49 protein-coding genes are annotated in these 50,844 nt (G+C 70.0%); 26 read left to right on the top strand and 23 right to left on the bottom strand.

The window, feature by feature from the left end; all coding sequences use genetic code 11:
- Window positions 1-344 precede the first annotated feature (344 nt).
- On the top strand, window positions 345-737 hold the full coding sequence (locus J2Z79_RS15080) for a hotdog fold thioesterase (RefSeq protein WP_209467724.1): 393 nt from the start codon (window positions 345-347) through the stop codon (window positions 735-737).
- A 118-nt stretch (window positions 738-855) separates the two neighbouring features.
- Here J2Z79_RS15080 and J2Z79_RS15085 read toward each other — a convergent pair whose 3' ends face one another.
- The gene (locus tag J2Z79_RS15085) at window positions 856-1,659 is read right to left on the bottom strand and encodes a DUF169 domain-containing protein (protein ID WP_342589509.1); all 804 of its coding nucleotides are present in this window, start codon (window positions 1,657-1,659) and stop codon (window positions 856-858) included.
- A 412-nt stretch (window positions 1,660-2,071) separates the two neighbouring features.
- On the opposite strand from J2Z79_RS15085, the gene J2Z79_RS15090 reads away from it, so the two are divergent.
- The 9 genes from J2Z79_RS15090 to J2Z79_RS15130 all read left to right on the top strand — a co-directional run bounded on the left by J2Z79_RS15090 (window position 2,072) and on the right by J2Z79_RS15130 (window position 13,487).
- On the top strand, window positions 2,072-2,437 hold the full coding sequence (locus tag J2Z79_RS15090) for a hypothetical protein (RefSeq protein WP_209467725.1): 366 nt from the start codon (window positions 2,072-2,074) through the stop codon (window positions 2,435-2,437).
- A 187-nt stretch (window positions 2,438-2,624) separates the two neighbouring features.
- Window positions 2,625-3,356: a Yip1 family protein gene (locus J2Z79_RS15095; protein ID WP_209467726.1), complete on the top strand. Its 732-nt coding sequence runs from the start codon at window positions 2,625-2,627 to the stop codon at window positions 3,354-3,356.
- Window positions 3,357-3,369: 13 nt separating this feature from the next.
- A complete protein-coding gene (locus J2Z79_RS15100) occupies window positions 3,370-4,947 on the top strand; it encodes an efflux RND transporter periplasmic adaptor subunit (RefSeq protein WP_209467727.1) in 1,578 nt (525 codons plus the stop codon).
- Window positions 4,944-5,672, top strand: coding sequence for an ABC transporter ATP-binding protein (locus J2Z79_RS15105; RefSeq protein ID WP_209467728.1), 729 nt, complete (start codon window positions 4,944-4,946; stop codon window positions 5,670-5,672). Before J2Z79_RS15100 ends, J2Z79_RS15105 begins: the two co-directional genes overlap by 4 nt.
- The gene (locus J2Z79_RS15110) at window positions 5,669-6,871 is read left to right on the top strand and encodes an ABC transporter permease (RefSeq protein WP_209467729.1); all 1,203 of its coding nucleotides are present in this window, start codon (window positions 5,669-5,671) and stop codon (window positions 6,869-6,871) included. The genes J2Z79_RS15105 and J2Z79_RS15110 overlap by 4 nt, the downstream gene beginning before the upstream one ends.
- A gap of 13 nt (window positions 6,872-6,884) precedes the next feature.
- On the top strand, window positions 6,885-9,206 hold the full coding sequence (locus J2Z79_RS15115) for an MSCRAMM family protein (protein WP_209467730.1): 2,322 nt from the start codon (window positions 6,885-6,887) through the stop codon (window positions 9,204-9,206).
- Between the two features lie 204 nt (window positions 9,207-9,410).
- Window positions 9,411-9,935, top strand: a complete 525-nt coding sequence (locus J2Z79_RS15120; protein ID WP_209467731.1) for a stalk domain-containing protein — start codon at window positions 9,411-9,413, stop codon at window positions 9,933-9,935.
- A 205-nt stretch (window positions 9,936-10,140) separates the two neighbouring features.
- Window positions 10,141-11,667, top strand: a complete 1,527-nt coding sequence (locus tag J2Z79_RS15125) for a serine hydrolase (RefSeq protein ID WP_209467732.1) — start codon at window positions 10,141-10,143, stop codon at window positions 11,665-11,667.
- Window positions 11,668-11,717: 50 nt separating this feature from the next.
- Window positions 11,718-13,487, top strand: a complete 1,770-nt coding sequence (locus J2Z79_RS15130; RefSeq protein ID WP_209467733.1) for a chloride channel protein — start codon at window positions 11,718-11,720, stop codon at window positions 13,485-13,487.
- Window positions 13,488-13,607: 120 nt separating this feature from the next.
- Here the strand turns inward: J2Z79_RS15130 and J2Z79_RS15135 are convergent, their stop codons facing one another.
- A complete protein-coding gene (locus J2Z79_RS15135; RefSeq protein WP_209467734.1) occupies window positions 13,608-13,934 on the bottom strand; it encodes a DUF1634 domain-containing protein in 327 nt (108 codons plus the stop codon).
- Window positions 13,935-14,774 carry a sulfite exporter TauE/SafE family protein gene (locus tag J2Z79_RS15140; RefSeq protein ID WP_209467735.1) on the bottom strand — a complete coding sequence of 280 codons (840 nt, stop codon included), beginning with the start codon at window positions 14,772-14,774 and terminating at the stop codon, window positions 13,935-13,937.
- 226 nt (window positions 14,775-15,000) lie between these two features.
- Here J2Z79_RS15140 and J2Z79_RS15145 point away from each other — a divergent pair, with 226 nt between their 5' ends.
- A complete protein-coding gene (locus J2Z79_RS15145; RefSeq protein WP_209467736.1) occupies window positions 15,001-17,595 on the top strand; it encodes a S8 family serine peptidase in 2,595 nt (864 codons plus the stop codon).
- A gap of 199 nt (window positions 17,596-17,794) precedes the next feature.
- Window positions 17,795-18,169 carry a HesB/IscA family protein gene (locus J2Z79_RS15150; RefSeq protein ID WP_209467737.1) on the top strand — a complete coding sequence of 125 codons (375 nt, stop codon included), beginning with the start codon at window positions 17,795-17,797 and terminating at the stop codon, window positions 18,167-18,169.
- Window positions 18,170-18,216: 47 nt separating this feature from the next.
- On the opposite strand, the gene J2Z79_RS15155 is transcribed toward J2Z79_RS15150, so the two are convergent.
- Entirely contained in the window at window positions 18,217-19,206 is a 990-nt protein-coding gene (locus J2Z79_RS15155) for an MBL fold metallo-hydrolase (protein WP_209467738.1), read from the bottom strand.
- Window positions 19,207-19,386: 180 nt separating this feature from the next.
- Between J2Z79_RS15155 and J2Z79_RS15160 the strand changes: the two genes are divergently transcribed.
- From J2Z79_RS15160 to J2Z79_RS15170, 3 genes are all read left to right on the top strand, one after another.
- Window positions 19,387-20,691 carry a histidine kinase gene (locus J2Z79_RS15160; RefSeq protein WP_342589510.1) on the top strand — a complete coding sequence of 435 codons (1,305 nt, stop codon included), beginning with the start codon at window positions 19,387-19,389 and terminating at the stop codon, window positions 20,689-20,691.
- A gap of 95 nt (window positions 20,692-20,786) precedes the next feature.
- Entirely contained in the window at window positions 20,787-21,560 is a 774-nt protein-coding gene (locus J2Z79_RS15165) for a LytR/AlgR family response regulator transcription factor (RefSeq protein ID WP_245302840.1), read from the top strand.
- 177 nt (window positions 21,561-21,737) lie between these two features.
- Entirely contained in the window at window positions 21,738-21,995 is a 258-nt protein-coding gene (locus J2Z79_RS15170; protein ID WP_209467740.1) for a hypothetical protein, read from the top strand.
- A gap of 53 nt (window positions 21,996-22,048) precedes the next feature.
- Here the strand turns inward: J2Z79_RS15170 and J2Z79_RS15175 are convergent, their stop codons facing one another.
- From J2Z79_RS15175 to J2Z79_RS15185, 3 genes are all read right to left on the bottom strand, one after another.
- Complete coding sequence (locus tag J2Z79_RS15175) at window positions 22,049-23,824, bottom strand: stalk domain-containing protein (RefSeq protein ID WP_209467741.1); 1,776 nt, start codon at window positions 23,822-23,824, stop codon at window positions 22,049-22,051.
- A 140-nt stretch (window positions 23,825-23,964) separates the two neighbouring features.
- Window positions 23,965-24,582 carry a GTP cyclohydrolase I FolE gene (gene folE, locus J2Z79_RS15180; RefSeq protein ID WP_209467742.1) on the bottom strand — a complete coding sequence of 206 codons (618 nt, stop codon included), beginning with the start codon at window positions 24,580-24,582 and terminating at the stop codon, window positions 23,965-23,967.
- A complete protein-coding gene (locus J2Z79_RS15185) occupies window positions 24,555-25,178 on the bottom strand; it encodes a DedA family protein (RefSeq protein WP_209467743.1) in 624 nt (207 codons plus the stop codon). Before J2Z79_RS15185 ends, folE begins: the two co-directional genes overlap by 28 nt.
- 119 nt (window positions 25,179-25,297) lie before the next feature.
- On the opposite strand from J2Z79_RS15185, the gene J2Z79_RS15190 reads away from it, so the two are divergent.
- Window positions 25,298-25,753 carry a DUF2203 domain-containing protein gene (locus J2Z79_RS15190; RefSeq protein WP_209467744.1) on the top strand — a complete coding sequence of 152 codons (456 nt, stop codon included), beginning with the start codon at window positions 25,298-25,300 and terminating at the stop codon, window positions 25,751-25,753.
- Between the two features lie 148 nt (window positions 25,754-25,901).
- Here J2Z79_RS15190 and J2Z79_RS15195 read toward each other — a convergent pair whose 3' ends face one another.
- Entirely contained in the window at window positions 25,902-26,240 is a 339-nt protein-coding gene (locus J2Z79_RS15195) for a hypothetical protein (RefSeq protein WP_209467745.1), read from the bottom strand.
- Window positions 26,241-26,336: 96 nt separating this feature from the next.
- Between J2Z79_RS15195 and J2Z79_RS15200 the strand changes: the two genes are divergently transcribed.
- A complete protein-coding gene (locus J2Z79_RS15200; RefSeq protein ID WP_209467746.1) occupies window positions 26,337-26,804 on the top strand; it encodes a GNAT family N-acetyltransferase in 468 nt (155 codons plus the stop codon).
- Window positions 26,805-26,875: 71 nt separating this feature from the next.
- On the opposite strand, the gene J2Z79_RS19000 is transcribed toward J2Z79_RS15200, so the two are convergent.
- From J2Z79_RS19000 to J2Z79_RS15250, 10 genes are all read right to left on the bottom strand, one after another.
- Window positions 26,876-27,721 carry a DUF2268 domain-containing putative Zn-dependent protease gene (locus J2Z79_RS19000; protein ID WP_209467747.1) on the bottom strand — a complete coding sequence of 282 codons (846 nt, stop codon included), beginning with the start codon at window positions 27,719-27,721 and terminating at the stop codon, window positions 26,876-26,878.
- Between the two features lie 83 nt (window positions 27,722-27,804).
- The gene (locus tag J2Z79_RS15210) at window positions 27,805-28,368 is read right to left on the bottom strand and encodes a histidine phosphatase family protein (RefSeq protein ID WP_209467748.1); all 564 of its coding nucleotides are present in this window, start codon (window positions 28,366-28,368) and stop codon (window positions 27,805-27,807) included.
- Window positions 28,369-28,553: 185 nt separating this feature from the next.
- A complete protein-coding gene (locus J2Z79_RS15215) occupies window positions 28,554-28,739 on the bottom strand; it encodes a hypothetical protein (RefSeq protein ID WP_209467749.1) in 186 nt (61 codons plus the stop codon).
- A gap of 48 nt (window positions 28,740-28,787) precedes the next feature.
- Window positions 28,788-29,642: a carbohydrate ABC transporter permease gene (locus J2Z79_RS15220; RefSeq protein WP_209467750.1), complete on the bottom strand. Its 855-nt coding sequence runs from the start codon at window positions 29,640-29,642 to the stop codon at window positions 28,788-28,790.
- Window positions 29,626-30,561: a carbohydrate ABC transporter permease gene (locus J2Z79_RS15225; protein ID WP_209467751.1), complete on the bottom strand. Its 936-nt coding sequence runs from the start codon at window positions 30,559-30,561 to the stop codon at window positions 29,626-29,628. Before J2Z79_RS15225 ends, J2Z79_RS15220 begins: the two co-directional genes overlap by 17 nt.
- 79 nt (window positions 30,562-30,640) lie before the next feature.
- Window positions 30,641-31,978, bottom strand: a complete 1,338-nt coding sequence (locus J2Z79_RS15230; RefSeq protein ID WP_209467752.1) for an ABC transporter substrate-binding protein — start codon at window positions 31,976-31,978, stop codon at window positions 30,641-30,643.
- Between the two features lie 146 nt (window positions 31,979-32,124).
- Complete coding sequence (locus tag J2Z79_RS15235) at window positions 32,125-33,204, bottom strand: sugar ABC transporter substrate-binding protein (RefSeq protein ID WP_209467753.1); 1,080 nt, start codon at window positions 33,202-33,204, stop codon at window positions 32,125-32,127.
- A 13-nt stretch (window positions 33,205-33,217) separates the two neighbouring features.
- Window positions 33,218-34,537, bottom strand: coding sequence for a response regulator (locus J2Z79_RS15240; RefSeq protein ID WP_209467754.1), 1,320 nt, complete (start codon window positions 34,535-34,537; stop codon window positions 33,218-33,220).
- Window positions 34,518-36,053, bottom strand: coding sequence for a sensor histidine kinase (locus tag J2Z79_RS15245; protein WP_209467755.1), 1,536 nt, complete (start codon window positions 36,051-36,053; stop codon window positions 34,518-34,520). Before J2Z79_RS15245 ends, J2Z79_RS15240 begins: the two co-directional genes overlap by 20 nt.
- On the bottom strand, window positions 36,050-37,027 hold the full coding sequence (locus J2Z79_RS15250; protein ID WP_209467756.1) for a substrate-binding domain-containing protein: 978 nt from the start codon (window positions 37,025-37,027) through the stop codon (window positions 36,050-36,052). The genes J2Z79_RS15245 and J2Z79_RS15250 overlap by 4 nt, the downstream gene beginning before the upstream one ends.
- Before the next feature lie 170 nt (window positions 37,028-37,197).
- Here J2Z79_RS15250 and J2Z79_RS15255 point away from each other — a divergent pair, with 170 nt between their 5' ends.
- From J2Z79_RS15255 to J2Z79_RS15265, 3 genes are read left to right on the top strand one after another with little or no spacing between them, the layout of a single operon-like run.
- Window positions 37,198-38,385 carry a trans-sulfuration enzyme family protein gene (locus J2Z79_RS15255; RefSeq protein WP_209467757.1) on the top strand — a complete coding sequence of 396 codons (1,188 nt, stop codon included), beginning with the start codon at window positions 37,198-37,200 and terminating at the stop codon, window positions 38,383-38,385.
- Window positions 38,386-38,443: 58 nt separating this feature from the next.
- A complete protein-coding gene (locus tag J2Z79_RS15260) occupies window positions 38,444-39,496 on the top strand; it encodes a cation diffusion facilitator family transporter (protein WP_209467758.1) in 1,053 nt (350 codons plus the stop codon).
- A gap of 48 nt (window positions 39,497-39,544) precedes the next feature.
- Window positions 39,545-40,039 (top strand): YajQ family cyclic di-GMP-binding protein, encoded by a 495-nt coding sequence (locus tag J2Z79_RS15265; RefSeq protein ID WP_342589511.1) that lies wholly within the window; start codon window positions 39,545-39,547, stop codon window positions 40,037-40,039.
- Window positions 40,040-40,100: 61 nt separating this feature from the next.
- Here the strand turns inward: J2Z79_RS15265 and J2Z79_RS15270 are convergent, their stop codons facing one another.
- A complete protein-coding gene (locus J2Z79_RS15270) occupies window positions 40,101-42,194 on the bottom strand; it encodes a bifunctional metallophosphatase/5'-nucleotidase (protein ID WP_209467759.1) in 2,094 nt (697 codons plus the stop codon).
- Window positions 42,195-42,419: 225 nt separating this feature from the next.
- Here J2Z79_RS15270 and J2Z79_RS15275 point away from each other — a divergent pair, with 225 nt between their 5' ends.
- On the top strand, window positions 42,420-42,989 hold the full coding sequence (locus J2Z79_RS15275; RefSeq protein ID WP_209467760.1) for a 3-hydroxyacyl-CoA dehydrogenase NAD-binding domain-containing protein: 570 nt from the start codon (window positions 42,420-42,422) through the stop codon (window positions 42,987-42,989).
- Between the two features lie 66 nt (window positions 42,990-43,055).
- Here J2Z79_RS15275 and J2Z79_RS15280 read toward each other — a convergent pair whose 3' ends face one another.
- On the bottom strand, window positions 43,056-43,784 hold the full coding sequence (locus J2Z79_RS15280) for a YebC/PmpR family DNA-binding transcriptional regulator (RefSeq protein WP_209467761.1): 729 nt from the start codon (window positions 43,782-43,784) through the stop codon (window positions 43,056-43,058).
- A 323-nt stretch (window positions 43,785-44,107) separates the two neighbouring features.
- Between J2Z79_RS15280 and infA the strand changes: the two genes are divergently transcribed.
- Window positions 44,108-44,335 (top strand): translation initiation factor IF-1, encoded by a 228-nt coding sequence (gene infA / locus J2Z79_RS15285; RefSeq protein ID WP_209467762.1) that lies wholly within the window; start codon window positions 44,108-44,110, stop codon window positions 44,333-44,335.
- 157 nt (window positions 44,336-44,492) lie between these two features.
- Here infA and J2Z79_RS15290 read toward each other — a convergent pair whose 3' ends face one another.
- Window positions 44,493-44,690 carry a hypothetical protein gene (locus J2Z79_RS15290; RefSeq protein ID WP_209467763.1) on the bottom strand — a complete coding sequence of 66 codons (198 nt, stop codon included), beginning with the start codon at window positions 44,688-44,690 and terminating at the stop codon, window positions 44,493-44,495.
- Window positions 44,691-44,810: 120 nt separating this feature from the next.
- On the opposite strand from J2Z79_RS15290, the gene J2Z79_RS15295 reads away from it, so the two are divergent.
- The 3 genes from J2Z79_RS15295 (at window position 44,811) to J2Z79_RS15305 (ending at window position 48,016) form a co-directional block, all read left to right on the top strand.
- A complete protein-coding gene (locus J2Z79_RS15295; RefSeq protein WP_209467764.1) occupies window positions 44,811-45,080 on the top strand; it encodes a hypothetical protein in 270 nt (89 codons plus the stop codon).
- 85 nt (window positions 45,081-45,165) lie between these two features.
- Window positions 45,166-46,518, top strand: a complete 1,353-nt coding sequence (locus tag J2Z79_RS15300) for a glucose-6-phosphate isomerase (protein WP_209467765.1) — start codon at window positions 45,166-45,168, stop codon at window positions 46,516-46,518.
- A gap of 13 nt (window positions 46,519-46,531) precedes the next feature.
- Window positions 46,532-48,016, top strand: coding sequence for a rhomboid family intramembrane serine protease (locus J2Z79_RS15305; protein WP_209467766.1), 1,485 nt, complete (start codon window positions 46,532-46,534; stop codon window positions 48,014-48,016).
- Between the two features lie 54 nt (window positions 48,017-48,070).
- On the opposite strand, the gene J2Z79_RS15310 is transcribed toward J2Z79_RS15305, so the two are convergent.
- Window positions 48,071-48,331 (bottom strand): RNA recognition motif domain-containing protein, encoded by a 261-nt coding sequence (locus J2Z79_RS15310; protein ID WP_209467767.1) that lies wholly within the window; start codon window positions 48,329-48,331, stop codon window positions 48,071-48,073.
- Window positions 48,332-48,441: 110 nt separating this feature from the next.
- Entirely contained in the window at window positions 48,442-48,993 is a 552-nt protein-coding gene (locus J2Z79_RS15315) for a chromate transporter (RefSeq protein ID WP_209467768.1), read from the bottom strand.
- Window positions 48,994-49,148: 155 nt separating this feature from the next.
- Here J2Z79_RS15315 and J2Z79_RS15320 point away from each other — a divergent pair, with 155 nt between their 5' ends.
- The gene (locus tag J2Z79_RS15320) at window positions 49,149-50,597 is read left to right on the top strand and encodes a DUF92 domain-containing protein (RefSeq protein ID WP_209467769.1); all 1,449 of its coding nucleotides are present in this window, start codon (window positions 49,149-49,151) and stop codon (window positions 50,595-50,597) included.
- Window positions 50,598-50,844: the final 247 nt, after the last annotated feature.

Here is a 50,844-nt window from a genome sequence, read left to right on the forward strand (position 1 = left end):
TCAGACAGCGCATGAAGAAGTAGGCACGATCGTTGATATCCAATCATTGGGAGTCTGCCCCTATCTCACGTGCGGTTACCCGGACAGGCTCCTAGGGGGTGACGGTTAAGTATGATCCTTCACATGCGAAGTGGCAAGAAATCGCAAGGGGTCGCGAGCGAGGCTGCGGAAACGTGACACTTCAGGTGTGAAAGGTGTCGCGGCAAGAAACGGGCCCAGGGTGTGGCAAGGCCACGAAACGGGCACTGGGGTTGTATGCGAACTTGGAAAGTTCGAACCAAGAAGGGTGCGGGGCCCGCCGCGGCGAATCTCAGGAGCCAGCAACGGGGAGGGGGCTATCGCGAATGGATCAGAAACCCTACACGGACGGCACGATGGTGGAGACGCTGGGCATCGTGCTGGAGGAGGTCACGCCGGAGCGGGTCGTCGCCACGATGCCGGTGGATCACCGCACCCGCCAGCCCTTCGGCCTGCTGCACGGCGGCGCCTCGGTGGCGCTGGCGGAGACGGTGGCCTCCATCGGCGCGGCGCTGAACGCCGGCGAGGGGCGTACGGCGGTCGGCATGGAGATCAACGCCAACCACATCCGCTCCAAGCGGGAGGGCACCGTGCGGGCGGTGGCCACGCCGGCACACATCGGCCGCAGCACCAGCGTATGGGAGATCCGCATCACCGACGAGGAAGGGCAGCTGATCTGCCTCTCCCGGTGCACGCTGGCATTCGTCGACCTCAAGTGACGGCACCGAACAGAAGGGCAAACGAGCGGAGGCTGGGGAGAGGATCTCCTCAGCCTCCGTCGCGTGGCGCCAGTCGGGCGGGACCCTGTGGCCCGTGACCGCCAGGTCGGGAGCGGCGTTACGAGGTCTCGCCCTCGTCCCAGCGGCGCTGCAGCTCCTGGTACGTGGCCGGGAACTCCGGCGTGTAGCGCAGGAAGGTGGGGATCGGGTAGCGCACGCCGCCCTTGTGCGTGCCCTCCAGCCCCTCCAGCAGGTCGCCGACCTGCGACCAGGGGATGGTGAACGCCATCTCGTGGTCCTGCGTCTGGCCGAAGATCCGGTCGCCGAGGCAGGGCAGGATGAACTGGGGCTTCCCCTCCCGGGCGGTGCGGATGACGATGTCCGCGCAGTCGGCCCGGCCGGAGGTGACGGAGGTCAGCGAGCCGCCCGTCTTCCACAGCGCTCCCGTCACCGCCCGCATGATCTGGGCCGAGTTGCCGTAGATCAGCAGCGTCTCGGGCTCGAAGCTGCAGCGGGTGAGCGGGGCTACGACGACCGTACCCGCTTCCTCGGGCGTGAACTTCGGCACCTCCTGCTCGGTCAGGGCACCCTGGGCGCAGGTCTCCACGTACATCCCCGCCGCCAGGTTGCCTTCGGTGTAGAACGGAATCGCAGGCTTGAAGCCGAACGCCACCTGAGCGATGGGGCAGCTCAGGTCCTCGGGACCCATGGCGATCGCCCAGCCGTACCGCCTGGCCATGCCGATGCCCTGGCAGATGGCGATCTTGATCCCCATGTCGCGCAGCGGCCGCCGCACCCTCTCCGGCAGCGGCTCCCCGGCCCGCACGACCCGGATGCCCAGCGGGAACGTGTCCGTGCGCAGGTGACGGTCAAGCTCGGCCGCCACCGCCTTGCAGTCCAGCACCCTCGCATTCTCCGCCACACATATCCCCTCCCGATTGTCGAATTTCTATACATTCATACAGAACTCCTCCAGCCGGTTGCGCCCCGAGCGGACGATGCTTGATGACAATATGAGGGAACTCGGTCCCTGTGCCCCGGCCTGCGGTGGGTCCCGAAAGAGGCCCGACGCACGCCGCCGCACGTCGTCGTCCCCGGGACAACCGGCGGGTCTGAATGAGGCCCGGCGCACGCCGGAGCACCCGGGACAACCAGCGGGCGCGATGGCGGTCCGCCGTGCGCCTTCGAACCGCGAGCCAGCGGCGGGCCTGGGGTTGGACCGGGTGAGGCGCGTTCACCCGGGCCAGCCCAGAAGGAAACCCGGCCAGCGAAAAAGAACAACAATGAGGAGAGGGAAGAAACAACAGTAAAAAGAAAGTTTCAGGAGGGATCCTATGTACGTATTGGTGATGCTGCACAGCATCGTGCGCTGGCTGGTCCTCGCCGGCGCGCTGCTGGCGCTGGTCGGTGCCCGGGTGACGGGCGACAGCGGCCGCGACGGGTGGGGAGCGAAGGCCGGCTTCCTCTACACCGTCCTGCTGGATGTGCAGGTGCTCATCGGGCTGATCATCTGGGTACTCGAGTCCGGATGGAAGCTCAACGCCTTCTTCGCCTACGTGCACCCGGTAGCCATGCTGCTGGCGCTCGTGATCGCCCACTTCGGCCGCACACAGCAGAAGAAGACGGTTCCCGCCGCAGGATTCTGGCCCTTCCTCGTCTCGCTGGCGCTGGTGGTGGCGGGAATCCCCTGGGCGCAGTGACGCCGCCCGCAGGGCCCCCCTCCGGAAGGAGGGGGGCTTCGGCTTTGCCATGGCGGTTACCGCCCATCCTGGCAGCGTTTTTTGCTTATGACCTGAACCTATTGGGCGGGCGGCGGAGTCTCATCAAGGGAACAGGCGGGGAAACCCGCCGCCGATCGACGTCGTCCTATGACAGGAGGGTTTTGCCGTGAGTGAACCTCTGGTGCGCAACGATGCGGAGCCGCGCATCTCCCCCTGGGGAGCGCTGCTGAGCGTGGTGACGTCCCCGGGTGAGACCTTTCGCTCGCTGGGCCGCAAGCCGCCGGTGCTGGCACCGTACCTCATCCACAGCCTGGTCGGTATCGTGGCGATCGCCCTCTCCTACTCCGCCCTGATGGATCTGGCCATGGAACAGGCCGCAGCGGCGATGGCCAACCAGCCCCAGATGACTGCGGAAGACATGGCCATGATGCAGACCGTGATGCGCTGGTCCGGAGGTGTGGCCCTGGTTGTCCAAGAGATCGCCGGCCCGTGGGTCGTCGGCCTGGTGCTCGCCCTCGTGGCCACCTTCTTCGGCCAGTTCCAGGGCGGCGAGGTTCCGCTCACGTCCTACATGGGCATGATCGGCTACGCCCGGATGCCCCTGGACATCGCGCGGCTGCTGTCGGCGGTGTTCATGGCCGTGACGGGGAAGCAGCTCGACCTCAGCGCCGCGGCCCTCCTCCCGGACGGCGCCAGTCCGGTGCTGATGGGCGCGCTGCAGATGATCAACCCGTTCGGCATCTGGTACTACGCCCTGCTGGCGATCGGCTTCGCCGCCCTCTTCGGCCGCGAGCCCCGCAGGGGCTGGGCGATGCCCGTCACTCTCTTCGTGCTGGGCGTGATCGTCAGCGCCGCCGCCGCAAGCATCGGCGCTGCATTTACGATGAATGTGGGCTAAGGGAGGGGCAGGTGTGAGAAAGAAGGTACTCGTCGCAGCTGTCCTCCTCCTTTCCGTGGCCGTGCTGATCTGGGCCAACGCCTCGGGCGGACTGCCCACAGCGGGGCGGAGGGACACCGCCCAGGGCCCCGCAGGCGCCCCGCTGGTCCGGGTGCAGACGGTGTCGCGGCAGAACCTCCAGCAGGAGGTCGTGGCGCCGGGCGTGCTGCAGGCCAGCACCGCGCACGAGCTGCGGGCGCCCTTCTCCACCAAGTCGGTCAAGCTGCTCGTCGGCATCGGCGACCGGGTGGAGGAGGGCCAGGTGGTGGCCGTGCTGGATGCGTCGGATCTCGCACTGCAGGTGTCCGCCCAGGAGGCGCAGGTCGCCCAGCTGGAGGCCCAGTTGTCCAGCCTGTACCTGCAGCAGCAGCAGGCGCCGCTGCAGCTGGACCAGCGGCTCGAGCAGGCCCGGGCGCAGTTGCTCCAGGCCGAGGACAACCTCGCCTCGGTGCTCCGTCAGGATGACGCCCTGCGCACGCGCCTGGAGCAGGCCCGCATCAACCTGACCACCCTGCAGAACCGCAGTGCAGAGGGCGCGGCCGCCACGGAGACGGCCCGCAAGAACCTGATGAGCGCCGAGGAGGCGTACCGGGCCGATCCGTCCAACCCGTCCCGCCGCGCCGCCTACGAGCAGGCCAAGGCGGCCTACGAGGAGGCCCTGACGAAGAGCCGGGACTCGGCCGCGCAGGCGGCCGCACAACTGCGGGCGGCCTACGACGAGCTGGCCGCGGCTGAGGCCGACTACGCCCGTGTGAGCGGCGACAACCCCGTCGCCGTCCAGCTGGCCAGCAGCCAGGTGCAGGCGGCCCGCCTCGCCCTGCAGATGGCCGAGATGGAGGCCCAGGCCGGCGGCACGATGGCCGAGCAGGTCCGGGCGGCCGAGCTCAACCTGCAGGCGACCCGGTCGGCCCTGGAGTCGCTGCGCGGCAAGCTGGAGCAGGCCGAGCTGAAGGCTCCCGCCGCCGGAACCGTGCTGGCGGTGTCCGTTACCGACGGGCTGCCCGCGCAGGAGATGCAGCTCCTGCTCACCATCGGCGGCCTGGACGAGTTGAAGGTGGTCGTGCAGGTGGACGAACTGGACATCGTCAAGGTCAGGCCCGGCCAGGCGCTCTCGGTGGAGACCAACGCCGCGCCCGGCGAGGTGTTCTCGGGCCGGGTGACCCGGGTCGCCGCGCAGGCGACGATGGGCGGCGGCGGCTCGCCGTACTTCGTCGTGGAGGGCAGCGTGGCCAACCGCGCGGACCTCCTGCGGGCGGGCGTCAACGCCGAGGTGGTCATCGCCACGGCGGAGCGTGAGAACGTCATCGTCGTCCCGCTGGCCGCGGTGCGCGAGCAGAACGGCGAGGCGAGCGTCCTCGTGGTGGAGGAGTTCACCGTCAGGGTGCGCCCGGTCAATGTGGGGCTCAGGACCGAGACCGAGGTCGAGATCACGGAGGGGGTCGAGGAGGGCGAGCAGATCGTCGTCAGCCCCTTCACCCTCATCAACTCGTTGAAGGACGGAGACCCGGTCCGCGTCGAGACGCTCCGGGAAGCCGGGGGGGAAGGCCGATGATCAAGCTGCGTGACATCACGAAGGTCTACAAGATGGGCGATACGGAGGTGCACGCGCTGCGCGGGGTGAGCCTGGACATCTCCGCAGGCGAACTGGTGGCCATCATGGGGCCCTCGGGCTCGGGCAAGTCGACGCTGATGAACATCCTCGGCTGCCTGGACCGGGCCACCAGCGGCACCTACGAGCTGGACGGACGCCTGATCGCCGCAAGGGACGAGTCGGAACTCGCCCGGGTGCGCAACCGGCAGATCGGCTTCGTCTTCCAGACCTTCAACCTGCTGCCCCGCATGACGGCCCTGCGCAACGTGGAGCAGCCGCTGCTCTACGCCGGCGTCGGGGCGCGGGAGCGGCACAGGCGGGCCCGGGAGGCCCTGGAGCGCGTCGGCCTCGCCGAGCGCATGCACCACCGGCCCAACGAGCTTTCCGGCGGCCAGCGGCAGCGGGTGGCCATCGCCCGGGCGCTGGTGACCCGGCCGTCGATCATCCTGGCGGACGAGCCCACCGGCAACCTCGACTCCCGCACGGGCGAGGAGATCCTCGCCCTCTTCCAGGAGCTGCACGCCGAGGGGGCGACCGTGCTCATCGTCACGCACGAGCCGGACGTGGCCCAGCACGTCAACCGGGTCATCCGGCTGAAGGACGGGCTGATCGTCGGCGACGAGGTCGTGGCGAACCCCATCCGGGCGAAGGAGCGCCTTGCCGAGATGGGAGGGCCGGAGGAATGAACCTCCTCGAGACGCTCCGGGTCGCATGGGAGGCGCTGATCGCCAACAAGATGCGGTCAATCCTCACCATGATCGGCATCATCATCGGCGTCGGGTCGGTTATTGCCGTCATCGCCATCGGGCGGGGCACCGAGGCCGCGGTGGTGGGCGAGCTCGAGGGGCTGGGGGCCGGGATCTTCCAGCTCTACCCCGGATCGATCACCAGCGAGGGCACCCTCACCCGCACGGAGCCGTTCCGGGAGCGCGACCTGCAGGTGCTGAAAGCGATGCTGCCCGACGTCGTCGCCGTGGTCGGCACCGACTCGGTCGGCGTCCAGGTGGAGTGGGAGAAGGAGACCCTTTCCTCCTATGCCGTCGCCGCCTACGACGGAACGGACGTGGCGATGAACCTCAAGGTGAAGGACGGCCGCTGGTTCACGGAGGCCGAGATCAACGGCGGCGCACGGGTCGCGGCCCTCGCCGAGGACGCGGTGAAGCGGCTCTTCGGCGATGGGGACCACGCCGCCGTGGGCGAGCGGGTGAAGATCAACGGGCTCTCCTACGAGGTCATCGGCGTAGTGGAGAACACCACCGGATCGCTCAGCCGGAGCTTGGGGGCGCAGGACACCACGGTCTACCTGCCGGTGGGGGCGGTGCGTCGGATCACGGGCTACTCCGACATCTGGGGCCTCGTCGTGAAGGTGAGGCCCGGCGCCGACGTCCAGTCGGTGATGGACGACGCCGTGGCCCTGCTGGAGCGCACCCACCATGGGGCCAAGTTCATGGGCTTCAGCATGGAGCAGGCGACCCAGGCCATCACCACCATCACCGGCCTGCTGACGGGCCTCATCGCCTCCATCGCCGCCATCTCGCTGCTGGTGGGCGGCGTCGGCATCATGAACATCATGCTGGTGTCGGTGACCGAGCGCACGCGCGAGATCGGGCTGCGCAAGGCGATCGGGGCCACGTACGGCAACATCATGACCCAGTTCCTGATCGAGGCCGTGGTGATCTGCATGGTGGGCGGGGGGACCGGCGTCGCCTTCGCCTCCATCCCCGTCTGGCTGGTCGGTCGTGCGATGGGCATTTCCCTGTTGATCGACGTGTGGTCGGTGATTCTGGCTCTGGGCTTCTCCGCCGTCGTCGGGGTGCTGTTCGGCGTCTACCCGGCCTCGAAGGCGGCCCGGCTCGATCCCATAGAGGCCCTGCGCTATGAATAAGGAGGATGTGCGTGTGAGTGGCTATACCGTTACGACTCCCAGGGCTCTGAATCGCCGGATCGCGGCCCTGCTCGTGAGCCTCCTGCTCCTGCTGACGGCCCTGCCGGCCTACGCCCAGGAGGCGGCGACCGCGGTGCTCATCCGCGTGGCGGACGCGGCGGGCCAGCCGATTCCGAAGGCGACAGTGGAGGTATACGAGCTCGGGCTGGGCCTGGTTGCGCTGCAGGAGGCCGCGCAGGACGGCCTGGTCCGGGTGCCCTACACCCCGGGTACCACGCGCCTGTGGCAGGCCCGGGCCACGGCGCCCGGGTACGAGGTCCAGGAGTCGGGCTGGTTTGACCCCGCCCAGGCCGGCGTGCGCACCATCACGCTGGAGCCGCTGGGCGGTGAGCTGCAGCTCTACATCCGGGACGCGGACGGCCGCTCGGCGGCCCATGTGACGCTGCTGACCAGCGGCGGGCGCCTGGTCTCCCAGGGCACCGCGCAGGCCGGCCGCTGGATTGCCCGCGACCTGTCCCCCGGCGAGTACCGGGCCGTGGTGACGGCTGAGGGAATGGCGCCGGTGGAGAAGCGGATCTCCGTCGCCCGGGGCCGGGTGACGGTCGAGGCGATCTCGCTGACCGCAGGCACCGTGATCGCCACCGGCGAGGTGGTGGACGGCGCAACGGGCTCGCCCATCCGCGGGGCCAAGGTGGAGCTGGTGCGGGGCGAGAACGTGGTCGTGGCCGAGGCGGAGACCGGCGTCACCGGGCGCTTCTCCATCCGGGAGCCGCTGCCTTCGGACACCTACCGGCTTCGGGTGAGCATGCCCGGGTACACCCCGGTGGAGACCGACCCCGAGAGCGTGCTGCCGGGCGGGATGCTCGAGTACTCCGGGCTGAAGCGGATCAAGCTCAACCGCAGCACGGGCGCGGTGGAGGCGGTGCTCACCACCATCGGCAACCGCCCGATCCGCACGGCGGAGATCGTGCTCATGCGGCAGGGACTGGGCGAGGTGGCCTCGGCGCGGGTCGACAGCAACGGGGCCGTGCGGTTTGACGCGGTCCCGGCCGGCGACGGCTACAAGTACCAGCTGGTCGCCTTCAACGCCGTGGACAGCCTCACGGTGGACCACATCGACCTAGCCATCTCCGACTGGTTCACCGTCAAGCCGGGGGCCACGGTCTCGATCTCTCTGATCGCGCAGACCTTCCGTGATCAGTCGCTGGTGCGTTCGACCGTGACCGGCACGGTCACCGGGCCCACCGGCCTGCCCATCGAAGGCGCCACCGTTGAGCTGATCCGCCGTTCCCACGCGGTCTACAAGGCGACCACTGACGCCGAGGGCAAGTTCATCATCGAGAACGTCGATGCCAGCCAGGACGGCGGCTCCGTCCAGTCGCCCTACATGATGCGGGTGAGCAAGGACGGCTACGTGACCACCCGCGAGGTGGTGGTCTCGGGCAGCGCCACGACGACCTTCCACGTGCCCGGCGGCGGGCGGATGTCCGTCCAGGCCACGCTCTACCCGGCCGTGGCCACGGTGCAGGGGCGGATTGTGGACGCCCTGGGCCGGCCCGTCTCCGGCGCCGAGGTGACGATGGTGCTGGGCGACGGCCGCCAGGCGGGGCACGACAAGACCGACAGTGCCGGCTGGTACCGGCTGGGCTCCGTGCCCACCACCACCGCCTGGGCGGCGCTGCGGGTGACCGCCGAGGGCTACCTGCCCACGGGCGACATCGACATGACCGCAGCACTGGGCGCGGGCGATGCGCTCCCCACCGTACGGCTGACGCCGGCCACGGCCAAGCTGGACGGGGTGGTGGTGGACCTGCAGGGCCGCCCGGTGTCCGGGGCTGACGTGCAGCTCTACCTGGACGGCGAGGTGGCCGCCCGGACCACTTCGGAGAGCGACGGGTACTTCCAGATCGAGGCCGACCTCTCCACCGCCACGCTTGGGATGCTCACCGTCAGCAGCCAGGGCTACAGCCAGGGCGGCGTGGTCCTGGGCGAGCTGCCCGGTGCGGGCCAGCAGGTCACCCAGGCCGTGATGATCCACCGGAACAGCGCGGTGGTGACGGGCCGCGTGCTCGATCAGAACGGGCAGCCCGTGGCCGGGGCCCGGGTCGAGCTGGCCGTCGAGGGCGGCGCGGATACCCAGGCCGTGATCACCGGGGCCGACGGCACCTACCGGCTCGAGCAGCCGCTGCCGGCCGGGGCGGCGTGGGCCTGGCTGCGGGCGCAGCCCGCCTCGGGCACCTTCGGCGGGTCGCTGACCCACTCCATGGACATGGCGCCCATCATCCGCCTGACCGCAGGCGACTCGGTCGTCATCGACCTGCTGGTCCGGCGTTAGGCAGCGCGCATGCACGACTCCCGCGGGCACGCCCGCGGGAGTCTCTTACTACGCGCGGATACCTGAAGAATCAAAAAATGGGGTAGAATGGGAGGAGGCAGGCTGCACCCCGCGGTCCGGGGCTGTGGCGAGGGGTGTCCGGCCCGTCCGGGGGGAGGGGAGAGCGGTGAGCAAGGGCTTTCTGACGCACAGGAGGGGAGCGCCGTGAGGGGCGGCTGGCTGCTCCGGGCTGTGATGATGGGCGCGGCGGCGATGCTGCTGCTCGGCGGGCTGCTGACCGCAGTGGCGCACCACCGGAGCGCGTCCGGGCAGGGCGGCGCCCCCTGTGCGCCCCTGGCGGGCTGGCAGGCGGTGACGGTCACCGCCCGGAGCGCATGGGGCGGAGCGCGCACCGGAACTGGGTACCGGACCGACGGCGGGGGTGTCGTCGTGCCGCTGGGGGAGCTTGCGGAGCCCCTGCTGTCCGGCCGGGGCCTCTACTGGGACGGGGAGCGCCGCACCGTCAGCCTGCTGGGACCAGACGACGTGCTGTCCGTACACTTCCCCCCGGGGCGGGAGTCGGTCGAACGGGCGGTTCTCAACGGCGCGGTCATCCCGCTTCGGGCCGTGCTGTGCGGTGAGCAGGTCTACCTGCCGGTGGAGCACCTGGCCGCCGTGCTGGACCTGGAAGTCGTGTGGACGGGTTCGGATTCGCTTCGTCTGGCTCCCGCTGAACCGCGGTCGCGGTGACTGGACGGTCGCCTGTCTGCACGTTGACGCCGGAGGGCGGGGCGCTGCGACCCTTCGGGGGCTTTGCGCGCTCGGATCGAGGCACCTGTGTTCGTCTGCAGTGCACGGGCCGGTCATCTGTATACCCTTGAATTCTCTCCTGCCGCGGTGTATACATCAGGTGTAATATTGGGCTATACGGCGCGGATAAGGATGGGAGACATTCATGGCAGGCCCACGGCCCGCGTTCCATGCGTTCTGCCTGATTACGGCGCTCGCCCTCGTGTCTTCCCTGCTTGGCACGGTGGCCGCCGTTCCTGCTGCCGCGCCTGCGGCACCGGCCTCATTGGGCACTGCTGTCGAGGCGGAGGGTGGCGGGGAGCAACCGGAAGGCGGCGGGGACAACCCGGGGGCAGCCGGGGGCAGCGGTGGCGGCCAGGGGGACCGCCCCGTTGAGGCGTCCCGCCCGGGCGGCTCCGGCCGTGACGAACCCAGGGCGCAGGCCGATTCCGGAGGCAGCTCCAGACCCCTGACGGGGTCGCCCCAGCAGCCCCCGGCGCCGCAGCGGCCGCCGGCGCCCTGCGTCCCGAAGGCGCCGCTGGCCGCGGCCGCCGCGGCGGGTGAGAGCCTGCCCTACGCGGCACCCCCGCCGGTGGAGGCTCCGGTCGGCGCGCTGGCAGATCTGGAGCGGGCGCTCAGTGAGTTCCTGGCCGGCCGGCCGGGAGCTTACGGGATCGCAGTCGTCGACCTGGCCACTGGCGCCACCGCAGCGGTGGGCGCGGATCAGGTCTTTGTCGCCGCGTCCACCTTCAAGGTGCCGCTGGTGATGTACGTCCTCGACCTGGCCGCGCGCGGGGAGGCCGACCTCGAGGAGCAGCTCTTCTACGCGCCCGAGGACTGGGAGGGGGGCACGGGCATCCTCCACAGCTCCGTCCCGGGCGACTGCCACACCGTGTCGGAGTTGCTCAACCTCGCCCTCACGGTGAGCGACAACATCGCCACCAACATGCTCCTGCGCCGGTTCGGCGAGGAGAACGTCTTCGCCTACATGCGGGGACTCGGCGGGACCGTGACCAACCTGGAGACCGGGCGCCGGGCCACGACGCCCCGCGACATGGTCCGCTACCTGGAGCGCGCCTACCGCCAGGCGGCGGCTGAGGGGGGTCACCACTACCGCATCCTGATGGGGCTGCTGACGCAGACCGCCTTCGGCGACCGCATCGCCGCCGGCGCGCCGCCCGGCGTCCCGGTGGCCCACAAGATCGGTACGCTGCCGGCCATGGTGCACGACGTGGGCATCGTCTTCCTGCCCGAGCATCCCTTCGCCATCGCCATCTTCAGCGCAGGCGTGAACGAGCAGGCCGCGGCCGCCGACCTGGCGCAGATCACCCGCCTCGTGAGCGAGTTCCTGAGCGGCTGGGTCTGGGATGGCGTGCCCGAGCTCCCTGGTGAGGGCAGCAGCCAGCCCGGAGCGCCCCCGGGGGATGGCGGAGGCCGGCCCGCGGGCGAGCCCGGTGCACCGCCCGGCGATGGCGGAGACCAGCCCGCGGGCGAGCCCGGTGCACCGCCCGGCGATGGCGGAGGCCAGCCCGCGGGCGAGCCCGGTGCACCGCCCGGCGACGGCGGAGACCAGCCCGCGAGCGAGCCTGATGCGCCGCCCGGCGACGGCGGAGACCAGCCCGCGGGCGAGCCTGATGCGCCGCCCGGCGACGGGCCTGCGCCCCCTGAAGACAGGCAGTGGAACCGAGGATGAGCAACCCTCTCCGTCCGATGCGGAGGGATCGAACTAGGGAAGTCCGAGGTGTGTCTGACGTGGATCCGCACAACATGGGCTACCCGCGGCCGGACTGGCGTCAGATGGTGGCGCCGGTCCGGCCCGCTGATCTCGCCGTGGTTCCGCTCGTGGCCCTCGTGGTCCTCACCGGCGGGCTTACCGCCTTCGGCGTCCGGCTGTTCGAGCGGGCGGTGGACGCCCTGTTCCGCCTGGGGTACGGGCTCCTGCCCGCCTGGCTCGGGGCCGCCGGCGCCCCGGCATGGCTGGCGTTCCTGCTCTTCCCCGCCGCGCTCGGCCTCGTGCACGCGGCGGTCGTGCGGTTCGTCCCGCCGGCCGACCGCCATCACGCCATCCCGCTGGTCATCCTCGCCCGGGCGAGGCGCGAAGGCCGCATCCCGCCGGTCACGACCCTGCTCAAGTCGGCCGCCGCGATCCTCACCCTCGGCGCCGGCGGCTCGCTGGGGCGCGAGGGGCCGGTGGTCCTGCTGGGCTCGGGCATCGGTTCGGCGCTGGGACAGGCCGTCCGCGTCCGGGCTGACTGGCGGAACGCGCTGGTCACCGCCGGCGCGGCTGCCGCCATCGCCACGGCCTTTCACGCCCCGATCACCGGCGCCTTCTTCGCAATGGAGATCGTGCTGGTGCAGTTCACCGCGCGCTCCTTCGCCCTGGCGGCCCTCGGGGCGACGGTGGCCGCCGTGCTGTCGAACTACCTGACCGGGCAGCCTCCGTTCCCGATCCCTGCCTACTCAGTGCAGGACCCGTGGCAGGTCCCGCTGTTCACTGGCCTGGGCCTCTGCGTCGCGCCGCTGTCGCGGCTCTACATCGCGGCGATCTTCGGCGGGGACGAGGCGGGGCGGCACCTGGTGCGGCTCTCCCCCGGGCTGAGAGCCGCACTCGGGGGCGTTCTCTTCGGCCTGGTGGGCCTGGCGCTGCCGGGTACGCTGGGCCCGGGTCTCGCCACGATCCAGGACGCGCTCGGCGGGCGGCTCCCTCTCCTCACGATCGCCGCGCTCCTCGGGGGGAAACTCCTGGCCATCGCGGTGACCAGCGGGGGCGGCTGGACCGGCGGTACCTTCACCCCGGCCCTCTTCCTCGGGGCCATGGGCGGCGGCCTCTACGGTCACCTGGCCGCGCTGGCGTTCCCCGGCCTCGCCATCCAGCCCGGAGCTTACGCCGTGGTCGGCATGGCGGCCATGATCGCCGGCGCGACGCAGGCGCCGCTCACCGCCCTGGCGCTGATCTTCGAGATCACCCGCGACTACCGCATCGCCCTGCCGGCGATGCTCGCGTGCGGCGTGGCCGCCGTGCTCAGCCAGCGCATCAACCCCTACTCGGTGGACACCCTCCACCTGCCCGAGCAGGGCATCCTGCTCCCCTGGCAGCTCCACGACCTGCGGGAGGTGAAGGTGGGCGAGGTGATGACGCGCGGCGTGCACGTGGTCCGGGAGGACATGGACCTGAAGGCGGTGGTCGACCTGATGCACCGGACGCGCCACGGCGGGTACCCGGTGGTGGACGGCGCCGGCCGGCTGACGGGCATGATCACCCTGGAGGACGTGCGGGATGTGCCCGTGAAGGGGAGGCTGAGCACGCCGGTCACCCGCGCCATGTCCCGCAAGCTGGTCGCGGTCACGCCCGATCAGTCCGTCGCCGAGGCGGCCCTGCTCATGGCGCACCACGGCGTCGGGCGGCTGCCGGTGGTGGCGGCGGACGATCAGACCCGGCTCGTGGGCATCCTCACCCGCACGGATATCCTTCGGGCCTACCCGACGCTGCGGGACGACCTCGGGGCCGGGTAGCACCCCGCCCGCCTGCGCCGTGGACGCCCGGGGCCCAACAGCCCGGGGCCCAACAGCCCGAGGCCCAACAGCCCGGGGCCCAATAGCGCACGCCCACCGGCGCCGTGGCCGGTGGGCGTTCTAGTGCGTCTCCCCCAGCAGAAAGCCGATGAAGACGAAGAGCAGCACGGAGAGGCAGATCAGGGCGTAGGTTCTGTCGCCGAGCTTCAGGTAGATGACCATGGCGGCCGTCACCCGCAGGAGGGGGGTACAGACGAGGGTGATCAGGCCCGCGGTGACCAGGGCGGGTCCGATGCCGGCCGACGTTGCGAAGAGCAGGAGCAGCAGTCCCGCCGCGATCAGGGCGGCCGATGCCCCCGTGCCCAGGCGGAGCAGCCGGGAGACGGCCAGCTCGACCTGCTCGACTTCCCGGGAGACCGACGGCTCCTGTGTGCGCGTGGTGTCCATCTACGAGGTCACCCCTTTCCAGGCCATCTGGAAGGCGACGTAGACCAGCAGCGGGATGAAGAGCAGCCGCAGCGTGGAGCCTTTCAGCTTCACCATCAGCCGCGACCCCAGCATGGCGCCGCCCAGGACGCCCAGCGCCACCGGCCCGGCCACGAGCGGCTCGACGTCGCCCCTGACGAAGTAGACCGAGGCGCTGGCGGCGGCCGTCACCCCGATCATGAAGTTGGACGTGGCGGTGGAGACCTTGATGGGCAGCCGCATGACCATGTCCATCGCCGGTACCTTGAAGGCGCCCCCGCCGACGCCCAGGAGGCCGGCCAGCGCGCCGGAGACGCACATCAGGAACAGCCCCGGCAGCGTGCCGGTGGCCTGGTAGGTGACGGTGCGCCCCAGGGCCTTGTCGTAGTACGAGCCGGAGAGCCGCAGCCGCTGTGACAGCCGGTCGGGCACGACCCCGTCCGGCAGCTCGGTCTTGCGGGCGCGGAACATCGAGTAGGCCGAGTAGGCCATCAGCAGTGCGAAGAGGAGGAAAAGGAACCGGGTGGGCATGTAGCCGGCGATGAAGGCCCCGGAGAGGGCGCCGAGCGTGGAGCCGATCTCGAGGAACATGGCGATGCGGGTGTTGGTGATGTGGTCCCGCAGGTAGGCGACGGTCGCTCCGGTGGAGGTCGCGATGATGGCCACGGCGCTGGCGGCCACGGCCGTGCGGAAGTCGTGGCCGAAGAGCAGCGTGAGGGCCGGGACGATGATGATGCCGCCGCCCAGCCCCAGCATGGAGCCCACCAGGCCTGCGACCAGCGAGGTGCCGAGGATGGAGAGCGTCTCCAGGATGGGGTTCATACTCATCTCCTTCGCCGTCGAGGTAGGGGGCTAACCCCACTATACACCGCCTGGCCAGAGGGAGAAAAGACGCCGGGATACCGCTTTCGCCGACAGCGAAAAAATTCGAATAAAGCAGGAAGGCAGACTAGAGCGGCCGAACAATCCTCCCTACGCCCTCATGGACCCTTTTTCCGGTCCGTGGTGTGTCGGTGCGAGATCACAGGGAGGGAGGAGTGCATCGCAGATGGACCGCAGGCGAGTGATCACGTCAGCCCTGGTCGGGATCATGCTGCTTGGCGCGGCGTTCCCGGCGGCGGCCCGGGTGGAGGAGCTCTACCCGGACCAGCCGGCGCCCGTCTACTGGACGGATGAGATGGTGGATGAGACCCCGCACGCCTGGTTCGTGGAGTTCTCCGGGGCACCGCTGGCCGAGGGCGGCAGCGCGTCCGCGGTGAAGAGCGAGCGGGCGCAGTTCCGGGCCGAGGCAGCGCGGCAGAACGTGAAGTTCCAGGAGCGCTTCGAGTACGAGGAGCTGTTCAACGGCATTTCGATCGCGGCCGATGCCTCGCAGGTGGCCGCCCTCAGCCGGCTGCCGGGCGTCAAGGCGATTTACCCGGTGGTGGAGATCGCCCGGCCTGAGGTGGAGGTGCCCACCGACGACATCGACCTGGTGACCGCCCTGGCGATGACCGGCGCGGACATCGTCCAGTCCGAGCTGGGCTACACCGGCAAGGGCATCAAGGTGGCGGTGATGGACACCGGCATCGACTATCACCATCCCGACCTGGGCGGTGGCTTCGGCAAGGGCTACAAGGTGGCGTACGGGTACGACTTCGTGGGCGACGACTTCAACGCCGACCCGACCCATCCCGGCTACAACCCCGTCCCCGTGCCCGACCCCGACCCCGATGACTGCGCCATCGCCGGCCACGGCACCCACGTCGCGGGCATCGTCGGCGCCAACGGCCGCATCAAGGGCGTCGCACCCGACGTCACGCTGGGCGCCTACCGCGTGTTCGGCTGCGAGGGCAGCACCACGGCGGACGTGATGCTGGCCGCGATGGAGCGGGCGTACAAGGACAAGATGGACATCCTCAACATGTCCATCGGTTCCGCCTTCCAGTGGCCCGGCTACCCGACGGCCGTCGCGGCCGACCGCCTGGTGAAGAAGGGCATGGTCGTCGTGGCCTCCATCGGCAACAGCGGCGAGTACGGCCTCTACTCCACCAGCGCGCCGGGCAACGGCTCGCAGGTGATCGGCGTCGCCTCCTTTGACAACAGCCACGCGACCCTGCGGATCTTCAGGGTGGACGGCGCCGGCGTCGGCTTCACCCCGGCGACGGCCTCGCCCCTGCCGCCCACCGCGGGGACGCTGCCCATCGCCAGCGCGGACGTCGGGGTGGGGGATGACCTGGCCTGCGTCCCGCTGCCGGCCGGCAGCCTGGAGGGCGCGGCAGCGCTGGTGCAGCGCGGCGGCTGCACCTTCTACGAGAAGGCGCTCCACGCCCAGAACGCCGGGGCGGCTGCCGTGATCCTCTACAACAACGTCGCCGGCCGCGTCAACCCGACGGTCGCCGGCGAGGAGCCCATCACCATCCCCGTGGTGGCCATCACCAACGAGGACGGGCTCATGATCCGGGACCTGCTGGAAAGCGGCGACGAGCTCCTGCTGGAGTGGACCGACGAGACCGGCTCGTTCGAGAGCCCGACCGGCGGCCTGATCTCCAGCTTCAGCTCCTACGGGCTCGCCCCCGACCTGTCGCTGAAGCCTGACCTCGGCGCACCGGGCGGCGGCATCTACTCCACCTACCCGCTGGAGGCGGGCGGCTACGCCACCATCGGCGGCACCTCGATGTCCGCGCCGCATGTGGCCGGCGCCGCAGCCCTGCTGCTGGAGGCGATGCCCAAGGCCAAGCCTGACGAGGTGCAAGCGCGGCTGATGAACACCGCCGACCCCAAGTACTGGTGGGGCGCTCCGGCTCTCGGGTTCCTGGACAGCGTCAACCGGCAGGGCGCGGGCATGCTCCAGATCGACAAGGCGATTCTCGCGGACGTCGTCGTGGAGACGCCGAAGCTCGCCCTCGGCGAGAGCACCGGCAAGGCGGTCTCCGAGACACTGACGATCCGCAACAACTCGGGCCGGCGCATCACCTATGCCCTGAGTCACGTGGAGGCCGTCTCCACCGGCGGCGACACCTACTCGCCCTCGTTCTTCATCGGCGACGACGTCGTCTCGTTCCAGAAGGATACGGTGACGCTCTCGCCGAGGGGCGTCACCAAGGTGAAGGTGAGCATCGCACCGGATCCGTCGCTGCCCGACGGCACCATCTACGGCGGTTACATCGTCCTGACGCCGGTGAACAACGACGGCCCGGTCCTGCGGGTGCCTTACGCCGGCTACAAGGGCGACTACCAGGAGAAGGAGGTCCTCACGCCCACGCCCTACGGGTTCCCGTGGCTGGCCCGGGCTGCGGACGGCAGCTACTACAAGGAGGGTGAAGGCGCGGTCTTCACCATGGCCGACGGCGATATCCCGTACGTGCTGTTCCACCTGGATCACCAGTCCAGCCACCTGCGGATCGGCGTGCGGCCGGCGGACGGCGGGGCGGTTACCTACTTCCTCGATCAGGAGTACATGAGCCGCAACTCCCAGCCCACCGGGTTCTTCGCCATCGGCTTCGACGGCATCGTGATGCAGGGCAAGAAGGAGCGCATCCTGCCGGACGGCGACTACGTCCTGCTCATCGAGGTGCTGAAGCCGCTGGGCAACGCCAAGAACAAGGACCACTGGGAGACCTGGACCTCGCCCGTCTTCACCATCGACCGGTCGGCGGAGTAGCTCCCGCCGAACGCGCAGCGGCGCCCGGCATCCCGGCCGGGCGCCGCCGCGCGTTGCACGGGCCCGTATCGGAGGGCCTGCGCCGTCGTCACAAATAAAAGGACCGCTCCACCGTGGGCGGCTTGCGCCGCCGGTGGTTGACGGACCTCCGCCGATCCATGGTACACTAGGGTTCAGTGATCAAAGGAGGGAACCACCCGTGAACATCACCCTGACCGATAAGGCCTCGACACGGCTGAAGGAGATCATCAAGTCCAAGGGTGAGAACCTGGCCCTGCGGGTGCTGGTCCGACCCGGCGGTTGTTCGGGGTTTGAATACGGCATGGCCCTTGAGCGCAATCCGCGCCCGGACGACAACGTGGGCGAGTTCGACGGCATCAAGGTGGTCATCGACCCCGCCAGCCTGCCCTATATTGACGGCTCGACCATCGACTACGTCGACAGCCTGATGGGCGGCGGCTTCGCCATCAACAACCCCAACGCGGTCTCCACCTGCGGCTGCGGCCAGTCCTTCCGCACGGCCGGCGCCGCGGGGGCCCCCAAGTCCTGCGGCAGCGGCGGCTGCTCTCACTAGCTTGGGTGTGACAGGCGCCGGCGGGCACTCCCGCCGGCGCCGTGCGCTTACACGACCAGGTACCGCGCACCCTCCTTGCGCATGCGCCCCTCGGCGCACAGGTAGACCAGGTGCGCCAGCGTCTCCGCCATGGCGAAGCGCAGCTGGTGCAGCGTGAGCCCCGCCACGGGGAAGATGCGCTGGCAGATCTCCCACGCCGTGGACCCTCCCGGGTCCGCGGCGCGCTCCACCTTCGCCAGCCGGTCGGCGTGGTGGGCGGCGATCTCGGCCGCCCGCCCGGCCACGTCGTGGATGAGCGACCGGTGGCCGGTGAGCGCCAGCCGGGCGCCCAGGGCGGAAACGCGCTTCAGCGACGCCAGGTAGTCGGCGAGGGGGTTCGGGCGGCAGCCCGGCCAGATGGAGACGTTGGGGGTGATCTTCGCCAGCAGCATATCGTTGGCCAGCAGGATGGCATCCGCGGGGTTCCAGAAGACCGCCAGGCCGTCGGAGTGGCCGGGCGTCCAGATCACCTCGTACTCGGCCCCGCCCAGCGTGATGCGGCTGCCGTCGGGCAGGGGCCGGATCTCCGGCAGCGGCTTCACCCGCTCGAGCTGCCTCAGGTGGTGCTGCCCCACGGCCCGGGCGTTCTCCTCGTCCATGCCCTCGGCGGCGAAGAGCGCTGTCAGGCGCGGGCCGATCGTGGCCGCCCCATCGCCCCAGAAGCGGTCGAACTGCTCCACCTCCGGCTCGGGCAGGTACGCCGGCGCACCGGTCAGCTGCTGCAGCCAGCCGGCCGCGCCCACGTGGTCGGGGTGGTAGTGGGTCAGCAGGATCTGCTGGATGTCCTGCGGGCGGATGGCCAGCTCGGCCAGCGCGCGGGGCCAGGCTGCCCTGGCCAGGTCGTCGTGGAAGCCCGTGTCCACCAGGGTCCAGCCCGAAGGCCCCCGCAGCAGGTAGCAGTTGACGTAGCGGAGGGGGATGGGGATCGGGATCGGCACCTGGTAGATGCCGGGGGCCACCTCCGTCGGCGGCCGGTACGGCGGGGGATCGGCTTGCACGGTCGAAGGGACCTCCTCTTTCGCCGCCATTGGGAGGCAGGCAAGCGGGATGATCGGGGAGAATAGTGTGCCATGATGCACTATGCTAGTTTTGACGGTGAATCGTACGGGGACGATATTCCCGGTCCGGAAGGAGATGACCGTGCGCCGGGTGTGTGCACCTCGGGAGGTGGGGGCAGCGTGAACCGTAAGTCGCGGGCGGTCGTCCTCACGGTTCTGGCGGGCGGCGCGCTGCTGGTCGGGCTGGCCTGGTTCCGGCCCGCGCAGGCCGCCGTGCTCGCCGCCCTGGTGGTCGCCGCGCAGGCGTTCCTCGTGGCGCGCCTGCTGCGCGGGGGCGACGAGGAGGAGTCGCTCTCGCCCGCCGCGCTGGAGTCGATCACCAGCTTCGACACGTCGCTGCGCATCGGCGAGGAGACCATGCCCTACCTGCGGCAGGGGCTCAACTTCGAGTCGGCCCAGAAGATCTGCGAGATCATCCGGCAGATCACCGAGATGGACGCCGTGGCCATCACCGACGACAAGGTGATCCTCGGCTTCTCGGGCGTCGGGTGCCGGCGGCACCAGCAGGGCGGGCCGATCCTCACCGGCGCCACCCGGTACGTGCTCGACACCGGGCAGACCCGGGTGGTCAACGACCCGCGGGTGCTCTCCTGCGACGAGGAGGGCTGCCCGCACCCGCTGAAGGCGGCCGTCATCACCCCGCTCAAGTTCCGTGGGCAGGTGGTGGGCACCTTCAAACTCTACCGGGCGACGCAGGCGCCGCTCCCCAGTTACGTGGCCCGCCTGGCGGTGGGCATCGCCGCGCTGCTGGGCATCCAGATGGAGCTGGCCGAGTCGGAGCGGCAGCGCCAGCTGGTGGTGCGGGCGCGCCTGGAGGCGCTGCAGGCGCAGATCCGGCCCCACTTCCTGTTCAACGTGCTGAACACGATCATCATGTTCTCCCGCACAGATCCCGAACGCTCGCGCGAGCTCCTCGTGAACCTCGCCCAGTTCTTCCGCAGGTCGCTGACCACCCGCGGCAACACCAACACGCTGCAGGACGAGCTGGAGTACATCCACATCTACCTGGCCCTGGAGCAGGCCCGCTTCGGCGAGAAGCTGCAGGTGAAGATGAAGATCGACCCGCGGGTGACGGGCGCCTCGGTGCCGGTGCTGACGCTGCAGCCGCTGGTGGAGAACGCCATCGTCCACGGCCTTGCCCCCAAGGAGGACGTGGGCGTCGTCGGCATCCGCGTGCGGCAGGTGGGGGACCACCTACATATCCTGATCGCGGACAACGGCATCGGGATGGACCGCGAGCGGCAGCGCCGGGTGTTCGAGGAGGGGTTCGGCAACAACATGGGGCTCGGGCTGACCAACGTCAACGAGCGCCTGGTGTCGCTCTACGGCCCCGAGTACCGGCTGCGGATCCGCAGCAGCCCCGGCGTGGGGACGGCGATCCGGCTGCGCATCCCGCTGCAGCGGGCGGCAGGCCAGGGCGACTGAGCGACATTTGACCGTACAGGACTTGGCGGTCAACGTCGGGTCATCTAAAATGGTATGAAAACGGCCGGTATTGCAAAAAGGGGCGTAGGTTGTCCATGGTGCTGAGGGCCCTGATTGTCGACGACGAATACCCTGCCCGCATGGAGCTGCGGTACCAGCTCAGCCAGTTTCCCGACGTCGAGATCATCGGGGAGGCGACCAACGCTCGCGAGGCGATGACGCTGATCAACGCCCTCGACTACGACGTGATCTTCCTGGACGTGCAGATGCCGGGGATGACGGGAATCGAGCTGGCGCGGAGCCTCAAGGGGCGCGCAGTGGTGCCGAAGGTGGTCTTCGTGACCGCCTACGAGAACTACGCCGTGTCGGCCTTCGAGATCCCGGCGACCGACTACCTGCTGAAGCCCATCGAGGCTGACCGGCTGGCGGAGACGATCCAGCGGCTGCGGGAGGCCAAGGCCGCATCCGCGGGCGAGGGCCGGCCGGAGAAGACGGGGGAGGCGGAGCGCCCGTCGGCAGAGGCCCGGCCGCAGCTCTCCTTCCTGCTCTGCGAGAAGGACGACAAGCAGATCCCGCTTCCCCTGAACGAGATCGTCTACATCTTCTCGGAAGGGTACAACGTGTATGTACAGACCTACTCTGACCGACTGCTGACGCGCCACACGCTGCAGGAGCTGACGGAGCGGCTGCCGTCCACGCAGTTCTTCCGCAGCCACCGCTCGTATATCGTCAACATCTATCAGGTGAAGGAGATCAGCCCGTACTTCAACGGCGCCTATATCATGAAGCTGAAGGACAAGGAGCACTCCGAGGTCATCGTCAGCCGCGCGAACGTCAAGCGCATGAAGGAGCTGTTCTCGCTGGGTTAGGCCGATGGGCAGGCAGTGCCCGCCCGGGGCCCTGCGATGGGCGCCGGGCGGGCACTGTGGCCTGCCGGTCCCCCCCTCCCACCGTTTGCGGTTCATTTTAGTACCTTTGGACTGGCAGGAGGAGGGGCGTCTCTGGAGAAGAAAAAGAAGCCCAGGTTGCGGAGAGGAGAGATGTCTGTGCCGTACTTCGAGCGCCTCACTCCAAACCGCTGGCCGGCCGACGCGCACATCCAGACGCCGTGTGACCCGCTGCAGGCGGCGGCCGAGTTCAGCCGGGCCCACCCCGACTTTACCGGCATGCTGGAGGTCAGCGTGCAGGGGGTGGTCGCCGGGCGCCCCGTGCTCTCAGCCGTGCTGGTGCGGGTGAAGGGGCCCGGGCGCTGTTGCCTGGCGTCGGAGGGGACCGACCTCGCACTCTCCGCCCGCCGGATGTAGTCATTCCTGCAATCATACGATGCCCCCTGCCGCCGGCAGGGGGCTTTCTTGTCTCAGTTCAGGAGCCAGGACTGGCCGGCGAGGATGAAGCCGTGGTCCATCAGGTTGTAGGCCTGGCTGTACAGCTCCGTGCGGGTCGGGGCACCCAGGAGGACCAGGAGCACCTCCCGGCCGTCCCGCCAGGCCGAGGCCACCAGCGTGTAAGCGGCCTTCTCGGTCCAGCCGTTCTTCACGCCCGTCGCGCCGGGGTAGCGCAGGGTGAACAGGTTGCTGTTGGTGAGCTGTCGGTTCCCCCAGGGCCCGGGGATCACGGCCTGGGTCGGGTACATGTACGACCGGAAGCGCGGGTTCTGCAGGGCGTGCTGCGCGATCGCCGCCAGGTCCTCTGCGGTGGAGTAGGGGTCCACCCAGTCGTCCAGGCCCGAGGCGGTGACGAAATACGTGTTCCGGGCGCCCAGCTCGGCGGCCCGCTGGTTCATCAGCCAGGCGAAGGACTCCTCGCTGCCCGAGATGTGCTCGGCGATGGCGACGGCGGCGTCGTTGCCGGAGACCAGCATGAGCCCGTAGAGCAGCTCGCCCAGCGTCCGCTGCTCGCCGGCCCGCAGGTAGACGCTGGTGCCGGGCTGGCTGGCGGCGGTGCTGCTGACGGTGACCACCGAGTTCGGGTTACCCCGCTCCACGGCCAGCAGGGCCGTCATGATCTTGGTGGTGGAGGCGATATAGAGGGGGTCGCGGGCGTTGTACTCGCTCAGCACCGCGCCGGTGGCTGCGTCCATCATGATGTAGGCCTTGGCCGCGGCCGGCGGGTTGCAGACGGTCCCCGCCTCGCCGATGGTCACGGTGTGGGTGGCGTCCGACCAGCTGAGCGGCAGGCCGAAGATGTCGGCCACGTCCCGGGCGGCGACGAATGGCCGGCCGCCGACCACCACCGGGGCGGCCGTGAGGATGCGGAGCTGGCCGTCCAGCCAGCCCTCCACGGAGCCCGGCACCAGCATCAGCTCCCGGCCGGAGAGGCGCGCACGCATGCCGGCGCCGTCCTCGGTGCGCTCCAGGGAGCCGCCCAGGGCGCGCATCGTCTCCGCGAGCGGGACCAGGGTCAGGTCCGCGATGATGGGCACGGCGCCCACGCACTGGCCGCCCGCCTGCAGGAAGGCGCGCTGCTCCAGGATGGGCAGGAAGGGCTCCACCACGGGCTGGCTCCCCAGGGTGCGGGTGTAGCGGTTGGCCACCCAGCCGCGGAGGCCGCCCGGCAGCAGGACCTCCGTCCACTCCGACCCGGGCTCCTCAGTCACGATCTCCAGGCGGGTGCCCAGCGGAACCGTCATCAGGATGGGGGAGGAGGTGCTGGGCGACTGCCGGACGTTCAGCGGCCCGTCGATGACCTCCAGCTGGCCCGGCGGGGCCGTCTGGACGGTGACCGCGGCCGCTTCGCCGTCGTACTCCACCGTCGCGCCGAGCCCCTCGGAGAGGAAGCGCAGGGGCACGTAGGTGCGGTCCTCGATCAGCTGCGCGGGCACGTCCAGCGGGACGCTCCGGCCGTCGACCAGGGCCGTCTGCTCGCCGATGCGCAGCTGGACCGTGCGGCCGCCGAGCGCTGCGGTGACCAGGTCAGGCGGCTCCCAACCCACCTCCGCGCCCAGCGACTCCAGATAGGCCCGCATGGGCACCAGGACGCGGTTCTCCTTGAGAATGGGCACCTGCGGCAGAAACAGCTCCCGTCCGTTGACATAGAGGGCGAGGGGTTGGGTGTCCGTGGCGAGGGCCGGCGCGGCGCTCACCAACAGGGCGGTGGCCGTGACCAGCCCCACCAGCCGTCGGCGTATCGACAAGGTGTTTCACCTCAGTGACTGTATAACTATAGGATTGGACGGGATTTGCCATATGAGGGTTCCCCTGCACTGCGAGGGGATTGGTGGGAAGAGGAGAGCCTCCGTGACCTGCTGTCACGGAGGCTCGGGATGCTTCTGCCTTATCGGGTTCCCCGGATCAGCGCCATTGCCTCGGCCCGGGTGGGGCTGCTGGTCGCGAAGACGCCCCGCACGGCGGAGGTGATGGTGACGGCGCCCGGCTTGCGGACGCCCCGCATGGTCATGCACATGTGCTCGGCCTCGACGACCACCAGGACGCCCTGCGGGTTGAGGTGCTCCATCAGGAGGTCGGCGATCTGCGAGGTCAGGCGCTCCTGAAGCTGCGGGCGGCGGGAGAAGTCCTCCACGATGCGGGCCAGCTTCGAGAGGCCGACAACCCGGCCGCTCCGGGGGATGTAGGCCACGTGGGCCTTGCCGATGAACGGGAGCAGGTGATGCTCGCACATCGACTCGAAGGAGATATCCCGGACGATCACCATCTCCTCGTGGTTTTCGTTGAAGATGGCGGACAGCCGCTCCGCCGGGTCGCGGTGGAGACCGGCGAAGACCTCTTCGTAGAAGTCGGCCACGCGCCGCGGCGTCTCCAGCAGCCCCTCGCGGTTGGGGTCCTCACCGACGGCCTCCAGAATCATCCGGACCGCCTGCTGAATCTTTGCCTTGTCCACTGCCAAGAGGGCCACTTCCTTTCGCACTACCTGGGCCGGCCGGACCGGGCCCATCCGCCCTTTTGGACGGTTGCAGCGCCGCGACTGGTACTGGCCCTCCAGAGGATCCGCCCCCACCAGAGCAGCAGCAGCACCGCCAGGACGATGACAGCGGGCACCAGCCACCGCTCGAGCTGCTCGGGCAGCGAGCCGAGGTACCGGCGGAGCCACCGCCCGGCCGCAAGGGTGCCCAGGGCCCAGGGGATGGCGCCGACGAAGGTGGCGAGGGCGAAGAGGAACGGGTTCATGCGCACCATCCCGGCGGGGATGGACACGTAGTTCCCGATGGCCAGCGGGCGTGCCCAGCAGACGGCGCTGAGCCCCCAGCGGGTGATCAGCCGCTCGATGCGGTCACGAAAACGCGGCGCCAGCCAGGAGAGGGCCACGGGGCCCAGGAGAAGCCCGACCACGTATTGGGCGAGCGACCCCAGGGTGTATCCGAAGCTGAAGCTGACGGTGAGCACGCCCACGGCCGACCAGTCACCGCCGGTCTGCATGCCGATGGTCGCCATGATCAGGCTGCCCGGCCAGGGGATGCCGGTTCCTTCCATGATGCCGGCCAGCAGCAGCGCGGTGATGTGTTCGACGCGGGCATCGAGGATTGTGAGCAACGAATGTCCACCTTTCGGCTCCCGCCGGAGTGGACCGGCGGGGGTTTGACTTCTTCCCTTCGGACTCCGTATAATGCGCGTAAACAGGTCGCACGGCCGAGGGAAGGTGGGGATGGGTCATGGGAAACCGTTATTACACACCGGACGAGGTGAACCGTCTCATTCCCGAACTGGAGCGCATCATCGCCTACCTGCGGCGCCTGGACGCGGAGATCCAGGAGAAGGACTGGCGGCTGCGGCAGCGCAAGGTAGAGGCCCGGCGGCGCGACGACAAGGTAGACACCTACACCTTCTTGCAGGAAGAGGCGGAGCTGGACTTCCTGCGGATCCTCTCCCAGGTGCAGTGTGATCGAATCCGGGAGTTGGGCGGCGAACTGAAGGGCGGGTACCTGGTCGACTTCCCGGCGCTGATCGACGGGCAGGAGGTCCTGCTCTGCTGGCGGCCCGGCGAGCCGGTCGTCAGCTGGTATCACGGCGTCCACGAGGGTATGATGAACCGGAAGCCGCTTCCCGAACCGTGGGACTCCCCGCAGGCGAGCCCGGAGGCCGACCGGTCGGCGGAGCCGGAGGAGTAGCCCGGTCCGTCCCCCAAATACTACGATGGAGGCCGCTGTTTGGTTGCGGCGGGCTGCAACATCCTGATAAAGACAGAACAACCCGGGGGCAACCGCCCCTGGGTTGTTTGACGTCTGCGCGCAGCGTGGCTCCTTCAACGGGGCCCGGTCACTCGCCCTGTCCCAGGGCCTTCTTGGCCAGATAGGCCGCCATGACGCGGTCGAACGTCGCCTGGCTGTACGGGTACGAGACGACGGTCATCAGCACCACCATGCCGTCGCCCCGCTGAAGGTGGACCGAGTCGCACTGGGAGCCGTCGTCGAGGTCCTCCACGAACGCCTCCATTACGGCGGTGGCGGCCTCCTCGGAAAACGGCTTCTCCAGGCCCATCTCCTGACAGATCTGCTTGTAGCGCGCCTCGGGCAGCTTCAGATCCAGGTACTGCTGGATGTACACCCGCGGCTTCCCGCGCTCGGTCGTAGCGCCCTGCCATCGCTCTCCGGCCACAGACGAGGACCCCCTTTCCCCCTCAGTATAGCGACCGGCCGTGTCCTTCTCAACTGATTCGCCGCATAGGGATTCTGGCTGAGGGAGGGGTGGGGCATGGTGCAGGTCCGAACCTATCGAGCGGCAGAGCTTCCCGTGGTGCTGGCGCGCGGTGCCGCCTCCGCCCGGGACCAGCTGGTGGCGCGCGAGGTGCCGCTGGCCCGGGAGGACGCGGTGCGGTACCAGTTCCACACGATGTACCGGATGGTGCTCGCCACGCCCGACAGCGCGCTCCTGGTCGCCGACCCGGACGGCGGCGGGCCGGTGGGGCACGTGCTGCTGCTGCCGCAGGCGAACCCGTTCACGGGCGCGCCCGAGGTGGTAGTGATGGACATTTGGGTCCACCCGGACCTGCGCGCCCGCGGCATTGGCTCGCGCCTTCTGGTCGAGGCGGAGCGGCACGCCCGCCGGATCGGCGCCCGGGGCCTTGTGGCCCAGATCGCGCTGCACAACGCGGCCTCCCTGGCGCTGTTCAACCGGGCCGGCTTCGCCGCCGAGCGGGTGGTGGCGGGCAAGGGCTGGTGATGTGGTCGCCCCGGTGCGGGTTTCAGCCCGGCGGGCGATGGGATGGGTCGGCGCCGGGGTTGCGACGGAACTCAACCGAGGCGGCGGAGAATCTCCGCGGAGGGGAGCACGAGCAGCTCGCCGATGGAACCGGGGCCGTAGCGGTCCAGGTAGCGCCGGCAGAGGGAGTACCCCACCCAGTAGCCGCTGATGGGCGCGTCGCAGGCGAAGTACCGGGCGAAGACCTCCATCCCCCCGGCGCCGAACTCCCGCGCCGCCGCGGCCACCGCCAGGGCGTCGTTGGCCCGGTGCCAGTGGAGGCGCCCCGGGTCCATGAAGGTGGCCAGGGTTTCCCGGCCCAGCAGCAGGTCGGTGAAGGTCAGGGCCGTGCCCTCCAGCATCACCATGTCCAGCAGGCTGAGCAGGCGCGGGGTGGGGGGCAGCCCCAGCGCCTCCATCCGGACGGCGTGGGCCGCCTCGTGGGGCAGCATCTCCACCACCTCGTCGGGGTGGTACCAGTACTTGGGGCCGGGCGGCGGCGCGGGGGAGAAGCGCTCCAGGCCGAGCGCGATGGCCGGCCGCCCCTCGACCGCGATGGTGGCGGCGGGCGCGGCGAAAAACAGCGTGGCGAGGTAGAGGCGCGGCGACCGTCCCGGCAGCAGCGGGCGCAGCCCGTCCATGATCTGCCGGGCCCGCTGCTCCATGCGGTAGGCCGGGGCGGGCCGCAGGGCGGTGTGCAGGGCGGGGGCAAGGCGGCTGACCGCCCCGGGAAGCCCCTCCGGCCCCAGCAGGGCCGGGCCGTAGGTCTCGGCCAGCCCGTCGAAGTACGCGCGGTTGGGGCGGTAGGCGATGTTGTGGAAGGCCGGCCAGAGGGGCGATCCGTGGCCGGCCGCCTCCAGGGCCAGCAGCACGTCGCGATAGACGGGGACAGCGCTCACGGGGACCACCTCGGCCCCAGCCTATGCGGCGGCGAACCGCCCTGCCGCTCCAGGCCCGGCCGGCGGACCTCAGGAGTGACCGCCTACCACGCCCCGAACGGCTGCACCAGGCGCATGCTCCTCGTGTCGACCACGCAGTAGTCGGGCATTCTGATCCTGGCCCAGTCGGCCGGGTTGACCCGGCCCTGGCCCTGCAGGTGGCTGAGGTAGAGGGAGAGGACCGTGCCGTGGGAGACCACGATGAGGTCGCGTCCCCGGGCGTCCTCCGGCAGAGCAGTGATCGCCCGGACGAAGCGCGCCAGCGCCGCGCCGGCCGTCTCCCAGCCCTCGGCCGCCGGCCGGTCCGGGAAGCGGAAGAGGGCCGCCATCACCTCGTCGTGGTTGGGGACGAAGGAGGCCTTGTGCAGTTCACCCAGGTCGGCCACGGTCTCCGGAGGCGGAAGATGGTTGAACCCGGCGATGTACGCTGCGGTCTGGAATGCCTTGGGCTCCTCGCTGCTCACGATCCGGTATGCCGCGGACCAGTGCGGAAGCGAGGCGAGTTGCTTCAGCTCGGGCTCGCCCGCCGGGTCGAGGGACCACTCGGAGTGGTGCCGGGTCGGATCCATGTGCGGCCTGGCGTGCCGCACCAGGTACAGGCGGTTCATCGCGCGGAACTTCCCTCCCGGGTCTGGGTCGACGGCCCACGGGCCCTCGGAGAGGCCCTGCTGATGGCCCCTCGCTTTCTGTGACGCTGATCTCCGGATGCACGAACAGGGTTTCGCGATCTCAGGCTGCAGTGATCGGGGTTGACCACGTGTTGAGGAGGGGGCGTGCGCCCCCTCCTCGCGGCCTACTTCTGGGATTGCGATGACCCCGGGTGATTGGAGTAGTAATGCTGGGTGATGGGGATCGTGCGGCGGACCTTGGTCATCCGCAGGTTCCCCTCGACCTTCTCCACGTCCTCCGGGTTGTACCGCTGCCGGGTCTCCCACTCGTCGGTCTGCTGCTGGACCTCGGGTGGCAGAATCTCGGACATGCCTGGCACCTCCTGACCAGAGTAGGGCCAGGCTATAGCATTCCCGGATCAGCCCTTCACGGCGCCGGCCATCAGCCCGCGCACGTACCAGCGGCCCAGCAGGATGTAGACCAGCAGCGTCGGCAGCGCGGCGATGAGCGCCGCGGCCATCTGCACGTTCCACTGCACGATCTGGCTGCCGGACAGGTTCTGCAGCGCCACCATGATCGGCTGCTTGGTGGACTGCGTGATGGAGACGGCGAAGAGGAACTCGTTCCAGATCTGGGTGAACTGCCAGATGCCCACCACCACGAACCCCGGCAGCGAGAGCGGCAGGGCGATGCGGACGTAGGTGCCCCACACGCCGGCGCCGTCGATGCGGGCGGCGTCCATCAGCGAGTCGGGGATCTGGGCGTAGAAGTTGCGGAACATCAGCGTGGTGATCGGGATGCCGTAGACCACGTGCACCAGCACCAGCCCGGCGATGGTGTTGTACAGCTGGATCTCCTGCAGGAACCGGATCAGCGGGATGAGGATCGACTGGTAGGGCACGAACATGCCGAAGAGCAGCCAGGTGAAGACCTGGTCGGCGTAGCGGAACCGCCACTTGGCCAGCACGTACCCGTTGAGCGACCCCACCAGCGCCGAGATGATGGTCGCCGGGATGACCAGCCGGAAGGTGTTGATCAGGTTGGGGCGCAGCTTCTCGAGGGCGACGGCGTAGCTCTGGAAGCTGATGGACCGCGGCCACTCCCACATCTGCTCCAGCGTGATCTGATCCAGCGGCTTGAGGCTGGTGGCCAGCATCACGTAGACCGGCGTGAGGAAGAAGAGCGCCACCAGGATCATGAGGGCGTAGAGCGCGGGCGCCTTGAGGCGGCTCGCCGGCCCGCGGGGGGCGGGACTCCTAGTTGATGTCGACATCGCCCAGATCCCTCCGCCCTCTGCCAAGCAGGTACGGCACGGTCACGGCCGCCGAGAGGATCAGCATGACCATGGCGATGCCGGCGCCGTTGGCGTAGTGGTTGCCCCGGAACGAGGTCTCGAACATGTACACGCCGGGGACGTCGGTGACGTAGCCGGCCCCCGGGCCCGTCATCGCGTAGACCAGGTCGAAGGTCTTCAGCGAGACGTGGGCCAGCATGATCACGATGGTGATGGTCATCGGCCGCAGCATCGGCAGGATGACGTAGCGGAACTTCTGCCACTCGGTGGCGCCGTCCACGCTGGCCGCCTCCCGCACCTCCTCGGGGATCGACTGCAGCCCGGCCAGGTAGGTGGCCATCGCGAAGCCCGACTGCTGCCAGACGCCGGCGATGACCACCGCAAGGATCGCCAGCGGCAGGCCGAACTGGATCCGGCCGAGGGCGATCTTGGGGACGACCTGCGTGCTCACGTACCAGAGCGGGGGGTTCTCCACCCCCAGCGCCCTCAGCCAGAGGTTGACGCCCGTCGAGGGGTTCAGGATCCACTGCCAGACCACGCCCGTCACGACGAACGAGAGGGCCATGGGGAAGAGGAAGACGTTGCGGAAGAACGCGGCCCCCCGGAGCTTCTGGTCGACCAGCACCGCCAGCGCCAGGCCGATGACCAGGCACGAGCCGATGAAGAGGACGCTGAAGAAGAGCGTGTTGCGCAGGTCCGACTGGAAGCGGAAGTCCCTGAACAGGTAGGCGTAGTTCTTGAGCCCTGCGAAGGAGAAGTCCGGGACGAAGGTGTTCCAGTTGGAGACCGAGACGTATCCGGTCCAGCCGATGAAGCCGTAGACGAAGATGGCGATCAGGATGATGGAAGGCAGTACCATCAGGAACGGCACGAACCGTTCCAGCCGTTGGCCGTGCATGGCGACGCACCCCCGCGAAGGGTGAAGGAGGAGGGCCGGCCCACGCGCGGAGTCGGCCCTCCCTGCGATTGACCCTGTATTACTTGAGCTCGGCGCCGGCCGCCGCCACCAGGTCGGCGACCGCCTGGTCCACGTTGCCCGTGGTGACGAAGACCGTGATCACCTGGGTGATCTTCTCGGAGAAGCCGGGGCTGGCCGCCGACCCGTGCGCGATGGACGGGGTCAGCTCGTTGGTCGACCAGTCCTGCATGGCCTCCTTGCTGTAGTCGTCGTACTTGCTGACGTCGGCGTCGGTCCGGGCGGGAATCGAGCCCTTGAGCGGGTTGAAGACGTCCTGGCCCTCCCTGGAGCCCAGCACCTTCAGGAACTCGATGGTCGCCTCCCGGTGCTGGATGCCCTTCGGCAGGCCGAAGGTGTCCGAGATCACCATGAAGGTGCCCTCGGTGTTCCAGGACGGCGCCCAGCCGAAGTCCACGTTCCCCTTCAGGTTCAGGTCGGTGGTGAAGTAGCCCTTCGCCCAGTCGCCCATCACGTTCATGGCCGCCTTGCCCTGGGCCACCAGCTGCGAGGCATCCTGCCAGTTGCGGGCGGCGTGGTCGTCGTTGACGTACTGCAGCATCCGCTTGAAGGTCTCCAGCGCCTCGCGCACGCCGGGGTCGTCCCACGAGACCGAGCCGTCGAACAGGCCGTTGTACTTCTCCGGCCCGATGACGCCCAGCAGCACCGACTCGAACAGGTGCAGCGCGGTCCAGGGCTCCTTGTCGCCCAGCGCCAGCGGGGTGATCCCCTTGGCCTTCAGGGCCTCGGCCACCGTGAAGAACTCGTCGAAGGTGGTCGGCGGGGTGAGGTTGTTCTCGTCGAAGACCTTCTTGTTGTAGAACATCACGTTGCCGCGGTGGATGTTCACGGCGACGCTGTAGACGTTGCCGTCCTTGCTCATCATCTCGACGAGCTGCTTCGGGAAGACGTCGTACCAGCCTTCAGACTCGTAGAGGAAGTTGAGTGGCTCCATCTTGTCGGCCGCCACCCAGGTGTCGAGCAGCTCGTGGCCCGCGTGCACCTGGAACGTGTCGGGCGGGTTGCCGCCGCTCATGCGGCTGGCGAGAACCGCCTTGGCGTTGGTGCCGGCGCCGCCGGCCACCGCCGCGTTGATGACCTCGATGTCCGGGTGCTTCTCGGTGAAGAGCTTGATCAGGCCCTCGAGGCCGGCGGCCTCGCCTGCGCCCGTCCACCAGGAGAAGATCTCGACCTGCTTCTCGCCGCCGGCCTCACTGCCGGAGACCGGGGACTGGGATCCGGACGGCTGGTTCGACCCGCCCTGGTTCGCGGGCTGGGACGGTGCACCGCCGCAGCCGGCAGCCAGCAGCAAGGCGGCGCAGAGCGTCGCGACGAGACTTACCTTCACGGTGCGCTTCATCTGTGCGATCCCCCCGTGTGCAGAGTCTGACACCTATTTCAGGGTAACACTTGCCCCCCGGTGACCGCCCTGCACGATCCTGTCCTCTTGCTGGACGGGTTGGTTCACCGGGGGGCCGGAGCGCGTCCTCACCGGACGAATCTGTGCTAGTTGGGGATGCCAAGAATGTCCTCCTTGCGGTGGAAGCCGTCGGCCACGACGGTCTCCATCCAGTTGGTCCCGTCCACGGCCACCGGTTCCAGCAGCAGCGTCGGGACGTCATGCTTCCCGTTGGACGTGGCCGCCGGCGCGTCCGGGCGCCCGCCCCTGGCCAGGGCGACCGCCACCTCGGCGGCAGCGGCCGCCAGCTCCTTGATGGGCTTGTAGACGGTCATGGTCTGCGTGCCGGCCAGAATGCGCTGCAGCGCGTCCAGGTCGGCGTTCTGGCCGGCGACCGGCACCCGGCCCGCCAGCCCGTGGCGGGCGAGGGCGGCGACGGCGCCGCGCGCGGCCGCGTCGTCCGCCGCAATCACGGCGTCGAAGGGCGGCTCAGCCGGTGGAAGCCCTTCGGCGGCAGGATCAGTGGCCGCCCCATCGGATGCGCCCCAGCCGGTCAGCAGCCGGTCGACCAGGGCCTCGGCCTCCTCCGGGGTGAGGCCGGGGATCAGCTCATCCAGCACGATCTCGATCTGCCCGTCGGCCTTGAGCGGTTCCAGCACGCTGTACACGCCGCGCCGCAGCAGGTAGGCGCTGTGGTCCGCCGACGCGCCGCCCAGGAGCACGTACCGCCCCCGGGGCACCCGCCCGACCAGGTACTCGGCCTGCATCGCGCCCGCCCGCTCGTGGTCAAAGGCGAGGTAGAAGTCCAGGTCCACGTAGGTGATCAGCCGGTCGTAGGCGACGACCTTCACGCCCGCCTCCCGCGCCGCCCTGACGATGGGTCCCATGGTCGCCGCGTCGTGCGCGACGACGACGAGGACGTCCACGCCGCGGGCGATCATGTTCTCCGCCTGGCTCATCTGGAGGAAGGTGTCTCCGGAGGCGGCCTGTACGATCACCTCTGCGCCGAGCTCGCGCGCCCGGGCCACGAACAGGTCGCGGTCGCGCTGCCAGCGCTCCTCCTGCAGCGTGTCCAGGCTGAAGCCGATGAGGATCCCGGGGTCGGACTCGCCCAGGCCGGCCTGCTGCGCGCCGCAGGACGAGAGGAGCAGGGCGAGGGCCGCCAGCAGGGCGGTGAGACAGCGCACGTGCCACGCCTCCCTAGACCAGGCTTGTGCGGTACTCGGTGGGCGTCTGCCCCGTGACCTTCTTGAAGACCCGGCTGAAGTAGTTGGGGTCGTTGTAGCCCACCGCGAAGCAGGTCTCCTTGATGGTCACCGCCGGGTCCGCCAGGAGGCGCTTCGCCGTCTCGATGCGGACGCGCGTGAGGTAGTCGACGACGCTCTCGCCGCAGACCCGGCTGAAGATCTTCGAGAAGTAGTAGGGGGTGAGGGAGACCTCCCGGGCCACCCGCTCGAGGGAGAGGTCCTCGGCGAAGTGCTCCTCGATGAACCGCTTGCCCGTCTCCACGGCCGTCAGCACGGCCGGCGTCGGCCGCCAGCGGTCGGGGAGGTGCGGGGGGGCCAGCCGGGGGTCGCCCCCCTCCGGCAGGAGCCCCTCCTCCAGGTCGCCGAAGTGGGTGACCTTCTCCGACACGTCCTCGAAGCGGAAGGCGGCCTGGGCCTCCTGGTAGGAGCGGAGGAACGCCCCCGGGGTCGCCGGTGTGCCGATGCCCGCCCGCAGCCGCACGCCCGTCTGCTCCTTCACCCGGTCGCGCAGGCGCCGGGCCAGCGCGGAGGACCACGTGCGGGCGTGGTACTCGTCGATGGGCAGGTCCACGGCGATGAGCAGCGGCGTCACCCCGTCCTCCTCCGGCCCGACGACGCACGTGCAGAGGGAGTGGGCCAGGGACCGGAGGTACTGGAAGGCCCGGTTCTTCAGGTCGGTGCGCTCGGCCTCCGGCATGTCGGGGGGCAGCGACCGGGCCGTGAGGCCCAGGACCATGCAGAGGCCGGCCTGCAGCTCGACGCCGAGAAACTGCTGCAGGGTGGCGCGCCGGTCGGGGCAGTCGCCGCTGATGAGCAGCCGGAAGAGCTCGGCCTCCGCCAGCGGGCGGACCAGGGAGAGCTGTTCCTTGTGCGCCAGGTCGTCCTGCCGGCGCTGCCGCTCCGAGGCGATCTCCCGGGCCAGGCGGCGCAGGAGGTCCACCATCTGGTCCCGCTTGACGGGCTTCAGCAGGTAGTCCGCCGCGCCCAGCCGCAGGGCCTCGCAGGCGAAGTGGAAGTAGTCGTAGGCGCTCACGATGACGCAGCGGGTGTCGGGGCAGCGGTTCCGGATCTCGTGCAGGGCCTCCAGCCCGGTGAGCCCGGGCATCTGGATGTCCAGCAGGATCACGTCGGGGTGCAGGCGCTCGGCCAGGTCCACGGCCTGGGTGCCGGTGCCGGCCTCGCCGACCACCTCGGCCTCGGGCAGGTGGCGCTGAACCAGGACGCGCAGGGCCTCCCGCTCGATGGGCTCGTCGTCAGCCACCAGGATGCGCATGGTTCTCCCCCCCGTGTCGTTCCTCGGACGCCCCGGCCGGGAGCCACTCCTGGCGGTAGGGCAGCTCGATCAGGCAGCGCGTCCCCCGGCCGGGGGCGCTCTCGATCTGGAAGCCGGCCTCGCCCCGGTAGAACAGGTCGAGGCGGCGCCTCACGTTGTAGATCCCCAGTCCGGTGGAGTGGCCCAGGGCGTGGATCTCGGCCGTGCCCTCCATCAGCGCCTGGAGCCGATCCTCCGGGATGCCCACGCCATCGTCCGCAACGGAGACCTGCACCCGGTCGCCTGCGCGCTTCACCGCCAGCGCCACGGTTCCCCCGTGCTCCCGGGAACCGATGCCGTGCAGCACAGCGTTCTCCACCAGCGGCTGCACCATGAGGCACGGGATGGTGAGCGCCAGGGCGGACTCGTCCACCTCGCAGGTGAAGCGGATGCGCTCGCGGAAGCGCTCCTGCTGGATCGTCATGTAGCGGCGGACCTGCGCGACCTCCTCCGCCAGCGTCACCGGCCGGTCCGGCGCCCGCAGGCTGTAGCGCAGGAGGTCGGCCACCGTCTCCAGCAGGCCGCAGGTCCGGTCGGCTCCCTCGATCAGGGCCGTCTTGGCCACCATGTTCAGGGTGTTGAAGAGGAAGTGGGGGTTCACCTGCGACTGCAGGGCGCGCAGCTCGGCCTCCCGGAGGAGGCTCTGGGTCTGCAGGTTCTCCATCTCCTCGTGGCGCAGCCGCCGCTCCAGCTCCGCCTTGGAGGCCAGCTCCGCCATGTGGCGCCTGAGGCTCTCCTGCATCTGGTTGAAGGCCTGGCCCACCACCCGGATCTCCTCGTCGGTGCCCACGGGCACCGCGGGGCCGGTCAGGTCCCCGCCGGCGATCCGGCGCGCCGCACCCGCCAGGGCCTGCAGCGGGTCGGTGACGCTGCGGGCGAAGGACCACGCCGCCGCCACCACCAGCGCGATGACCGCCGCGAGCACCCCGAGCGCCAGGTTCTGCAGCAGCCGGTCGCGCGTAAGCACTTCGGGGTAGACCTGCCGGAACGCCTCGAGCTCTGCCGAGAGCAGGCGGTCCGCGGTCTCCCGCACGTACCGGGCGATGGTGGCCGCCTCCCGGTCGTGCTCGTAGTACCGGTCGAGGTTGGCGGCGCGGAAGGCGTAGATGGCGGCGCCGGCCTCCACCAGGAAGCTGTCGGTCATGTTGTCGAGGTCGGCCATCAGCCGGGCGCCCCCGGGGCTCACCGTCGTCGTCGGCAGCTCCCGGCGCAGGCGGTAGATCGTCGTGCGCAGCTCGCGGAACCGCGCCTCCGTCTGGTCGGCGGAGGGGCCGGTGGCCAGCTGGCCCAGCGTGCCGGCCGCCTCGTCGACGGCCTGCGTCAGCTCGGCCACGCGGACCAGGTCGGAGAGGCGCTCCTGGTACATCTGCGCGGTGGCCCGGGAGTGGGTGAACATCTGGAGGGCGAAGGCCGAGAGGAGCACCACGATCAGCATCATGGTCGCCGTCAGGCGCCCCTGGACGGTGTTCAGCCTCACCGCCGCCCACCCCCCGACTTGACGGTGACGGGGATGAAGACCTCACGGTCCGGCCGCACGTCGCGCCGCAGGTAGGCCTCCAGCACCTCGACGGCGGTGCGCCCCATGGCCTGCGGGTCCTCCACCATCGAGACGCGGATGACGCCGGAGAGGGAGGCCCTGTCCCAGCCCTGCTCGGTGCGCCAGCCGACCACCAGGACCTGGCGGCTCTCGAAGGATTCCACCGCCTGGGCCACGCCGATGCTGTCGACCTCCGTCGTGGCGTACAGGGCGGTGACCTCCGGGTGTTCCTGCAGGATCTGGAGCGCCCGCTGGCCCGCGACGCTGCGGTTGAGCTGCGACGGCATGACGGCGACGATCTGCACCTCGGGGGCGACCGCCAGGGCGTCGCGGAAGCCCTGCAGCCGCAGGTCGTCGGCCTCGGACCCCAGGTGGCCCCGCACGACGCCCACCACCGCCCGGCCGCCCGTGCGGAGGATCAGCTCTTCGGCGGCCAGGCGGCCTGCCTGGTAGTTGTCGGATCCGACGTACGCCAGGCGGCGGTCCGGTGCGGGCATGTCGGTCTCGACGGTGATGACGGGGATGCCCCGGTCCGCGGCCTTGGCCACGACCTCGGCCAGGGCCGGGTCCGCCGCGCCCTGCGTGATGATGCCGTCCACCTGGGCCGCGGCGGCCATGTCGATCAGCTGCACCTGCTCCTCCACCGACGCGCGCCGCGCCCCCTGCAGCTCCACCGTCACGTTCCGCGCCGCGGCGGCCGCGCTCGCCCCGCGGTGGACCTCCGTCCAGAAGGGGTGGTCCTGCGCGGGGGACACGATCAGGAAGCGCAGGGGCGAGTTCGCGGCGCGGACGGGGATGTCCGCGGCGATCACCGGCTGCCGGCTGATCTGCAGGTTGGCTGCCAGCCCGCCCAGCATCGCCGCGATCAGCAGGGTGAGGCTCACGCGGAGGATCAGGGTAGGAGAGGGTCTCACGGGGATCACCCTCTTCCAGCTAGGTCTAGACTGTTAGTTTCTTAGTGCGTGTCCGAAGTCCTGCCCGGGGGGCGGGCCCCCGCTTCCCCCCGGCCGCGGCCGCAGGAACCCCCTGGACGCCGCCGAATTAGTGAAGGTCCTGAAGTTTTGGGGAAGAGAGGTAAGCAGTCATGCACAGGTCAGCACCGCACCCGAGCAGCCGGATCGACACCCTGGCCGTCCACGCCGGAGACGACCCCTTCCGCTTCCTGGGGGCGGCGGCGCCGCCCATCTTCGAGACGTCGACCTTCGTTTTCCCCTCCTTTTCCGACGCAGTGGCCGCCTTTGCCGATGAGCAGGAGCACTGCGTCTACACCCGGGGGCGGAACCCGACCGTGCGCGTGGTGGAGGAGAAGCTGGCTGCGCTGGAGGGCGCGGAGGCCTGCCGGCTCTTCGGGTCGGGCATGGCCGCAATCTCCGCGGCGATCCTCTCCTGCGTGAAGGCCGGCGACCACATCGTCGCCGTCGACACGGCGTACGGACCGGCCCGCGCCTTCATCACGGGCTACCTCAGCCGGTTCGGCATCACCGCCACGCTGGTGGACGGGCGGGATCCCGCCGAGTGGGAGGCCGCGGTGCGGCCGAACACGGCGCTCTTCTACCTGGAGTCGCCCTCCTCGGGGGTGATGAAGCTCCAGGACGTCCCGGCGGTCACCGCCATCGCCCGGCGGCACGGCATCGCGACGGTCATCGACAACTCCTACTGCACCATGCTGCTGCAGCGCCCCCTGGAGCTGGGCGTCGACCTGGTGGTCTACTCGGGCAGCAAGTACTTCGGCGGCCACTCGGACGTGCTGGCCGGGGCGGTCCTGGGCCCGGCCGAGCGGCTGCGCCGGATCGGCGACGCCGAGTACCCGCTGCTGGGCGGCATCATCGGCCCGTTCGAGGCCTGGCTGGTGGGCCGCGGGCTCCGCACCCTGCCGGTGCGCCTGCGGCAGCACCAGGTGAGCGCAGCCAAGGTGGCCGAGTTCCTGGCGGGCCACGGGCGGGTCGCCCGGGTGCACTACCCCGGCCACCCGTCGCACCCGCAGTACGAGCTGGCGCTGCGGCAGATGCGGGGCGCTTCGGGCCTGCTCTCCTTCGAGCTGGACACCCGCGACCTGAACCAGGTCAGCCGCTTCGTGGACGCCCTGCGCTACTTCCGCCTGGGCGTCTCGTGGGGCGGATACGAGTCGCTGGTCTTCGTGCCGGTCATCGGGGCGATGCGGCGGCTGCCCGAGGCGCAGTGGCCGAACCCCGGCCTGGTGCGGATCCACGTGGGCCTCGAGGACGTGGCTGACCTGATCGGCGACCTGGACCAGGCCCTCCGGGCGCTGTGACTGCACACGGGCCCCCGCCCTGTCCCCGCGCATACTACGGGGGAAGGGAGGGGGCCCGTTGGGATCCAGCATGTCCGCAGAGGCGCGCCAGCGGCTGATCAGCCGCGCCGGTGCGCTGACCATCCTGGTCAACCTGACGCTGACCGTCGCCCGCGGTGCCGCCGCGTTCCTCTCCGGCTCCACCGCCGTCCTGGCCGACGCGGCCAACTCGGGCACCGACATCCTCGCCACGCTGGTGGTGCTGGGGGGCAGCCGGATCGCCGCGCTGCCGCCCGACCGGAACCACCCCTACGGCCACGAGAAGGCCGAGCCGGTGGCCGCCAAGTTCGTCGGCATCATCGTGACCATCGCCGGGCTGGTGACAGGCACCGGGGCGCTGCAGGCGCTGCGGTCCGGCGGGGAGCCCGTCGGGGCGATCGCGGCGGTGGTGACGGCCGCCTCCATCGCCGCCAAGGAGGCCCTGGCCCGGTATCTGGCGCGGCTGGGCCGGCGCATCGGCAGCCAGGCGGTGCTGGCCGACGCGGCCAACCAGCGCACCGACGTGCTCGCATCCGCCGCCGCCCTGGCCGGCGCCCTGGGCGGCCGCTTCGGCCTGCCGCTGCTGGACCCGGTGATGGGCCTCGCCGTCTCCGGCCTGATCCTCCGCATGGGGCTCGGCCTATACTGGCAGGCCGTGCGCGACCTGATGGACCGGGCGCCCGACCCGGAGACCATGGCGCTACTGCGCGCGGCCGCGCGCTCGGTGGCAGGCGTGCGGGAGGTGGGCGAGCTGAAGGCGCGGGTCTTCGGCCCAGCGATCCACGTGGACTGCAAGGTGAGCGTCGACGAGGACCTCACCGTCGCGGAGGGGCACCGCATCGGCAAGCGGGTGAAGGCGGCGATCATGCGGGCCGTGCCCGAGTGCCGCAACGTGCTGGTGCACGTGAACCCCTACCCGGGCATAGCGCCGGACGGGGAGGACCGCGCCGGGTCCGGTGCGGTCGAGGCGAAGGCCCGGCGGGAGCGAGGGGCCTTCGAGGGCGACCTGGGGCCTGCCGGCGCGGTTGGAGCGGACGCCGCGACGCATGCCTGGCAGCAGGGCACGGAAGGCCACATGGATAGAACTTCCTGACCTTATGTGTTAAGATACGAGGGAAACCAGATACGACGAGGTGTTTCTGTGGCTGACTTCTCGTTTGATGTGGTGTCGCGCGTGAACATGGCCGAGGTCGTGAACGCGGTGGACCAGACCCGCCGCGAGATGCAGGCCCGCTTCGACTTCCGCGGCTCGTCCGCCTCCGTCAGCCTCGACGAGAAGAGGGGTGAGATCACGGTCATCGGGGACGACGAGATGAAGCTGAAGAACGTCATCGACATCCTGCAGACGAAGCTGGTCAAGCGGGGCGTGGGACTCAAGGCGCTGGAGTACGGGCGCGTCGAGGACGCGGCGGGCGGCACGGTGCGCCAGGTGATCACGCTGCGCCAGGGCATCCCGCAGGAGAAGGCCAAGCAGATGACGGCTGCCATCCGGGAGTCGAAGCTGAAGGTCAAGGCGGAGATTCGCGGTGACGAGATCCGGGTCTCGGGCCCGAAGAAGGACGACCTGCAGGCGGTGATCCAGCTGCTGCGGGCGAAGGACTTCGGGCTGGAGCTGCAGTTCGTGAACTACCGCTGACGCATGGAACAGGGGCGGTACCCGTCGAGGGGTACCGCCCCGTACGCTTTACACTAAAGAGTTACTCGGGAGGCAGGCGCAGGTCCTCGGGGATGTTGAGCACCTGGACCCGGTTCTGCAGCTCGTAGGTGAGCGGCTCGTCGGCCGAGAGGGCCTTGAAGTGCTCGACCAGCGCCTCCAGCATCACGATGCCCGTGTCGATCTGCCGGTCGGTCAGCTCCGCCAGGATGTAGAGGTTGTCGCCGCCGGAGGCCATGAAGTTGTTGACGACCACCTTGTAGGTCGCATCCATGTCGAGCGGGGTGCCGTCGGCCAGCTTGATCTCCACCACGCGCTCGTCGTCGGGCTTGGCGTAGTCCCAGACGTAGGTGATGCCCGAGACCTGCAGCGGCCGCGGGAAGTTCTCCTTGTTCAGCCGCCGGACGTAGTTGTTCAGCCCCTGCTCCAGCAGCGTCTTGATCTCGCTGCCCTTCATGTCGACGAGCACCAGGGTGTTGCCGAACGGGCTGGTGGTGTAGAGGTCACCCCAGGTGATCCAGCCCTCGTCGTTGGGCGTCAGGTGGGCCCGGATGCCGCCGCCGTTGGTGATGGCGATCTGGGCGCCCTGGGCGCCGGCCAGCATCGCATCGGTGGTGAAGTCGCCGAGGGCGCTCTCACCGGACTGCTCGTAGGTGCGGGAGATCTGCTGCGCCAGCTTGCCGATCGGGCGGGCCTTGATGGGTTCGATCTCGGCGGCCCACTTGGCGACCAGGTCGTTCGCCCACGGGGTCGGGGCCAGGGTCTGGGCCGGGTTCCACACGTCGACCGCAGCCTTGGTCACCTGCTTGTCGGCCCGGTTGATGTAGAGGTCGATACGGGCGAGGCCGGTGCCGTACTGCCCGGACTGGACGGCCGGCACCTTGTTGCCGCCCGCATCCAGCACGTAGCCGGCGGCCATTTCGTGCGAGTGGGCGCCGGTGATGGCGTCGACCCGCTCGGTCACCTGCGCCATCCAGTCGGCGACCTCGTTGGTGACCCGGAGCGGCTCGTCGGCGCTCTGGCTGGCGGCGGCGTGGGCGACGACGACCACCAGGTCAGCGCCGGCCTCCCGCAGGGCCTTGGCCTCGGCGTTGATCACCGGGGCGGGATCGACGAAGTCGAGGCCCTCGATGTTGGCCGCCAGCACGATGCCCTTGGTCTCAGGCGTGGTGATGCCGATGAAGCCGATCTTGTAGCCGCCGACCTCCAGGACTGCGGTGGGGGCCAGCCACTCGGGCCGGTTCTGGGTGCCCTCGAAGAAGATGTTGGCCGAGACCACCGGGTGCTCGGCGGTCTGCAGCAGCCCCTGCAGCGTCGGCACGTTCCAGTCGAACTCGTGGTTGCCCAGGGTGCTGAGGCGTACGCCGACCTTGTTCCGCCACTCCTGCACCGAGGCGCCGTTCACCAGGTTGGAGATGGGGGTGCCCTGGAACGTATCGCCGCCGTCGATCAGGACCGTGTTCGGGTTCTTCAGCAGCTGGCCGGCGATGGCCGTGGTGAAGCGGGCGGCGCCCAACTCCGCGCCGCTGGGCTCCAGGCGGCCGTGGAAGTCGCTGTAGACCAGCAGGCTGATCTTGTCCGTGCCCTCCGGGAGGACCTCGGGCATGGCGAGGTTGATCAGCTTGGCCGCCTCGCCGAGGGTCACCGGCGCATCCAGGTCGAGCTCGCCGGTGTCACGCCCCTGCACCACGCCGCGCAGCAGCAGGTAGGCCAGCGCCTCGCGGGTGGCCTGGTCGGCCCGGGCCGCGTCGGCGTAGCCCTCCAGCACCCGCAGGTCCTGGCCAGACGGGGCCTCTCCGGCCGCCGCCCAGGCGAGCAGCACGATCGCCTCGCCGCGGGTGAGCTGGCCGTCGGGCACGACGCTGAGCGACGACGCGCCCGCCCTGGCGAGCATCTCAAGGTAGATCTGTTCCGACAGGGAGGCATTCAGGTCGATCCCCGCCTCCACCTGCTCAGCCGTGATGATGCCGTCTTCGATCAGTTCGCACGCATACGGAGCGGCCCAGTGGTCGCCGAGGCCGCAGTCTCCGCCGACCGCAGGCACGACCTCAGCGGCGTGCACACCGGCGGGTACGGCGACGACCGAGACCATCAGCGCGACGACTCCCGTGGCGAGAAGCCGCATGAACCGGTTCATGGTATGCCTCCTTCCGGCGCCCGCAGGGCGCTCATGAATTGACAATGGCTTTATACCACAGTTCCAGTTCTGACTCCTTCCCCCTGCCGAAGGGGTGAAGCGAACTCCCCTTTTTCATCAGCCAGTCGGCATTAACCTGAACCTTTCGCATAAGGTGACCCCAGGACAGGGCCGCCGGGATGGACGGCGGCCGCGCACGAAGCGCGCTGGAGGAGGGCGAGCGGGATGATGGAGCGGATCGCGGTCATCGGCGGGACGGCGGCGGGGGTGGAGATCGCCGCCCTGGCCGCCCGGGGCGGTTACGTGACCTGCCTGCACGAGCCGGACCCCGCCGGCCTGGCTGAGGCGGGGCGCCGGGTGCAGGACCGGCTGGACGCGCTGGAGGGGGAGGGGCACGGTGGCGTGCGGGTGGCCCGGAAGGCCCGGGTGCGCCTCGATCCCTCGCTGGACTCGGCGGTGGCGGACGCCGACTTCGTCATCGAGGCCGCCCGAGACGACCTGGCCGGCAAGCGGGAGCTGTTCGCGCGCATCGATGGCCTCGCGCCCGCCCACGCCATCCTGGCCACTTACTCGGCGACGGTCTCCTCGGCCTACCTGGCCTCGGCGACCAGCCGCCCCGACCGGGTGGTCAGCATGGGCTTCTTCGGGCCGCCGCTGGCTCCCGCCGCGGTGGCGATCATCCAGGAGCCGCACCTGACCTCGGAGGTGCTGGCGGTGGTGGCCGAGCTGGTCTGGCGGATGGGCCTGGAGCCGCTGATGCTCCGGCGGGGGCGGGAGCCAGAGGGAGCGGCGTGACCGGGCCCCGGCGCGCAGCGGCCGCACCTCCGGTTCTCCCGGGGCGCGGCCGCCGTGCATGTAGTCTTACGCTTCGTTGATATCGGCATTCGTATATACGTTCTGGACGTCGTCGTGGTCCTCCAGCAGGTCGAGGAGCTTCACCAGCTTCTCCGCGTCCTCGCCGGAGACGGAGACCGTGGTGGTGGGCTGCATCACGACCTCGCCCTTCTCCACGGGGATCCCGGCCGCCTCCAGCGCCTGGAGCACCTGGTTGAGCGCCTCGGGGGCGGTGTGGATCTCGAAGCCGTCCTCGGTGGTCACCAGGTCCTCCGCACCGGCGTCGAGGGCGATCATCATCAGGTCGTCCTCGCTGACCGCGGTCTCGCTCCGGTCGATCTCGATCACGCCGCGCTTCTGGAACATCCAGCTCACGCAGCCCGTCTCGCCCAGCGACCCGCCGTTCTTGGAGAAGATGTGGCGGACGTCGGCGGCGGTGCGGTTGCGGTTGTCGGTGACGATGTTCATCATGATGGCCACGCCGCCCGGGCCGTAGCCCTCGTACACCATCTCCTCGTACCGCTCGGCGCCGGCCAGGCCGGCGCCCCGGGCGATGGCGCGCTGGATGTTCTCGTTGGGCATGTTGGCCTTGCGGGCCGCCGCGATCGCCGTCTTCAGCAGGAAGTTGCTCTCCGGATCAGGACCGCCCTCGCGGGCAGCCTTCATGATGTCCTTGGTAATACGGGAGAAGGTTGCCCCTCGCTCCTGGTCCAGCTTCCCCTTCGAACGCTTGATGTTTTCCCACTTACGACCCAAGGGAGAAACCCCCTCCGTCAGAGTCTACCTGCAGCATTGTAGCACTGCAGGCATACCCGCGACAAGCGACCACCTCGGATTATCCCTGTTAACGGCTCGGCTGGAACTAGCTGGGGAGACCTGGCGAGGGCCCGCGTGCTGGGACGAAGTTATGGTGGCCGGCGCATCCCCGCAGACGGCTGGAGCTGGCATTTCGGGCGGCGCATCCACGGGACGCGGACGGCAGTGCGCTACTGATAACACCTTTTCTGGAATTCGGTGGTGGAAAGCGTGACGTGCGGGGCTCCTGGGTCTATAATGGACAGTGAAGGAGGTGGTGTCTATTGGCGCGGTCGGACATGATTGAGGTCGATGGCGTGATCCTGGAGCCGCGCTCCAACGGCTTCTTCACCGTGAAGCTGGAGCTGGAGAACGAGCCGGAGGTGATCGCCCACCTGGGCGGCAAGCTGCGCCGCAACTACATCCGGGTGGTGCCCGGCGACCGGGTGACCGTGGAGCTGAGCCCGTACGACCTCTCGCGCGGGCGCATCGTCTACCGGTACCGCCACTGAAACCAGTGCAGAACCGACGGAGCGAATCCGCATGCGCGGGATGGTCCCCTTCGGACCGCCGGTTCTGAACTGGTTTGCGCCAGGGGGAGCCCTTCCGGGCTCCCCCTGGGCGCGCGAAGGACGGGACGCCTGTGTACCGGGGGGAGGCCCCCCCGACCTAGAAGTTGACGCTGTCGATCTGATCGATGCGGGTGGCACGGGCCACGCCGTTGGCATTGACCGTGTAGACGATGCCGTTCTCGAATGCGACGACCTTCTGGTTCTCGATCACGACGCCGTCCACGATCAGGCTCGTGTTGAACCCGCCGCCGCGCAGATCCTCGAGCAGCTGGCGGATCGTGGAACTCTGAGGCATGTCCCGTCTCCTCCTCAGTAATCGGTTGAGCGAGCTACGGCATAGCTCTCCCATGGTTAGCCTATGCGTCCCGGCCTCCCGTGTCCCGCGCGAGGCCGGTCGAAGTGGGGGGCGGTGCCCGTGAGGACCGCGCGCTTCTCCTTCTCCGGACTCCCTGTCACCAGGCGGCAGGACCCCGATCGGGCCACCGCGGGCCGGCCCCCGCGGAGGCGCCGGCCGGACCCGCTGGCCGGCGTGCTGGCCGCCCTCCGGGGCCACCAGGTGACCCTTCTGGTGGGCGGGCGGCTGCTGGCCGGGAAGCTGATCTCAGCCGACCCCGTGATCCTGGTGGACGGCGCCGGCAACGCCACCGCGGTCCGCCGCTCCGCCATCTCGGCCGTGCGCTTCTGAGGCTGTCCGTGCACCATGGCGTATTTGAACCATGGCGCACACGCCCTATAATGAGAGGGAGATTTCCGCCTGGAGGTAACGGCACATGAATCCCTCGCTTCGCTTCGATGTCTCCCGGGCTGCAGCGTTCGTGGCACCCCATGAGATCGAGTACCAGGCGGCGGCCGTCCGCGCCGCCCACGACCTGCTCCACGGGCGACGGGGGCCCGGGGCCGAGTTCACCGGCTGGCTGGACCTGCCCGAGCGCTACGACCGGGAGGAGTTCCGGCGCATCCAGGAGGCCGCCGCCCGCATCCGGAGCGACTCCGATGCGCTGGTGGTCATCGGGATCGGCGGCTCCTACCTGGGCGCCAGGGCCACGGTCGAGGCGCTGGGCCACGCCTTCCACAACCTGCTGCCCAAGGACCGGCGGCCCGGCCCGCAGATCTTCTTCGCCGGCAAGGACCTGAGCCCCGTCTACCTCACCCACCTGTTCGAGGTGCTGGAGGGGAAGGAGGTCTCGGTCAACGTCGTCTCCAAGTCGGGCACGACCACGGAGCCGGCCATCGCCTTCCGGATCTTCCGCGAGTACCTGGAGCGCCGCTACGGCAAGGAGGGCGCCCGCAGGCGCATCTACGCCACCACCGACCGCCGGCGGGGCATCCTGAAGCAGGTGGCCGACGCCGAGGGCTACGAGTCCTTCGTCATCCCCGACGAGGTGGGCGGCCGCTACTCGGTGCTGACCGCGGTGGGCCTGCTGCCCATCGCCGCCGCCGGCATCGACATCGCGCAGCTGATGGCCGGCGCGGCCTCCGCCATGGCGGAGTACGCCGAGCCCGACCTCGCGCAGAACCCCTGCTACCAGTACGCCGCGGCGCGCCACGCCCTCTACCGGAAGGGCCGGACGACCGAGCTGCTGGTGACCTACGAGCCGGCGCTGCGCTCCACCGCCGAGTGGTGGAAGCAGCTGTTCGGCGAGTCGGAAGGGAAGGACGGCAAGGGCATCTTCCCGGCCTCGGTGGAGTTCACCACCGATCTGCACTCGATGGGCCAGTACATCCAGGACGGCCTGCGGAACCTGTTCGAGACGGTGGTGCAGGTGGAGCGGCCGCGGGCCGACATCGCCATCTCCGGCGGCGACGCGGGCGACGGGCTGGGGTTCCTGGAGGGGCAGACCCTGGACCACGTCAACCGCATGGCCCTCGCCGGCACGCTGCTGGCCCACACCGACGGCGGCGTGCCCAACCTGCTGCTCACCCTGCCGGAGCTGACGCCCTACCACTACGGCCAGATGATCTACTTCTTCGAGAAGGCCTGCGCCATCAGCGGCTACCTCCTGGGGGTGAACCCCTTCGACCAGCCCGGCGTGGAGGCCTACAAGCAGAACATGTACGCCCTTCTGGGCAAGCCTGGGTTCGAGGCGCGCCGGGCGGAGCTGGAGCGGCGTCTCAACGGGTAGAGGAGGCTTGCCTGTGGACCTGGGCGGGTACGTGGAGGCGGCGGGCCAGCGGTTCGGCGAGTTCGGCGGCTTCGCGCCGGCGGCGCCGGAGGCCCTGCCGCCGATGCTGGCGCAGTGGGCCGGGGTCGTGCTGGACCGGGAGGAGCCCGGCCTGCTGACGCGCGTGGCCGTCGTGCCGCTGGGGGCGGGTTCGCTGCTGCCGGCCCTGCGGGACGAGCTGGCCGCGAGCCTGGCCGCCTCCGCCCGCGCCAGGGGATGGGAGACGCTGGGCCTCCTCCTGCTGGTCTCGGAGTCGGCCGTGACCCGGGAGGCCTACGACCGCGTGCAGGGGCTGGTGTACAGCGCCCGGCGGGTGAGGGTGGTCCCCTGGATCGTCGACCTGCCCCGGGGCCGCCTGTACGGCCACCGCGGCCCGCCCTTCGGCGTGGACCCCGACCTGGCGGTGCTGGCGGCCCCGTCGCCGGATGCGCCCGTCCCCGAGGCGGCGGCCCCTCCGGCTCCCGGCCTGCTCAGGCGGCGCGGCACCGTGCCCTGGCTCACCGTGGGCCTGACGGCCTCCATCGTGCTGGTCTGGACGGCGATGACGCTCCTGGGCGGCGGCCTGGGTGCGACCGAGGACTCGGAGACGCTCTACCGCTGGGGCGCGGCCCTGCGCCCCCACCTGCTCGCAGACGGCGAGTACTGGCGCCTGCTCACGGCCGGGTTCCTGCACATCGGCGCCGCTCACCTGGCGATGAACGCCCTGTCGCTCTGGTGGGTGGGGCAGGTGGTGGAGGCCCTGTTCGGCCCGACCCGGATGCTCTTCATCTACCTCTTCGCGCTGGTGGCGGGCAGCGCCGCGAGCGTCATGTTCGGCCCGCCCCTGGTGCTGAGCGCCGGGGCCAGCGGGGCGATTTTCGGCCTGCTGGGCGCGCTGGTCTGGTACCGGATCGCCGGGCCGGAGCGGCAGCGGCTGCAGCAGGTGCCCCTGCTCGTTGTCCTGATCCTGAACCTCGGCTACGGGCTGATCGCCCACGAGATCGTCGACAACTGGAACCACGTCGCGGGACTGGCGGCCGGCTTCCTGGCTGCCGCCGCGGCCGGCGTGCCGTTGACGAGGCCGTCGGGCGGGCCGGCGTCCCGCCCCTCGCCGGTCGTGCGGGGGCTGAGGCTCGCCGCCGCGCTCGCCCTGGCGGGGCTGGCTGCAGCCACCGTGGCCGGTGCGCTGCCCCTGCCCGGCCCGTCCCAGCGGCTGGCGACCGCCCTCACCGCGTGGCACGGGGGCCGCCTGGAGGAGGCCGCGGCCGGCCTCGAGTCCGTGGCGGCGGCGTATCCGGGCGACACGCACCTGGAGCTGACCCTGGCCTGGGTCTACCTGGAGCAGGGGCGGTTCGGCGAGGCCCGCGGCCTCGCCGAACGGGTGCTGGCGGTCGAGCCGCAGAGCGCCGAGGCCCGGCGGCTCCTCCGGGCCATCGAGTTCTTCGCCGGGGCCGGCCACGGAGGCCGCGGCTCGCCCTAAGAGAATCAGCGCCCCCGATCAGATCGGGGGCGCTGTTGTTGGCTGTTGACGGGTCTAGGCGCGAGCGGGGCGGCTCTGAGCCAGATTGACGGTCAGGACCCGGCCGTTGTAAGGCTGGCCGTTCCAGGCCTCGATGGCCCGGGCAGCGTCGGCCTCCTCCATGTCGACGAAACCGAAACCGCGGCTGCGGTTGGTCTCGCGATCGAGGACGATCTTCGAGCGCTTCACCTCGCCGAACTGGGAGAACAGCTCATGCAGATCCTCATCCGTGGTAGCCCAGGGCAGGTTCCCAACGAAAATGCTGACAACGGCCAAGTCTGACAGCCTCCTAAACGAGAATCACGAATCCGGGATTATGTCTTCGCCCTGGTTTTGCAGAACCCTGCTGCCATGGATAACTTTCTATTGCTGAGCCTAAATCAAACTCAGCGGAGGAAGAGGGCGCCGACCAGGAGCGCGCCCACCACGCCGTAGATGGGCGAGAGCTTCATGTAGTGGACCGAGATGAAGAAGGCCGCGGCGATGGCGAAGGGCAGCCAGTTCACGGGCGCGCCGCTGCGCGGCTGGAAGGCGTAGCCGGCGAAGTCCATGGCGAGCATGGCCAGCATGACGAAGACGACGGGCCGGATGCCGGCCACCATGCCCTTGAGCACGGGGCTGTCCTTGAAGCGGACCATCAGCCCTGCCAGCGCGACCATGACCACGCCCACCGGGAGGGTGACCGCGATCAGGGACACCAGCGCGCCGGGCCAGCCCGCTACCCGGTAGCCGATGTACATGGTCAGCTTGGTCGCGATGGGTCCGGGCAGGGCATTGCCCATGGCCAGTGCGGTACCGAACTCCTCCCGGGAGACCCATGAGAACACCTCCACGGCCTCGTGCTCGTACAGGGGCACGATGGAGGGGCCGCCCCCGAAGCCAAGGAGCGTGGCACGGCTGAAGCCGATGAAGAGATCCAGCAAGGTCTTCCACATCATAGCAAGCCCCGCCTTTCCCGGTTCGACTGAAAACCATGCTTACCATACCATATTGCGGCAGATGAGACCACGGTCCTTTAGGCTGTGAGCATTTCTGGCAGGTGATCCTCCCGGACGGAGCGAAGTCCCCCCTGTCGCAACAGGGAGGTATGCAGATGGGTGACCTCTGGGCACTGGTTCTGGCCTTCGCCTACGTGGGCGCGGTGGTGGCCGTCGGCGAGGGCGCGCACCGGCTGGGGCTCTCCCGCCCCGTCGCGCGCAAGGTGATCCACGTCGGGGTCGGCCTGTGGATCATCGGGACCGTCCTGCTCTTCGAGAGCCGCTACCTGGCCGCGGTGCCCGCGCTGGTCTCGGTCGCCGCCAACTACGTCATCCACCGCCGGCGCCTCCTGGGGTCTGTGGCCGCCGAGGCCGAGAACCTGGGCACGGTCTGGTTCCCCGTCTCCTTCGCCCTGCTGGTTCTGTTCGCCTGGGACGAGCCCGCCGCGCTGGTCGGCGGGGTGCTCGCGATGACCGTCGGCGACGCCCTGGCCTCCACCGTGGGGCTGCGCTGGGGCAGGCGGCAGTACGCCACCCTGGGCGGCCGCACCAAGAGCCTGGAGGGCTCGCTGGCCATGTTCGGGGCGACGCTGCTGACTACCCTGGCCACCCTGTGGGTCGTGGCGCCGCCCCTGCCGCCCGCCGCCCAGGCGGGGCTGGCGGTCCTGGCCGCCGTGGCCGCCGCCTGCGCGGAGAGCGTGGGCATCAAGGGGCGCGACAACCTCTGGGTTCCCCTGGGCACCGGCCTCCTGCTCTGGGCGGGGCTCAGGCTGTTCCCCCACCTGTTGCCCGGCCTGGGCGCGGGGGCGGCGCTCTCCGCCGCCATCGGACTCCTGGCCTGGTGGAAGCGGTCGCTCAGCCCCAGCGGTACCCTGGGCGCCATCCTGACCGGTACGCCGCTCTTCGGCCTGGGCGGCTGGGCCGGGGGCCTGGCGCTGGTGGCCTTCTTCGTCTCGGGCAGTGCGCTCTCCCACCTGTTCCGGGACCGCAAGGCGCCCGTGGAGGCCGACTTCGCCAAGACCGGGACGCGGGACCTCGGGCAGGCGCTGGCCAACGGCGGGGTGGCCGCCGCCGCGGCGGTGGGCTACGCCGTCAGCGGCGACCCGGCGTGGATGGGCGCGGTGCTGGGCGGCATCGCCGCCGCGTCCGCCGACACCTGGGCGACCGAGCTGGGCGTCCTCTCCCGCACGGCCCCCCGGATGGTCACCACCTTCCGGGAGGTGCCGCCCGGCACCAGCGGGGCGGTGTCGCTGACGGGCACCCTGGCCGGCCTGGGCGGCGCAGCCCTCGTCGGGCTGGTCGCCGCCCTCGCGGACCCTGTCTGGTGGCGGCTGATGCCGTGGGTCGCCGCCGCCGGCATCGCCGGGGCCTTCGCCGACTCGCTGCTGGGGGCCACGGTGCAGGCCGTCTACTGGTGCCCCCGCTGCGGGAAGGAGACCGAGCGGACGCTGCACGGCTGCGGCAGCACGACCCGTCTGCACCGGGGCCTGCCGGCGGTCAGCAACGACCTGGTGAACCTGGCAGCCACCCTGGTGGGGGCGGCGGCGGGGTTTCTGGCGGTATAGGCAGAGAGTCGGGCACCCGCCCGGGTGTCCGGCGCTGCTCGCAGCGCGGCCAGGCGGCCCCGGCATTTCCGTTAGCATGCGCAGAATCGAAGGACCAGGCAGCGAGCTACGCTGCCTGGTCCTGATCTTGGTACGCCTCGCAGTCTACGTGACTAGGGGGTTCAAGTCCCCCCTGTGCCTTTGCTCGTTTCACTTGGCACTGTAGCCTAAGAACAGTCCGCATGCCGAGAGGCGCGGATGGCAGGGT

Source organism: Symbiobacterium terraclitae, assembly GCF_017874315.1.
Taxonomy (GTDB): Bacteria; Bacillota; Sulfobacillia; order Symbiobacteriales; family Symbiobacteriaceae; genus Symbiobacterium; species Symbiobacterium terraclitae.

Coding starts and splice junctions, on each gene's coding strand:
- J2Z79_RS15275 (WP_209467760.1), top strand. CDS start 42,420: ATGATGGAGCGGATCGCGGTCATCGGCGGGACGGCGGCGGGGGTGGAG.
- J2Z79_RS15135 (WP_209467734.1), bottom strand. CDS start 13,934: ATGGACACCACGCGCACACAGGAGCCGTCGGTCTCCCGGGAAGTCGAG.
- J2Z79_RS15215 (WP_209467749.1), bottom strand. CDS start 28,739: ATGTCCGAGATTCTGCCACCCGAGGTCCAGCAGCAGACCGACGAGTGG.
- J2Z79_RS15105 (WP_209467728.1), top strand. CDS start 4,944: ATGATCAAGCTGCGTGACATCACGAAGGTCTACAAGATGGGCGATACG.
- J2Z79_RS15220 (WP_209467750.1), bottom strand. CDS start 29,642: ATGTCGACATCAACTAGGAGTCCCGCCCCCCGCGGGCCGGCGAGCCGC.
- J2Z79_RS15315 (WP_209467768.1), bottom strand. CDS start 48,993: ATGATGTGGAAGACCTTGCTGGATCTCTTCATCGGCTTCAGCCGTGCC.
- J2Z79_RS15210 (WP_209467748.1), bottom strand. CDS start 28,368: ATGAACCGCCTGTACCTGGTGCGGCACGCCAGGCCGCACATGGATCCG.
- J2Z79_RS15225 (WP_209467751.1), bottom strand. CDS start 30,561: ATGCACGGCCAACGGCTGGAACGGTTCGTGCCGTTCCTGATGGTACTG.
- J2Z79_RS15240 (WP_209467754.1), bottom strand. CDS start 34,537: ATGCGCATCCTGGTGGCTGACGACGAGCCCATCGAGCGGGAGGCCCTG.
- J2Z79_RS15110 (WP_209467729.1), top strand. CDS start 5,669: ATGAACCTCCTCGAGACGCTCCGGGTCGCATGGGAGGCGCTGATCGCC.
- J2Z79_RS15230 (WP_209467752.1), bottom strand. CDS start 31,978: ATGAAGCGCACCGTGAAGGTAAGTCTCGTCGCGACGCTCTGCGCCGCC.
- J2Z79_RS15080 (WP_209467724.1), top strand. CDS start 345: ATGGATCAGAAACCCTACACGGACGGCACGATGGTGGAGACGCTGGGC.
- J2Z79_RS15290 (WP_209467763.1), bottom strand. CDS start 44,690: ATGCCTCAGAGTTCCACGATCCGCCAGCTGCTCGAGGATCTGCGCGGC.
- J2Z79_RS15140 (WP_209467735.1), bottom strand. CDS start 14,774: ATGAACCCCATCCTGGAGACGCTCTCCATCCTCGGCACCTCGCTGGTC.
- J2Z79_RS15145 (WP_209467736.1), top strand. CDS start 15,001: ATGGACCGCAGGCGAGTGATCACGTCAGCCCTGGTCGGGATCATGCTG.
- J2Z79_RS15270 (WP_209467759.1), bottom strand. CDS start 42,194: ATGAACCGGTTCATGCGGCTTCTCGCCACGGGAGTCGTCGCGCTGATG.
- J2Z79_RS15300 (WP_209467765.1), top strand. CDS start 45,166: ATGAATCCCTCGCTTCGCTTCGATGTCTCCCGGGCTGCAGCGTTCGTG.
- J2Z79_RS15125 (WP_209467732.1), top strand. CDS start 10,141: ATGGCAGGCCCACGGCCCGCGTTCCATGCGTTCTGCCTGATTACGGCG.
- folE (WP_209467742.1), bottom strand. CDS start 24,582: ATGGGCCCGGTCCGGCCGGCCCAGGTAGTGCGAAAGGAAGTGGCCCTC.
- J2Z79_RS15090 (WP_209467725.1), top strand. CDS start 2,072: ATGTACGTATTGGTGATGCTGCACAGCATCGTGCGCTGGCTGGTCCTC.
- J2Z79_RS15255 (WP_209467757.1), top strand. CDS start 37,198: ATGCACAGGTCAGCACCGCACCCGAGCAGCCGGATCGACACCCTGGCC.
- J2Z79_RS15165 (WP_245302840.1), top strand. CDS start 20,787: ATGGTGCTGAGGGCCCTGATTGTCGACGACGAATACCCTGCCCGCATG.
- J2Z79_RS15320 (WP_209467769.1), top strand. CDS start 49,149: ATGGGTGACCTCTGGGCACTGGTTCTGGCCTTCGCCTACGTGGGCGCG.
- J2Z79_RS15190 (WP_209467744.1), top strand. CDS start 25,298: ATGGGAAACCGTTATTACACACCGGACGAGGTGAACCGTCTCATTCCC.
- J2Z79_RS15200 (WP_209467746.1), top strand. CDS start 26,337: ATGGTGCAGGTCCGAACCTATCGAGCGGCAGAGCTTCCCGTGGTGCTG.